Raw genomic sequence first — 57,277 nt, forward strand, 5'->3', positions numbered from 1 at the left:
TGAGTTGAGAAGCTTGCTGGAGGTATCAGAAGTGCGAATGCTGACATGAGTAACGACAATGGGAGTGAAAAACTCCCACGCCGAAAGACCAAGGTTTCCTGCGCAACGTTAATCGACGCAGGGTTAGTCGGTCCCTAAGGCGAGGCTGAAAAGCGTAGTCGATGGAAAACAGGTTAATATTCCTGTACTTCTGGTTATTGCGATGGAGGGACGGAGAAGGCTAGGCCAGCTTGGCGTTGGTTGTCCAAGTTTAAGGTGGTAGGCTGAGATCTTAGGTAAATCCGGGATCTTAAGGCCGAGAGCTGATGACGAGTTGCCATTAGGCGACGAAGTGGTTGATGCCATGCTTCCAAGAAAAGCTTCTAAGCTTCAGGTAACCAGGAACCGTACCCCAAACCGACACAGGTGGTTGGGTAGAGAATACCAAGGCGCTTGAGAGAACTCGGGTGAAGGAACTAGGCAAAATGGCACCGTAACTTCGGGAGAAGGTGCGCCGGTGAGGGTGAAGGACTTGCTCCGTAAGCTCATGCCGGTCGAAGATACCAGGCCGCTGCGACTGTTTATTAAAAACACAGCACTCTGCAAACACGAAAGTGGACGTATAGGGTGTGACGCCTGCCCGGTGCCGGAAGGTTAATTGATGGGGTTAGCTAACGCGAAGCTCTTGATCGAAGCCCCGGTAAACGGCGGCCGTAACTATAACGGTCCTAAGGTAGCGAAATTCCTTGTCGGGTAAGTTCCGACCTGCACGAATGGCGTAACGATGGCGGCGCTGTCTCCACCCGAGACTCAGTGAAATTGAAATCGCTGTGAAGATGCAGTGTATCCGCGGCTAGACGGAAAGACCCCGTGAACCTTTACTATAGCTTTGCACTGGACTTTGAATTTGCTTGTGTAGGATAGGTGGGAGGCTTTGAAGCGTGGACGCCAGTCTGCGTGGAGCCATCCTTGAAATACCACCCTGGCAACTTTGAGGTTCTAACTCAGGTCCGTTATCCGGATCGAGGACAGTGTATGGTGGGTAGTTTGACTGGGGCGGTCTCCTCCTAAAGAGTAACGGAGGAGTACGAAGGTGCGCTCAGACCGGTCGGAAATCGGTCGTAGAGTATAAAGGCAAAAGCGCGCTTGACTGCGAGACAGACACGTCGAGCAGGTACGAAAGTAGGTCTTAGTGATCCGGTGGTTCTGTATGGAAGGGCCATCGCTCAACGGATAAAAGGTACTCCGGGGATAACAGGCTGATACCGCCCAAGAGTTCATATCGACGGCGGTGTTTGGCACCTCGATGTCGGCTCATCACATCCTGGGGCTGAAGCCGGTCCCAAGGGTATGGCTGTTCGCCATTTAAAGTGGTACGCGAGCTGGGTTTAGAACGTCGTGAGACAGTTCGGTCCCTATCTGCCGTGGACGTTTGAGATTTGAGAGGGGCTGCTCCTAGTACGAGAGGACCGGAGTGGACGAACCTCTGGTGTTCCGGTTGTCACGCCAGTGGCATTGCCGGGTAGCTATGTTCGGAAGAGATAACCGCTGAAAGCATCTAAGCGGGAAACTTGCCTCAAGATGAGATCTCACTGGAGCCTTGAGCTCCCTGAAGGGCCGTCGAAGACTACGACGTTGATAGGTTGGGTGTGTAAGCGCTGTGAGGCGTTGAGCTAACCAATACTAATTGCCCGTGAGGCTTGACCATATAACACCCAAGCAATTTGCGTCGAACGACCAGATTGCGGTGTTGTGAAGACACAGTAAGCCGAAGATTTGTAACTCACGAACATCACATACCCGATTCGCTGGAGTGTCTGAACAAGACCTTCTGGCAACAGAATTTCTTGACGACCATAGAGCATTGGAACCACCTGATCCCATCCCGAACTCAGTAGTGAAACGATGCATCGCCGATGGTAGTGTGGGGTTTCCCCATGTGAGAGTAGGTCATCGTCAAGATTAAATTCCGAAACCCCTATCTGCATCTGCAGGTAGGGGTTTTGTCTTTGTGGGCCGAAAAGCTGCAGGCCCTCGGTCTGTACGCAGACCGTGATAAGGTTCCCCCCAAAATCCGCACAGCCCAAGGGATGCCCCATGCCGCATGCAAGCACGCTTCAACCGGGATTCATGGTCGTTCACGGCAACCACCTGGATGAACTGCGTGGCCTGGTGGTGAGCCTGATGCGGCGTTATCCGCTGGCACCCCTGGAAAACGAGATGGTGCTGGTGCAGAGCAACGGTATCGCCCAGTGGCTCAAGCTGGCCCTGGCCGAAGACCCGCAGGACGATGACCAGGGCGGTTGCGGCATCGCGGCCGCCATCGATGTGCAATTGCCTGGTAGCTTCATGTGGCAGCTGTACCGCCGGGTACTTGGCCGCGAAGAGATTCCTGAAACCTCCCCGCTCGACAAGGCGCCCTTGACCTGGCGCCTGATGCGCCTGCTGCCGGAAGTGATCAATCAGCCGCATTTCGAGCCGTTGCAGCGCTTTCTTACCGATGACAGCGACCTGCGCAAGCGCTACCAGCTGGCCGAGCGCCTTGCCGACCTGTTCGACCAATACCAGGTGTACCGTGCCGATTGGCTGAAGGACTGGGCAGCCGGACGTCACGTGCTGAGCAACGCTCGTGGCGACTCCCGTGCGCTGGCCCCCGCCAACTGCTGGCAGGCAGAGCTGTGGCGTGCCTTGCTGCTCGATGTGGGAGAGGAAGGCATGGCCCAGAGCCGTGCCGGCGTGCACCAGCGTTTCGTCGAGCGCATCAATTCACTGGAACAAGCCCCCAAGGGCCTGCCATCGCGTGTCATCGTGTTCGGCATTTCTTCGTTGCCGGCCCAGGCCCTTGAAGCGCTGGCAGGCCTGGCACGTTTCAGCCAGGTGCTGCTATGCGTGCACAACCCCTGCCGTCACCACTGGGCCGATATCGTCGCCGACAAGGACCTGCTGCGCCATCAGTACAAGCGCCAGCAGCGCAAGCAAGGCATGCCCAGCCTGATCGACGCCGACACCCTGCACCAGCATGCCCATCCGCTGCTTGCGGCCTGGGGCAAGCAGGGCCGGGACTACATCAACCTGCTCGACAGCTACGATGACCCGGGCAGCTATCGCAACGTGTTCAGTGACGGGCGCATCGACCTGTTCACCGAAAACGGGCAGGCCACTCTGCTCAACCAGTTGCAGGACGACATTCTCGAACTGCGCCCATTGGCCGAGACCCGCGCCTTGTGGCCCGCCGTCGACCCGGCCAAGGACCGCTCGGTGCGTTTTCATGTGGCCCACAGCGCGCAGCGCGAGGTCGAGATCCTGCACGACCAGCTGCTCGCCCGCTTCAGCGCCGACCCCGGTCTGCGCCCGCGCGACGTGATCGTGATGCTGCCGGACATCAACACCTATGCGCCCCACATCCGCGCCGTGTTCGGCCAGCTTGAACGCAACGACCCGCGCTACATTCCCTTCACCCTGACCGACCAGGGCCAGCGCGGCCGCGACCCGCTTCTGATTGCCCTGGAGCACCTGCTCAAGTTGCCGGACAGCCGCTTCCCGGTGAGCGAGATTCTCGATCTGCTGGATGTTCCCGCCCTGCGTGCCCGCTTCGCGATCAAGGAAAGCGACCTGCCCACGCTGCACCGCTGGATCGAAGGGGCCGGCGTGCGCTGGGGCCTCAATGCACAGCAGCGTGCCGGCCTGGGCCTGCCCGATGACCTCGAGCAGAACAGCTGGCGATTCGGCCTGCGTCGCATGCTGCTGGGCTATGCGGTGGGCACGGGCGACAGCTGCGACGACATCGAACCCTATGATGAAATCGGCGGCCTCGATGCTGCCCTGATCGGCCCGCTGGTGGCCCTGCTCGATGCGCTCGAGGTGGCCCATGCCGAGCTCTCGCAGCCGGCACCGGCGGCGCAATGGGGCACGCGCCTGCATGCCCTGCTGCAGGTGTTCTTCCTGGCCGAAACCGAACACGATGACTACCTGCTGGTGCAACTGCAGGGCCTGTGCGAAACCTGGCTGCAAACCTGCGAGTCGGTCGGGCTCGAGGACGCCTTGCCGTTGACGGTGGTGCGCGAAGCCTGGCTCGCCGGCCTGGACCAGGGGCGCTTGTCCCAGCGCTTTCTGGCCGGCTCGGTGAACTTCTGCACCCTGATGCCCATGCGTGCCATCCCCTTCAAGGTGGTGTGCCTGCTGGGCATGAACGATGGTGACTACCCGCGTGCGCAGCCGCCGCTGGACTTCGACCTGATGGGCAGCGACTACCGCCCCGGCGACCGCTCTCGACGCGAGGACGACCGTTACCTGCTGCTCGAAGCCTTGCTGTCGGCGCGTGAGCAACTGTACGTCAGCTGGGTGGGCCGCAGCATTCGCGACAACAGCGAGCGGCCGGCGTCGGTGCTCATCGGCCAGTTGCGCGATCACCTCGCCGCCGGCTGGCGCAGCCCCAAGGCCAAGGCCGACGACCCAGTGGAGGGCGGTCTGCAACTGTTGCACGCCTTGACGCAGGAACACCCCCTGCAACCGTTCAGCGCCCGCTACTTCCACAAGCACAGCAACCTGTTCAGCTATGCCAGCGAATGGCGCGCCCTGCACCTGCCGCCAACGCAGCTGCCGACCGAGGCCGACCAACTGGAGCCTTTCGTGCCCGAAGAGCCCCTGAGCCTGACCTTGCTCCAGGACTTCATGCGCCACCCCGTTCGGCACTTCTTCAGCCAGCGCCTGAAGGTGTTCTTCGAAGCCGCCGAAGCCCCCCTGGCCGACGAAGAGCCCTTCGTGCTCGACGCCCTGCAGCGCTACAGCCTGAGCGAAAGCTTGCTGGGCGCAGCCCTGGCCGACCCCACCAACAGCACCGACGCCCTGCAGGCCCAGGCCCGTCGCCTGCAACGCAGCGGCATGCTGCCGCTGGCCGGCTTCGGTGAATGCCTGCAGGCCGAACTGATCGAGCCATTGCCCGACCTGCTGTTGCGACACGCTCAACTGCTCGGCCAATGGCCAACCCTGATCGACAGTGCGCTGCCGATCAGCTTCGAGTATCGCCAGCTGCGGCTCGAAGGCTGGCTGGGGCGGGTGTACCAGCGTGACGACCAGGCGCTGCTGAGCATCACCACCTTGCCCAACGGCATCAGCAGCGGCAAATCACTCAAGTGGCACCGACTGGTGGCGACCTGGGTCATGCACCTGGCAGCGTGTGCCGTGGGGCACCGGTTGAGCAGCGCAGTGGTCGCCACCGACGTGACCCTGTTGCTCGACCCGCTGGAGCAACCGCGTGCCGCGGAACTGCTCGGCGACCTGCTGGTGGCCCGGCAGGCCGGCATGAATGCGCCGCTGCCGGTGGCGATCAAGACCGCCTTCACCTGGCTCGGCCAGAGTGACCCTGAAAAAGCCCTGGCGGCCGCAGCCAAGGCCTACGACGGCGACGGCCAGAACACCCGCGGCGAGCGCAGCGAAAGCACCGCACTGGCCCGGCAGTTCAGTGATTTCGCGGCGCTGACCGCGAGTGAAGAATTCGAGGGCTGGTGCGAGGCACTGTACCGGCCGATGTTCGAAGCCGCCTGGCAACGCCTGGGCAGTGAAGAGGCGCATCCATGACTGTCCACGCACACCAGCCGCCGCTGGCACTGACCTTCCCGCTGCACGGCAGCCAACTGATCGAAGCCAGTGCCGGCACCGGCAAGACCTTCACCATCTCGGCCTTGTACCTGCGCCTGGTGCTCGGCCATGGCGGCGAGCAGGGCTTCGGGCGCGAGCTGCTGCCGCCACAGATCCTGGTGGTGACCTTCACCGATGCGGCCACCAAAGAGCTGCGCGAGCGCATTCGCACCCGCCTGGCCGAAGCGGCGCGGTTCTTCCGTGGCGAACTGCCCGAAGCCGACCCCTTGCTGGTGCAACTGCGCGAGCACTACGCCCCGGACACCTGGCCCGCCTGCGCCAACCGCCTGGACGTTGCCGCGCAGTGGATGGACGAAGCCGCCGTCTCGACCATCCACAGCTGGTGCCAGCGGATGCTGCGCGAGCATGCGTTCGACAGCGGCAGCCTGTTCACCCAGACCCTGGAGACCGACCACAGCGAGCTGCTCGGCCAGGTCATGCGCGACTACTGGCGGCGCTTCTGCTACCCCATGCACGGCGAGGCCCTGGCCTGGGTGCGCAGCCACTGGAGCAGCCCCGAGGCATTGCTGCCCAGGGTGCGCGCGCTGTTCGGCCGCACGCGGAGCGAGGAAGACAGCGCCGACCCACAGGCGCTGATCGAAGCGGTGGTGCAGCAACGTGCCGAACGGCTGCGCCAGCTCAAGGCGCCCTGGGCACAGTGGGCCCAGGAACTGCTGCAACTGTGCCATGCCGCACATGCCGCCAAGCAGGTGGACGGGCGCAAGATGCAGCCGCGCTATTTCGAACCCTGGTGCGAGAAGATCGCGGCCTGGGCCCAGGACGAGCAGGCGGTGGAGCTGGATATTGGCACCGGGTTCACCCGCTTCACCCCGCAAGGCATGGCCGAAGCCTGGAAGGGCGAGCCGCCCAGCCACCCGGCGCTGGATGCCATGCCCGGCCTGCGCCTGGAGCTGCAGGCGTTGCCGACCCCGGACGCCCGCCTGCTCGAACACGCCGCCAACTGGGTGTCGAAACGCTTCGAGCAGGAAAAGCGCCGCCGCGCCGAAATGGGCTTCGACGACATGCTGCTGCGTCTCGACTCGGCCTTGGGCGGGACGGCCGGCGAGCGCCTGGCCGGGCTGATCCGCGAACAGTTCCCGGTGGCCCTGATCGATGAATTCCAGGACACCGACCCGGTGCAGTACCGCATCTTCCAGCGTATCTATCGCATCGAGGAGGACGTGCGCGAAACCGGGCTGTTCATGATCGGCGACCCCAAGCAGGCCATCTATGCCTTCCGCGGCGCCGACATCTTCACCTACCTGGGCGCCCGACGCGCCACCCACGGCCGGCTGCACAGCCTGGACACCAACTACCGCTCAAGCCAGCCGATGGTCGATGCGGTCAACCATGTATTCATGCGCGCCGAACAGCGCGAGGCCGGTCGCGGGGCGTTCCTGTTCCGCGACGGCGCCGACAACCCCGTCCCCTTCGTGGCGGTCAGGGCGCAGGGGCGCAAGGAGCACCTGCAGGTCGACGGGCAGCCCCTGGCAGCGCTCAACCTGTGGCACCTGGCAAGCGACGAGCCGCTGTCCGGCGCGGTCTATCGCCAACAGGTAGCCGCCAGCTGCGCCACCCAGATCGTCAGCCTGCTCAACGGCGGCCAGCTGGGCACCAGCGGCTTTGTCCAGCCAGGCCAGGCGTTGCGTGGCTGTTTGCCATCGGACATTGCGATCCTGGTTCGCGACGGTCGCGAGGCCCAGCTGATCCGCGCCGAACTGGCCGCCCGCGACGTACGCAGCGTCTACCTGTCGGACAAGGACTCGGTGTTCGCCGCCCAGGAGGCACACGACCTGCTGGCGTGGCTCAAGGCCTGCGCCGAACCCGACAGCGAGCGCCTGCTCAAGGCGGCGCTGGCCAGCCTCACCCTCGATCTGCCGCTGACCCGGCTGGCCCAGCTCAACCAGGACGAGCGGGTGTGGGAACACTGGGTCATGAAGTTCCGCGACTATCGCCACCTCTGGCGCACCCAGGGCGTGCTGCCGATGCTGCGTCACCTGCTGCACGACTTCGACCTGCCCCAGGTACTGATGCGCCGCAGCGATGGCGAACGGGTGCTGACCAACCTGCTGCACCTGGCCGAGCTGCTGCAGCAGGCGGCCACCGAGCTGGACGGCGAGCAGGCGCTGATCCGCCACCTGAGCGAACACCTGGCCAGCTCCGGCCAGGCCGGTGAAGAACAGATCCTGCGCCTGGAAAGCGACGAGCAACTGGTCAAGGTGGTGACCATCCACAAATCCAAGGGGCTGGAATACCCGCTGGTGTTCCTGCCCTTCATCAGCACCGCCAAGCCGGTGGACGGCAAGCGCCTGCCCCTGGGCTGGCACGACGCCCAGGGCAATGCCCAGCTGACCCTGACCCCCGATGCCGAGCAGATCGCCCTGGCCGATGACGAGCGCCTGGCCGAAGACCTGCGTCTGCTCTACGTGGCCCTGACCCGTGCCCAGCACACGTGCTGGCTGGGGGTGGCGGACCTCAAGCGCGGCACCGGCAAGGAATCGCTGCTGCACCGCTGCGCGCTCGGCTACCTGCTGGGCGGCGGCGCTGTACTGCCGGCTTCCACCGCCCTTGAGGGCTGGCTGCAGGCATTGCAGGAAGGTTGCGCGACCATCCACAGCCAGGTATTGCCCATTGCCGACACCCAGCGCTACCAGGCCCCGCGCAACACCGCCGAGTTGCTGCCGGCCCGCCAGCCGCGCCGCCGCGCCGCAGAGAACTGGTGGATCGCCTCCTACAGTGCACTGCGCATCGGCGAGGAGCTGCTCACCGCCGACAGCTCCCAGGCCCAGCAACTGCTCGATGACGAACCGGCCGATCCGCAGGCCCTGCGCGAAGTCGTGGCGACGGGCGGCGACATCCACCGCTTCCCGCGTGGCCCCAACCCCGGCACCTTCCTCCACGGGCTGCTCGAATGGGCCGGTCACGAAGGCTTCGGCCAGGTGGTCGCGGCGCCCGAGCAACTGCACAAGACCGTGGCCCAGCGCTGCAACCGGCGCGACTGGACCGGCTGGATCAACACCCTCGGCAACTGGCTCGAACACCTGCTGAACGCACCGCTGCACCTGGCACCGGACAGTGCGCCGGTTGCCCTGGGCCAGTTGAGCCAGTACCAGATCGAGATGGAGTTCTGGTTCGCCAGCCATCAGGTCGACGTGCTGGCCCTCGACCGCCTGGTATGCACCCACACCCATGACGGCGCGGCCCGACCGGCCGCGCAGTCGGCGCTGCTCAATGGCATGTTCAAGGGCTTCATCGACCTGGCATTCGAGCACGACGGGCGCTACTACGTGGCCGACTACAAGTCCAACTGGCTGGGCACCGACGACCAGGCCTACAGCGAGCTGGCGATGGAGGGCGCGATCCTCGAGCATCGCTACGACCTGCAGTACGTGCTGTACCTGCTGGCCCTGCACCGTCAGCTGCGTGCCCGCCTGCCCGACTACGACTACGACCGGCATGTGGGCGGCGCGGTGTTCCTGTTCCTGCGTGGGGTGCACGCGGCCAGCCAGGGCTTGTACTTCATCAAGCCGCCGCGCGTGCTGATCGAGCGGCTCGATGCCCTGTTCAGCGGCGCAAGCGCACCGCAGCAACCTGATCTGTTTTCCGGAGACAGCGCATGAGCCGCACGTTCGACGACCTGTTGCCCACCCCTCTGGATGCCGGGCATCTGGCGGCCCTGGCGCCGTTGACGGTGGGCGCCGACCTGCTGGCGCTGCTCGATCGATGGGTCGAGCGCGGCTGGCTGCGAGCACTGGACCGCGCCTTCGTGGCTTTCCTCGGCGAACGCGACCCGCAGGCCGACCCGCTGGTGCTGTTGGCCGCCGCACTGGCCAGCCACCAGTTGGGGCACGGGCACGTGTGCCTGGACCTGGCCGAAACCCTGGCCGAGCCTGACTTTGCCCTGTCGTTGCCACCCGAGGGCGATGCCCTGGCCGGCCCCTTGCTGCTGCCTTCGCAACTGCTGGAGCGCCTCGATCTGGCCACCTGGTGCCAGCGCCTGCAAGGCAGCGCGCTGGTTGCCCTGGGCAGCAGTGAAGCGCAGGCCTCGCGCCCCCTGGTGTTGAGTGGGCAGCGCCTGTACCTGCGCCGCTACTGGGCCTATGAACGGCGCATCGACAGTGCCCTGCGCGAACGCCTGGAACAGGCCGAACCCACGCCCGCCGATTTGCGCGCCCGCCTGGATGCGCTGTTCGAAGGCTCGGCGCTGGCCGGTCAGGTCGACTGGCAGAAGCTCGCCTGCGCGCTGGCCACCCGCAGTGCGTTCAGCATCATCACCGGCGGCCCCGGCACCGGCAAGACCACCACCGTGGTGCGTCTGCTGGCCCTGTTGCAGGCCCCGGCCGTGGAGGTCGGGCGCCCGTTGCGTATCCGCCTGGCCGCACCGACCGGCAAGGCAGCGGCGCGTCTTACCGAATCCATCGGCCAGCAGGTGGAGCGACTGGCCGTCAGTGACGCCGTGCGCAGCAACATCCCCAGCGATGTCTCCACCGTGCACCGCCTGCTGGGCAGTCGCCCGGGCTCGCGACATTTTCGTCACCATGCCGGCAACCCGTTGCCACTGGACGTGCTGGTGGTCGACGAGGCCTCGATGATCGACCTGGAAATGATGGCCAACCTGCTGGCGGCGATGCCGGGGCATGCGCGCCTGATTCTGCTCGGGGACAAGGACCAGCTGGCGTCGGTCGAGGCCGGCGCAGTGCTGGGCGACCTGTGCCGCGATGCCGAGGCCGGGCGCTACAGCGCTGCCACCCGCAGCTGGCTGGAGCAGGTCAGTGGCGAGTCGCTGGCCGGCAGCGGCCTGGTCGAGGGCGATGCCCAGCGCGACCCCTTGCCCCAGCAAGTGGTGATGTTGCGCCATTCGCGCCGCTTTGGTGAGGGCAGCGGTATCGGCCAGCTGGCGCGCCAGGTCAACGGTCAGCAGCCGGAACAGGCCCGTGCGCTGCTCGAGCAAGGTCTTGCCGACGTGCACAGCCTGCGCCTGAGCGGCGAGCACGACCGCAAGCTCGACACCCTGCTGCTGCAGGGGCTGGGCCGCGGTGGCGACAGCCCGCAGGGCTATCGTGAGTACCTGCACCTGATTCGCCAGACCCGCCCGGCGCCGGATACCGCCGCTGACGATCCACGCTGGGAGGCGTGGGCACTGAAGGTGCTGCGCGCCTTCGAGCGCTTCCAGCTGCTGTGCGCGGTGCGCAAGGGCCCCTGGGGTGTCGAGGGCCTGAACCAGCGGGTCGGCAAGGTGCTGACGGCGGCCGGTCTGATCGATGGCGAACAGCCCTGGTACGAAGGCCGCCCGGTGCTGATGACGCGCAACGACTATGGTCTGGGCCTGATGAACGGCGATATCGGCATTGCCTTGCGCCTGCCGGACGCCCAGGCCTCCACACCGTTGCTGCGGGTGGCGTTTCCTCGGAACGATGGCCTGGGCGGCGTCAGATTCGTCCTGCCCAGCCGGTTAAGTGAGGTTGAAACCGTGTACGCCATGACGGTGCACAAGTCCCAGGGCTCGGAGTTCTCCCACACGGTTCTGGTGCTTCCCGACGCCTTGAACCCGGTGTTGACCAAGGAACTGATCTACACCGGCATCACCCGCGCCAAGGACTGCTTCAGCCTGATAGAGCCGCGCCAGGGCATTTTCGAGGAGGCGGTGCGGCGCAAGGTCAAGCGTATTTCCGGGCTGATGCTGGAACAGGTGTAAGGCGCCGGCGCAGCCGACGATTCGGCTGATCCGCCCTTGGAGGCGACCTCGCGGGAAAAGCAGGCGTTATGCTATCTTGCCCCCACGCAAGGCATGGTCTTAAGAGATTTCCTATATGAAGGTCGCCGCCCTTACACCGGGACGTGTAAAACGCTGGAGGCTCATGCTGCTGGCGGCGTTGGTGCTGGTTCTTCCGCTGCACGGCATGGCCCAGGGCGCCGCGGCCGCCACCCTGGCCGAGCAGCGGGCCAAGGCAGTGACCCAGGTGGTACTGGGTATCCTCAGTTACGCGCGCTGGCCGGTGGAACCCGAACAGCTGCGCCTGTGCCTGATCGGCCCTACCGAATATGCCGACGACCTGGTCAAGGGGACCACCCAGGCCACCGGCCGGCCGCTGACCGTACGTCGTCTGCTGGCGGGGGATCCGCGTATCCTCACCCAGTGCGATGCGGTGTACATCGGCAAGCTCAGTGGCGAGGCGCGCAGCCAGCTCATCAGCGCGATCAACGGCAAGCCGGTGCTGAGCATCAGCGAAGCGGATGACCCCTGTACGGTCGGCAGCCTGTTCTGCCTGCGGGTCAAGGACACCCAGGTGGCCTTTGACGTGAACCTCGACTCGGTGGCGCGCAGCGGCGTGCGCATCCATCCCAGCGTGCTGCAGTTGTCGCGGCGCCGAGCGCTGCAGCCATGATCGGCTGGCTCAAGACACGCGAACGGACCACGTTGCGCGCGGTGCTCAGCCGCGGGCACCTGGGCGTGGCGTTGCTGGCCATCGGGCTGGCCGGCATCTCGCTGACCGTGCTGGGGGTGCTGGCATTGCGCGTCTATGCCAACCACAACCTTCACCTGATTGCCCGTTCGATCAACTACACCGTCGAGGCCGCGGTGGTGTTCAACGACAGCAGCGCCGCCAACGAAGCCCTGGCGCTGATTGCTGCGGCCGAGGAAGTGGCCAACGTCAAGGTCTTCGACGATGCGGACCAGTTGCTGGCCAGTTGGGAGCGCAGTGAAGGCGGCATGCTCGACCAGCTGGAGCTCAAGATCGCCCGGACCCTGCTCGAAGAGCCGATCCGGCTGCCGGTGGTGCACCAGGGCCAGCAGGTGGGGCGCATCGAGCTGGTTGGCCAGGGCGGCAGCCTGATGCGCTTTCTGCTCAGTGGTCTGGCGGGCATCCTGCTGTGCACGGCGCTCAGCGCGGTGAGTGCGCTGTACCTGTCGCGCCGGCTGTTCGCCGATATCGTGGGGCCCCTGCGCGGGCTGGCCAGCGTGGCCCATGCGGCGCGGCGCGAACGCAGCTTCGACCGGCGCGTGCCCTCCACCCAGATCGCCGAACTCAACGAGCTGGGCAACGACTTCAATGCCCTGCTCGACGAAATGGAAGCCTGGCAAAACCACCTGCAGAGCGAGAACGAGACCCTGGCCCACCAGGCCAGCCACGACAGCCTGACCGGCCTGCCCAACCGGGCGTTCTTCGAGGGCCGCCTGAGCCGCAGCCTGCGCAACGCGATCAAGCATGGCGACGGGCTGGCGCTGCTGTTTCTGGACAGCGACCGCTTCAAGGAAATCAACGACAGCTACGGCCATGCCGCAGGCGACGAGGTGCTGGTCGCCGTGGCCAGCCGGGTGCGTGCGCAGCTGCGCGAGCACGACCTGGTGGCGCGTCTGGGGGGGGACGAATTTGCGGTGCTGCTTACCCCTCTGCATCGCTTCGAGGACGCCCAGCGTATCGCCGACAAGATAGCCGCCAGCATGAGCCTGCCTATCCGCCTGCCGGACGGCCAGTGCGTCGTTACCTCGTTGAGCGTAGGCATCGCAGTGTTTCCCGATGACGGCCGTACCCCGGCCGAGTTGCTCAATGCCGCCGATGCGGCGATGTACCAGGCCAAGCGTCACACCCGTGACGGGCCCCAGTCGGCAGAGGCGGAGTTCTCTGCGTCCAGCGCAAAAACAGGAGCTGAACCGTGATTCACCTGACTCGATACCTTCGCTTGCACCTGGCCTGTCTGGCCCTGGCCCTTTTCGCCCTCGGCGGCTGCCAGACCCCGCCGCCCAAGGGCCTGACCCCCGAGCAGATAGCCGTGCTCAAACAGGAGGGGTTCACCCCCACCGACGAGGGCTGGACCTTCGGCCTGTCCGGCAAGGTGCTGTTCGGCAGCGACCTGGATGCACTCAACACCCAGAGCCGCGAGATCGTCGAGCGTATCGGCAAGGCGCTGCTGTCGGTGCACATCGAGCGGGTGCGGGTGGATGGCCATACCGATTCATCCGGCAAGGCCAGCTACAACGAACAGCTGTCGGCGCGCAGGGCGGCCAGTGTGGCCAGGGTGCTGGTGGGCGTGGGCATGCGCCCCGAGAATGTCGAGACCCGCGGCCTTGGCAGCCGCGAGCCGGTGGCCAGCAACGACACCGCCGCCGGCCGCACCGAAAACCGCCGCGTGGCGATCGTGGTCGCCTCCGACTAGTCGGCAAAACTCATCGTGTGCGACTCGCCCATCAGCAGGGGCGCGTTGCGCTCGGTCACGTCGCGGATGTAGTCCCACAGCAGCGTGATGCGCTTGAGCTTGCGCAGGTCCTCCCGGCAGTACATCCAGAACTGCCGGGTAATCTCCACTTCCCCCGGCAGCACCGGCACCAGCCGCGGGTCCTGTGCGGCCAGAAAACACGGCAGGATGGCCAGCCCGCGACCCTGCTGGGCCGCCACGTACTGGGCGATCACGCTTGTGCTGCGCAGGTGTGCGGTGGCGGTGGGCAGCAGGTTGGCCAGGTACAGCAGCTCGGAGCTGAATGCCAGGTCGTCCACGTAGCTGATGAACGGGTGCCGGGCCAGGTCGCTGCTGCGCAGGATCGGCTCGTGGTTGTCCAGGTAGTCGCGGGTGGCGTACAGGCGCAGGCGGTAGTCGCACAGCTTGCAGCACACATAGGGCCCGTGTTCCGGGCGCTCCAGCGCGATCACGATGTCGGCCTCGCGTTTGGACAGGCTGATGAAGTGCGGCAGCGGCAGGATATCCACCGAGATCGCCGGGTAGGCATCGACAAAGTGGCTCAACTGCGGGGTGATGAAGAAGCTGCCAAAGCCTTCGGTGCAGCCCATGCGTACATGCCCCGATAGCGCCACGCCCGAGCCGGACACCTGCTCGCAGGCCATGTGCAGGGTGCTCTCGATGGCCTCGGCATAGCTGAGCAGGCGCTGCCCCTCGGCGGTGAGCACGAAGCCGCTGGTGCGCGACTTTTCGAACAGCAACGTGCCCAGCGCCACCTCCAGCGAACTGATGCGCCGCGACACCGTGGTGTAGTCCACGCCCAGGCGCTTGGCCGCGCTGCTGGCCTTGCGCGTGCGCGCCACTTCGAGGAAGAACTTGAGGTCGTCCCAGTTCAGTGACCCCAGGGATGTGATGTTTTTTTGCATGTTGGTCCGGCTTTTATGTGCGTTCTTATTAGAAGTTTGCACATCTATACTCCAATTCAGCCCAGGACCCAAGCACCGTCGCGGCTGCCGCGTCGGCGTTTCTCTCCCTAACAATAAATCCAGGAGAACCCCTCATGAACGCATCCCTCACGCCCGGCCAGACCAAGGTCGACAGCGTCAAGCTGCTGATCGACGGCCAGTGGGTCGAGTCGAAAACCACCGAATGGCGCGACGTGGTCAACCCGGCCACCCAGCAGGTGCTGGCCCGCGTACCCTTTGCCACCGCCGAAGAAGTCGATGCCGCCATCGCTGCCGGCCAGCGTGCGTTCAAGACCTGGCGCGACACCCCGATCGGCGCGCGCATGCGCATCATGCTCAAGCTGCAGGCGCTGATCCGCGAACACTCCAAGCGCATCGCCGTGACCCTGAGCGCCGAGCAGGGCAAGACCATCGCCGACGCCGAAGGCGACATCTTCCGCGGCCTTGAAGTGGTCGAGCATGCGTGCTCCATCGGCACCCTGCAGATGGGTGAGTTCGCCGAGAACGTGGCCGGCGGCGTCGATACCTACACCCTGCGCCAGCCCATCGGCGTGTGCGCCGGCATAACCCCGTTCAACTTCCCGGCAATGATTCCGCTGTGGATGTTCCCGATGGCCATCGTGTGCGGCAACACCTTCGTGCTCAAGCCGTCCGAGCAGGACCCGCTGTCGACCATGATGCTGGTGGAGCTGGCGCTGGAAGCCGGTGTGCCGGCCGGCGTGCTCAACGTGGTGCACGGCGGCAAGCAGGTGGTGGATGCGCTGTGCACCCATACCGACATCAAGGCGATCTCGTTCGTCGGCTCCACCGAGGTCGGCACCCACGTGTACAACCTGGCCGGCCAGCACGGCAAGCGCGTGCAGTCGATGATGGGCGCCAAGAACCACGCTGTGGTGCTGCCCGACGCCAACCGCACGCAAACCCTCAATGCCCTGGTAGGTGCCGGTTTCGGCGCCGCCGGCCAACGCTGCATGGCCACCTCGGTGGCGGTGCTTGTGGGCAAGGCCCGCGAATGGCTGCCGGAGCTCAAGGCCCTGGCCGCCAAGCTCAAGGTCAACGCCGGCAGCGAGCCTGGCACCGATGTGGGCCCGCTGATCTCCAAGCGCGCCAAGGAGCGTGTGCTGGGCCTGATCGAAAGCGGCATCAAGGAAGGCGCCACCCTCGAGCTCGATGGCCGCGACGTGCAGGTGCCCGGCTACGAGCAGGGCAACTTCGTCGGCCCCACGCTGTTCTCCGGGGTGACCACCGACATGCAGATCTACACCCAGGAAATCTTCGGCCCGGTGCTTGTGGTGCTGGAGGTCGACACCCTCGACGAGGCCATCGCGCTGGTCAACCGCAACCCGTTCGGCAACGGCACCGGCCTGTTCACCCAGAGCGGCGCCGCGGCGCGCAAGTTCCAGAGCGAGATCGACGTGGGCCAGGTGGGCATCAACATTCCGATCCCGGTGCCGGTACCGTTCTTCAGTTTCACCGGTTCGCGCGGCTCCAAGCTGGGTGACCTGGGCCCCTACGGCAAGCAAGTGGTGCAGTTCTACACCCAGACCAAGACCGTCACCGCGCGCTGGTTCGACGACGACAGCGTCAACGATGGCGTGAACACCACCATCAGCCTGCGTTAAGGAGTCGACCATGCGTATTGCATTCATCGGGCTGGGCAACATGGGCGCGCCGATGGCGCGCAACCTGATCAAGGCCGGCCATCAGCTCAGTCTGTTCGACCTGAACAAGGAGGTACTGGCAGAACTGGCCGAACTCGGCGGGCAGATCAGTGCCTCGCCCAAGGACGCGGCCAGCGCCAGCGAGCTGGTCATCACCATGCTGCCGGCCGCTGCCCATGTGCGCAGCGTGTACCTCAACGAAGACGGCGTGCTGGCCGGCGTGCGCGCCGGTACCCCGGTAGTGGACTGCAGCACCATCGACCCGCAGACCGTGCGTGCGGTGCATGCAGCGGCGGCCAGGCAGGGTGTGGACCTGGCCGATGCACCGGTGTCGGGCGGCACCGGCGGCGCGGCGGCGGGTACCCTGACCTTCATGGTCGGCGCCAGTGAGGCGCTGTTCGCCACCCTGCAGCCAGTGCTGGCGCAGATGGGGCGCAACATCGTGCACTGCGGCGAGGTGGGTACCGGGCAGATCGCCAAGATCTGCAACAACCTGCTGCTGGGCATCTCGATGATCGGCGTGTCCGAGGCCATGGCCCTGGGCAATGCCCTGGGCATCGACACCAAGGTGCTGGCCGGCATCATCAACAGCTCCACCGGGCGTTGCTGGAGTTCGGACACCTACAACCCGTGGCCGGGCATCGTCGAGACGGCGCCGGCATCACGCGGGTACACCGGTGGCTTTGGTGCGGAGCTGATGCTCAAGGACCTGGGGCTGGCCACCGAGGCGGCGCGTCAGGCGCACCAGCCGGTGATTCTGGGCGCGGTGGCGCAGCAGCTGTACCAGGCGATGAGCCTGCGCGGGGAGGGTGGCAAGGACTTCTCGGCGATCATCGAGGGCTACCGCAAGCCCGAGTAGAAAGCATCGCGGGTCAAGCCCGCTCCCACAGGGACTGTGCTGTACCTGTGGGAGCGGGCTTGACCCGCGATCGAGTGCGCAGCACTCGCCTGGCCCTCAAGCCCACCAGTACCGTACAAAGTGAAAGAACACCGGCGCCGCGAAACATACCGAATCCATGCGGTCCAGCATGCCGCCGTGCCCCTCGATCATGTGCCCCCAGTCCTTCACCCCGCGGTCACGCTTGATCGCCGACATCACCAGCCCGCCAAAGAAGCCCATGACGTTCACGGTCAGCGCCATCAGCGCCGCCTGCCAGAAGGTGAACGGGGTGATCCAGAACAGCGTCGCGCCGATCAGCGTGGCCAGTGCCACACCGCCCAGCAACCCCTCCAGCGTCTTGGACGGCGACAGCCGCGGCGCCACCTTGCGCTTGCCGAACAGCTTGCCGCACACGTACTGCAGTACATCGGAAATCTGCACCACCAGAATCAGCCAGGCGATCAACAGCAGGTTGCGCCCCTCGAACCCGGGGATATCCAGCGTCATCAGGGCCGGTACCGACGACAGGCAGTACACCGCGATCATCAGCCCCCACTGCACCTTCGAGGCCCGCTCCAGAAAGCGCGTGGTATCGCCGCCGAAACTGGCCAGGATCGGCAGCAGCAAGAACAGGTACACCGGGATGAAGATGCTGAACAACCCGTACCAGTCCATCGCGATCAGCAGGTACTGCACCGGCAGCGCCACATAGAACGCCGCCACCAGTGCCGGGTAGTCGCCACGCCGGGTGGGCGTGAGGGTGAGGAACTCGCGCAGCGCATAGAACGACACGCAATAGAACAGCAGGATGACCCCCAGCTTGCCGAACACGAAGGCCAGGCCGATCACCAGCACCATCACCCACCAGGCATTGATGCGCGCATTGAGGTTGTCGATGACCGCGTGCGGGGCCGGGCCCGCGCGCCATTTGAGCAGGCGCCCGATCAGGCTGGCGAGCAGCAGCAGGCCACCGATACCGGCAAACAGCAGAAGTGTATTGTGGTCCATCTCAGAATTCCTTGGGGGCCAGGGCCAGCAGGGCAAGGCGTGCCCGTTCCAGAAACGCGTGCTTGCTGTCATCGGGCAAGCGTTGCAGCGGCTCGCCGAAGCTCAGGGTGCACAGCAGCGGCAGGGGCAGGGCACGGCCCTTGGGCATCACCCGGTTGAGGTTGGCGATCCACACCGGGATCAGCTCCACCTCGGGGTGGGCACTGGCCAGATGGAACAGCCCGCTCTTGAACGCCAGCAAGGGCTCGTCGCCCAGGTTGCGCGTGCCTTCGGGAAAGAAGATCAGCGAGTCGCCCTGCTCCAGCGCCGCATGGATCGGCTGCAAGGGGTCGCTCTGGGCCTCGCTGTGCTGGCGGTCGATCAGCACGCCGTTGAACACCCGGTTGATCAGAAATTGGCGAATGCCCGGTTTTTGCCAGTAATCGGCCCCGGCCACCGGGCGGGTGTGCCGGCGCAGTTCCTGGGGCAGCGAGGCCCAGATCAGCACGAAGTCCCCGTGGCTGCTGTGGTTGGCGTAGTACAGGCGTTGCACCGGCTGCGGTGTACAGCCCAGCCACAGGGCGCGGGCGCCCGTGATCAGGCGGGCCACCGAGGTGATGCCGAAGGCGGTGAGGGCGGCTAGCATGACGAGGTCCTTATCCGACGAGAGAAAGCCAGGGCAGGCACAGGATGCCGGCAATCGCCAGCAGTACCTGCACGCCAAGGCACAGCAGTTGCTGGCGCATCAGGCGCAGTGCGGCCCGGCTGCGCGCCTGCCAGTCGCGGTCGTCGACCGGGGCGGGCTTGAGGCCCAGGTCGAACAGCGCCTGGTCCAGCACGCGGGTAGTTGGCGACAAGGTTGCGGCCTGGGTGGCCAGGTGCGCGAACAGCTCGGCGTCCAGCGCAACACGCATGCCCCAATATTTTTGCAGCAGGCCGGCCGCCAGCAGCAGTACGCACAACAGGGCGCCAATCACAGGGGCCGGCGCGCCGGCAAGTGGCGCCAGGCCATAGGCCAGCGCCAGCAGGCTGATGCCGTCCGACAGGCGTTCCACCTGGCGCCCGCGCCGCAACAGGCTGGCCACCAGCGCCAGGTGGGTCTGGCTACTCACAGGCCGCCCCCCGCCGGCAGGCTGTCGATCACCTGGCGGTGCGCCGGGTGCAGCACGACCCCGGGGCGGGCCTGGGCGATCAGTTGCTGGGCCTGCTGCGCGTTCTGGCAGCGCCCGCCGAGTACCAGCCAGGCGGCCACGGCGCAGGCACTGCGCGAGTAACCCAGGGCGCAGCACACCAGCAGCGGGCCCCGTTGGCGCAGTCGCTCGATGGCCTGGGCCGCCTCGCGGCAACGTTCGGCACTGGGCACCACCAGGTCCAGGCGGGGCAGGCTGCAATAGGCCTGGCCCGGCGTGTGTGCCGCCGGCAGTTCTGCACACAGGTCGACCACCGCGGCAAACGATGCCGCCTGACCTCGTGCAGGCACCCGCCCCAGGTACACCCCCTCGCACACCTCGTCGGCCTGTGGATGGCGGCGCGTCCACCAACGCGAATTGAGCCAGGCGCCGATCAGGTACGGCGCCAGCAGCCAGCGCGCGGCATACGACAACTGGCCGCTCGGGCCTTTCTGAAAGCCCTCGGCGCCCAACACGGCATAGTTGAGCGCCACCATCAGCAGTGCGAGGGCGGGCCACAGCAGCAACAGGGCGATACCGCCGGCATACAGCGCCAGCCCACCCAGCACGGCGCTGCCCAGCGCGTAGTACGCGGCCAGGCGCCAGCGCCGGCGGTCACGGGTCGGCTGCAGGCTGCCCAGTACCGGCCGGCCCTCCACGGGCCACAGCCACACACACAGCGCGCCTGCCACTGCGCCACTGGGCACGTCGATGAAGTGGTGCTGCCAGGTGGTCAGCACCGACAAACCGATCAACCCCATCCAGCCATGCAGCAGCCAGCGCATCAGGCGCCCACGGGTGTGCCGGGCGAACATCGCCCAGATGATCACCAGCAGCGCGATGTGCAGCGAAGGGGCCTGGTTGAACGGCTTGTCGAAGCCCATCAGTACATCGAACAGCCAGCCGAACACGCCCTGCAGTTCAGGGCGCTCGAAGGTGAAGCGCAGCGGCCACAGCAGAAAGCCGGCGATGCAGATCAACTGTGCGCTCAGCAGGCGCAAGGCATGCCGGTCCATCTCCAGGCGGCTGAGCGGCAGCAGGAAGGACAACCCGTACAGCAGGTCGATGGACCAGTACGGCAGGATGGTCCACGGCCACAGCGGGATGCTGCTTTCCCAGGCGAACACCAGGCTGCCGACGTCGCTGCGCCCGGCGGTGAAGGTGTTGCTCAGGCCATAGCTCAAGAAGAACAGCGGCCCGAGCAACAGCAGCCAGAGCACGCCGCGCCGGATCAGGCCCGGCTCGCGCACTGTGCTCATTCAGCAACTCGCTGGGCCAGGCTGACGCTGAAGATGCCCCACTCGTCGATGCGCTGGCACACCTTGCGAAAGCCTGCCGCTTCCACCAGCTGGTCCATCTCCACCTGGCTGCGCCGACGCATCACCCAGGCCTGACCGGCGCGGTGGCTGGTCAGGGCGCGGGCGATCATCTCCAGCTGCGGGTGCCACGGCTGGCCGGTGTACACCAGGTAGCCGCCCGGCGCCACGGCCTGGGCCAGGCCACCCAGCGAGTCGCCGACCATCTGGTTGCAGGCGAACAGTTCATACAGCCCCGATACCACCGCCAGGCTCGGACGCGGTTCAAGGGTGGCCAGGCTCTGCGCATCGAAGGCATCGCCCTGCACGAAGCGGGCGATGTCGGCCAGGCCTTTGTGTTCGATCAGCGCCGTGCCTTCGCGCACGTTGAGCTCGCTGTAGTCGCGCAGCAGGATCGAATCCGGGCGCTGCTCCAGGCCCTGCAGGGCTTCGAGAATGTAGCGGCCATGGCCGGCGGCGATGTCGACGATATGCACCGGTGCGCCTTGTTCGCGCAGGCGCTCGATGGCCAGGCGCAACAGCTCTTCCACATGCAGCTTGCGCTGGCGGATGCCCTTCCAGCCGATGGCGTCGAGGTAGTTGCGGTCGATCATGCGGCCCAGCTTGCCCTTGCCGGTGGCCTGGTTGCGGTAGACGTAGTCCAGCGTGCTGCCCGAATCGAAACCGGTGTCGAAGCCCAGCTTGACCCCGCTCGACAGGCCCTTGCCCAGGCGCAGGCCGGCGCGGGTTGCGCGCCAGTACAGGTCGGCCGGCGAGTTGCGTGGCAGCGGCGCGGCCAGGCTTTCGGCCTCGGCGCAGCTGGCGCCGAGCTGGTCGGCATCGAGCAGCGACGGGCGCTGGGGCGCCACACTGAAGCAGTGCTCCACGAAGCGCCGGATACGCGCCAGCGCATGCCCGCGATCACGCTCGCCGAGGGTGTCGTGGAAGAAGCCGGGCAGCACGTGCTTTTCCTTGTGCACGCTGCCCAGGCGCTCGAAGAACTGCTCCTGCGGCTGGCGCTTGACCACGAAGTCGGCGCCGGAAATCAGCACTTGGGTCGGCACCTGGATCGCCTGGGCATCGGCCACCACGCGATCGGCAGCTTCGTACAGCCCCAGCAGCATGTTCATCGAAATCGGCCGGCTGATCAGCGGGTCGTTTTCATACGAGGCGATGCGCTCGGGGTCGTGGCTGAGCAGGCGCGGCTTGACGTAGCTGTTGACGAAGAAGTTGCCGCGCCAGGCGCGCATCAGCTTGAGCCCCGGACGGGCGAACGGCACGTACAGCTTGACCTTGAAGGCCGGCGAGGCGAGCACCAGGCAGCGCACCTTCGGCGCATAGTCATGCGCCCAGGTTGCGATCAGCACGGCGCCGACGCTTTGCGCCAGCACCGCCATGTCCTGTTCGTCGATGGCATGCTCGCGGGCGATGTGCTCGATGAAGGTCTGCACATCGCGCACGCTGCACGCGAAGCTCGGGCTGTCGCCACGGGCCCCGGGCGACTCGCCATGGCCACGGGCGTCCCAGGCGAAGAAGTCATGGCCGGGCAGGTCGAGTTCATCCACCAGGTGGGCCATGCGCCCGCCGTGTTCGTGGCCACGGTGGAACAGCACCACGGCGCGGCGCGGCTGGCCGGGCTGGCGGTTGGCCGGCCAGTGGCGGTAATGCAGCTCTACGCCGTCATGGGTGGTGAAATGCAGGGATTGCGCGGTGCGCATGGCAAATATCCTTATCTGGCTCGGAGGGCTTCAGCGGGGTTGCGCCAGGCCTCGGCTCACCCGGTTGTAGAGGGTATGAAGCGACAGCAGCAGCACCACCAGCAACACGCCGTTGAGCCACGCTGCGCTCAGCAGGCCGGTGGCCACGCCGGCACCGAGCACACCGAACACGAAGGCACGGTCGCTCTTGCCCATCGGGCCGTCATAACGGCGTTCGGCGCCTACCAGCGGGCCCATCACCCCGGCGTATTCGCTCACCAGCGCGGCCAGCACCACGATCACCACCAGCGCCGGCGACACGCCCGGCAGCAGGGCGAAGGGCAGGTACAGTGCGCTGTCGGCGACCACGTCGCACAGCTCGTTGAGGTAGGCACCCAGGCGTGACTGCTGGCCGAATTCCCGGGCGAGCATGCCGTCGATGGCGTTGAGCGCCATGCGCAGCAGCATCCAGGCCGGCACCAGGGCGAACAGCCAGGTGATGTGCGGTGCGGCGGCCAGCAGCAGGCCGAGCGCCACACTGACCACGGCGGCGGCGACCGTCACCTGGTTGGCAGTTATGCCGCGCTCGTACAGACGCTTGACCATAGGGCGCAGCAGCGCCTGGAAGCGCGGTTTCAACTGGTAGATCGACGGCACGGAAAACTCCCTTTACGGCTCGTAGGCACGGCATTGTCTTGTTACATAGCGGTGCGCGAAGGCGATTGTGGGTGGATTGTCCCTGCCGGGGCAATAGCGCCTGCCGACAAGCTTTGCAGAAGTGTGCGCGTGTGCCCGGGAAGCGCCGAAAAATTGCGGCTGCACAGGCGCAGCTGGCGTTGTGCCCAGGGTTCGTCCAGCGCCAGGCTGTGCAGCACCAGCACCCCTTGCCAGCGTTGCACGGCAGCCTGCGGCACGATGCCCAGGCCTGCGCCATGGGCCACCATGCGTATCACCCCGTCGAAGCCTTCGGCACGTACCCGCACCTGCAGCCGGCGCCCCAGGCGCAGGGCCTGTTCCTCCAGGTACAGGGCCAGGGCACTGTCTGCCTGCAGGCCGACATGGCCATGTTCAAGGGTGTCGGCAAAGCGCAGGTGCGGGTGGCTGGCCAGCGGATGATCCGGCGCCATGATCAGCACCAGCGGGTCGTCGCGAAACGCCACGCTCTGCAGGTGCTCGCTGGCCACGGCATTGGAGATGATGCCCAGGTCGGCCTCGCCCTGGGTGATCGCCTGCACGATACGCAGGCTGGGCAATTCGACCACGTCCACGTCGATGGCCGGGTGGTGGGCCAGAAACGTCGCCAGCAGTTCGGGCAGGTACTCGGTCAGCGCCGCGGTGTTGCACAGCAGCCGCACCTGGCCCTGCAACCCCTGGGCATACTGGCCCAGGTCGAATTGCAGCCGCTGCACCTGCTGGCCGATCTGGCGTGCATGGTTGACCAGGGCCTGGCCGGCGGCCGTGGGTTGCACGCCGCGCCGGTTGCGCTGCAGCAGCGGTACGCCCAGCGAGCTTTCCATGGCGCGAATGCGCGCGCTGGCCGCCGGCAGCGACAGGTGGCTGCGCTGGGCGCCGGCGGTGATGTTGCCGCACTCCACGGTGTGCAGAAACAGTCGTAGGTCAATCAGATCGAAATGCATGAGCCTCTGCCTGGGCAATAGTCTGGCTCAGTATATGGCAACTGTTCAGGGGCGTGCGGGCGGGGCAGCATGGGCCCATGACGACTTTATTCGGCTTCTATCAGGCTATCGGCCCGGCGCTGTCGCTGCTGGTTGTGCTTACCTTCGTGCTGGCAGGCACGGTCAAGGGCGTGATCGGCCTGGGCCTGCCCACCGTGGCCATGGGGTTGCTGGGGCTGGCTATGTCACCGGCGCAGGCTGCCGCGCTGCTGATCGTGCCGTCGACGGTCACCAACCTTTGGCAGCTGGCGGCGGGTGGCCACTTGCGTGCATTGCTGCGCAGGCTCTGGCCGATGCAACTGATGATCTTCATCGGTACCTTGCTGGGCAGTATCTGGCTGGGCATCGACAGTGGCGCGTGGGCGGCGCACGCATTGGGCGTGGCGTTGCTGGTGTATGCGCTGTACGGCCTGTGCCACCCAGGCCTGCACCTGGCCCCCCGCCACGAGCGCTGGCTGGGCCCGCTGTGCGGGTTGGTGACGGGCATCATCACCGCCGCCACCGGGGTGTTCGTGATACCGGCCGTACCGTACCTGCAGGCCCTGGGCCTGCACCGTGAACAGATGGTGCAGGCGCTGGGCCTGTCGTTCACCGTCTCGACCCTGGCGCTGGCCGTGGGCCTATCCGGGCAGGGCGCACTGGGCGGCGAGGCGCTGGGGGCCTCGCTGGTGGTGCTGATACCGGCATTGCTGGGCATGTGGCTGGGCCAGTGCCTGCGTCAGCGCATCAGTGCCGTGCTGTTCAAACGCTGCTTTTTCATCGGCCTGGCGCTGCTGGGCGCCCATCTGGCGCTCAACGGCTAGCCGAGGACGGGCTGAGCATCTCGATCAACTGGATGTCGAAGTCGCGCTCAAGGTATTCCATGCGCCGCTCGGCAAACTGCTGCATGTGCGGCAGCGCCGAATGCACATCCAGTGCGGCCTTGCTGGCCCAGATTTCGTAGAACACGAACAGGCTTGGGTCCTGCCGGTCGCGCAGCATGTGGTACTCGATGCAGCCGGGCTCGGCACGGCTGGGTTCTACATAGCTGCGAAACAGCGCCTCGAACTCCTCGGCTTTTTCGGGGCGGGTCTTGGCTTTGAGGATGAAACCGTAGGGTTCGCTCATGGGGAGGCTCCTGTAAAAAGTGAGCCAATCTTATTTCAACAATAAGCGTTGAATTCGTGCTTTTTGGTCAAAAGCGTTTTGCCCGCGCGAGGGTATTTCCGCTGCGCTGAACTGATTAATCTGCCGCCATCACATTCACCGGGCCGCCCCTTCTGTTGGCCGCCCCGAACACAGATGAGGCAGATGATGAAGAAGATCCTGTTGCTCAACGGCGGCAAGCAGTTCGCCCACTCCGATGGCCGCCTGAACGAGACCCTGCACGAGGCCGCGCTGGCGTTTCTCGACCGCGCCGGTTTCGACGTCAAGAGCACCTACATCGATGGCGGCTACGACGTTGCCGAAGAAGTGCAGAAGTACCTCTGGGCCGACGTGGTCATCTACCAGATGCCCGGTTGGTGGATGGGCGCGCCATGGACCGTCAAGCAGTACCTGGACGAAGTGTTTACCGCCGGCCACGGCAGCCTCTACGCCAGCGACGGGCGCACCCGCTCCGATGCGTCGAGCAAGTACGGCAGCGGCGGCCTGATCCAGGGCAAGCAGTACATGCTGTCGCTGACCTGGAACGCACCGCAGGAAGCGTTCGACGATCCGGCGCAGTTTTTCGAAGGCAAGGGCGTGGACGCGGTGTACTTCCCGTTCCACAAGGCCAACCAGTTCCTGGGCATGAGCGGTCTGCCGACCTACCTGGCCACCGACGTGATGAAGAACCCCAACGTCGAGGCTGCCGTGGCCGGCTACGAGCAGCACCTGGCCCGGATTTTCCACACTGGTGCCTGATGAAGGGTTGCGCGGGCAACGCCAAGCGGCTATCTATCACGGCTGAACGCCACACCAGGGAACAGCCGTGAAAGCCAGGTCCGATGAATTGCAGATGTTCGTCTCGGTCATCGAGTGCGGCTCTATTTCCGCCGCCGCCGAACAGGGCGGGCAGACCCCGTCGGCCATCAGCCGCAGCCTGTCGCGGCTGGAGGCCAAGCTGGGCACCACGCTGATCAACCGCACCACGCGGCGCATGGACCTCACCGAAGAGGGGCGGTTTTTCTTCGAGCGTGCCAAGGCCATCCTGCAACAGATGGACGAACTCGAAGAGCGCCTGAGCCTGCACCGCCAGACCCCGTCCGGGCGCTTGCGCATCAATGCGGCGGCGCCGTTCATGCTGCATGCCATCGTGCCCTGGGTGGGGGAGTTCCGCCAGCTGTACCCGGATATCCAGCTGGAGCTCAACACCGACGACCTGATCATCGACCTGCTCGAACAGAGCACCGATATCGCCATCCGCATCGGCGAGCTGGCCGACTCCAGCCTGCACGCCCGCTCGCTGGGGTGCAGCCCGCTGCATGTGCTGGCCAGCCCCGCGTACCTTGCGCGGCGCGGTACGCCACGGCATGTGGAGGAACTGGCCGGGCATTCGCTGCTGGGCTTCACCCAGACCGAAACCCTCAATCACTGGCCGCTGCGCCACACCGAAGGCGACCGCCTGGCGATCCGCCCCGACCTGTGCGCCTCCAGCGGCGAAACCCTGCGCCACCTGGCGCTGGCCGGCGAAGGCATCGCCTGCCTGTCGCACTTCATGACCCACGAAGACCTCCAGGCCGGCCGCCTGCAACTGGTGCTGGCCGAGGCCAACAGCGGCTATCGCCAGCCGATCAACGCGGTGTACTACCGCAACTCGCAACTGGCCTTGCGTATCCAGTGCTTTCTGGATTTCATCCAGCGCAAGCTGTCGATCTACGCCTGCTGAAAACCGCAGGCGGCATTTGAAAAATCCCTGGGCATGCGCCTTAATGGTTGTTCGATAAAAACAACACCAAGGAAACCCGCATGCGCACTCTGATGTTTCGAACGCTGACCTTGAGCGCTGCGATCGTCGCCAGCTCATCAGCCTATGCCGTGACGCTGGACGGCGGCGCGGTGGCCGCGCCCGATCAATATGGTGCACAGGTCGCCGCCGACATCCTCAAGAAGGGCGGCAACGCAGTGGACGCCGCGGTGGCCACTGCCTTCACCCTGGCCGTTACCTACCCCGAGGCCGGCAACATCGGCGGCGGCGGTTTCATGACCCTGTACATGGATGGCAAACCCTACTTCCTCGACTACCGTGAAGTGGCGCCCAAGGCGGCCAGCCGCAACATGTACCTGGACGACAAAGGCGAGATCATCGAGAACCTCAGCCTGGTGGGCGCCCGGGCCGCCGGGGTGCCGGGCACGGTGATGGGCCTGTGGGAGGCGCACCAGAAGTTCGGCAAGCTGCCCTGGGCCGAGCTGCTGACACCGGCGGTGGGCTACGCGAAGAACGGCTTCAAGATCGCCGCCAAGCAGTACCAGTACCGCGAAGATGCCCAGGGGCTGTTCAAGGACAGCACCAACTTCAACGACTATTTCGGCAGCATGAAGGTGGGCGAGACCTTCAGGCAGCCCGAGCTGGCGCAGACCCTGGAGCGCATTGCCGACAAGGGTGTGAGCGAGTTCTACCAGGGCAAGACCGCCGACCTGCTGGTGGCGCAGATGCAGGCCGACAAGGGCCTGGTCAGCAAGGAAGACCTCAAGGACTACAAGGCCGTGTGGCGTGAGCCGATGGGCATCGAATGGCGTGGCAACGTGGTCTACACCGCGCCGCTGCCCAGCTCGGGCGGCATCGCGCTGGCGCAGTTGCTGGGCATCAAGGAAAACCGCGCAGCCGACTTCAAGGGTGTCGAGCTGAACTCGGCACGCTACATCCACCTGCTTTCGGAAATCGAGAAGCGTGTGTTCGCCGACCGTGCCGACTACCTGGGCGACCCGGCGTTTTCCAAGGTGCCGGTGGCGCAGCTGATCGCCAAGGACTACCTGGCCAAGCGCGCGCAAGAGGTCAACCCGACCGCCATCTCCGACACCGCCAAGGTGCGCCCGGGGCTGGAGCCGCACCAGACCACGCACTTCTCCATCGTCGACAAGCAGGGCAACGCGGTCAGCAACACCTACACCCTGAACTGGGACTACGGCAGCGGCGTGGTGGTGAAGGGCGCGGGCTTCCTGCTCAATGACGAGATGGACGACTTCAGTGCCAAGCCGGGTGTGGCGAACGCCTTCGGTGTGGTCGGTGGCGATGCCAATGCCATCGAGCCGGGCAAGCGCATGCTGTCGTCGATGGCCCCGAGCCTGGTGACCCGCGATGGCAAGGTCACGCTGGTGCTGGGTACGCCGGGTGGCTCGCGGATCTTCACCTCGATCTTCCAGGTGCTCAACAATCTGTACGACTACAACCTGCCGCTGGAGAAGGCGGTGGCGGCGCAGCGTGTGCACCACCAGTTGCTGCCCAAGGACACTATCTACTACGACGCCTATGCGCCGCTCGATGGCAAGGTGGCCGAGGAACTGAAGAAGATGGGCTACACCCTGGAGGACCAGGGCTGGGAGATGGGCGATATCCAGGCGATCCGGGTGACGGGTTCGGCGCTGGAAACCGCGTCTGACCCGCGTGGACGCGGGGTGGGGCAGGTCGTCAAGTAAGGGCTGACAGCATCGCGGGCCAAGTCCGCTCCCACAAGGTTTCGCTGAACCTGGTGGGAGCGGGCTTGACCCGCGATGGCTACGCCGTCCGATGCGGTCAGACGCGGAAGTGGCTGACCAGCATCTGCAACTGATTGCCCAGGCGCGCCAGCTCGACGCTGGATGCCGCCGTCTCCTGGCTCGCCGCCGCCGTCTGCTCCGACACATCACGCACGTTCAGGATGCTGCGGCTGATCTCTTCGGCCACCGCGCTCTGCTGCTCGGCCGCCGCGGCGATCTGCTGGTTCATCGACTGGATGTTCGACACCACGCGGGTGATGTTCTCCAGCGAGGCACCCGCCTTGCGCGTCAGCTCCACGCTGCTGTCGGTCAGGCTGCGGCTGCCATGCATCACGTTGGCCACCTGCTGGGTGCCGCTTTGCAGGCCCGCCACCAGCACCTCGATTTCCTCGGTGGACTTCTGGGTGCGCTGCGCCAGACCGCGCACTTCATCGGCCACCACGGCAAAACCACGCCCGGCTTCACCCGCCCGTGCCGCTTCGATCGCGGCGTTGAGCGCCAGCAGGTTGGTCTGTTCGGCCACCGACTTGATCACGTCCATCACGCTGCCGATCTTCTGGCTTTCCTGCTGCAACTGGCCCATGGCCTCGGTGGAGCGGTTGACCTCGACCGCCAGGCGCTCGATCTGCGCGATGGCCTGGGCCACCACCTGGTCACCGGCGCGGGCCTGGCCGTCGGCGTCGGTGGCGGCCTCGGACGCCTGCTCGGCATTGCGCGCCACTTCCTGCACGGTGGCCGCCATTTCGTGCATGGCGGTGGCCACCTGGTCGGTCTCGACCTTCTGGCTGTTGACCCCGGCGTTGGTCTGCTCGGTGACCGCCGACAGCTCTTCGGCCGCGCTGGCGATCTGGGTCACGCCGTCACGGATGCCGCCGATCAGGTCGCGCAGGGTTTCGCCCATGCGCTGGATGCCTTGTTGCAGCACGCCCAGTTCGTCACGGCGGGTGACGCGCAGGGTGTGGGTCAGGTCGCCGGTGGCGATCTTCTCCACCACTTCCAGGGTTTCGCGCAGCGGGCGGGTGATCTGGCGGGTGATGATGATCGCCGCCAGCACGCCGAACAGCAGCGCCGCCAGGGTGCTTGCCAGTTGCCAGGTACGCGCCTGGGCACTTTCGAGGTCGCGACGTTGCAGCTGGATGGCGTACAGCTCATCGCTCAGGCGTACGATGTCGTAGCCCTGGGTGGTCATTTCCTTGCGCGCCTCGCCGATCGCCGTGTTGGCGGCCTTGAAGCTGCGCACCGCTTCGGCGTAGTGCAGGGTGGCGGCCTCGAGCGGTCGGGCACGAGCATCGGTGGCGGCCAGTTGGCGGGTTTCGGCCAGGGTGGCGTCGAGCTGGCGGGCGGCGACCTGTTCGGTTTCCGGGGTGAGGTCGGCGATGTAGCCGCGCACCTCGAAGCGGGCCAGCAGCAGGTGCTGGCGTACGGTGGTCAGGCGCTTGAGATGTTCCAGGCGCTCGCTGTCACTCTGGCCAGAGGACAGGCTGTCGGCCAGCAGGGTTTCCATCAGGGCACCGGCCTCATTGGCGGTAACGCCCATGCTGCGGCGCGCTTCGCCACCCTGCTTGTAGGCGCTGCGCATCTTGGCCAGGGACACCTCGTAGGCGGCGACCACCTGTGCCTGTTCGCGCAGCAGCTTGACGTTCTCCGGGCTCTTGAAGGTGTTCAGCAGGTTCTGCTGGCGGGCCTTGAAGGTATCCAGCTTGGCCTGGACATTCTGGGCGAGCTTGTCGTCACCGTCGGCAATCATGTACTGCAGGCGGGCGATGCGCAGTTCGGTGAGCTCGTTGTTGAGCTGGGTGATGTCGCTCATCCAGTTGCTGCGGTCGATCAGACCGCCCAGGCTGGTCCAGCCGGTCAGGGCCAACAGGCCGGTCAGCAGCAGCACCAGGCCGAAGCCCAGGGCGAGTTTCAGGTTGACGCTGATATTGGCAAACCAGCTGTTCATGCGATCCCTCCAGGATTCTGTGCGCTCTTTGATCTAAATCGCTGGAGGTTGTTTTTCTTGGAGGCCAGCTGACGTGAGCTGCCTTTATCGGCGGGATGTTGCAGAGCTGAAACGCTTTTTCTCTAATTCCGACGAAAACCATCAACAAAATGTTTAGGGTGTTTGCGCGAGGCCGCAAACACCCCATTACAGGCGTCAGAGTCTGCTGGCGCCAAAGGTGTCGCACTGGTTGAGGTCGCCCTTGGCGAAGCCGGTCTTGAACCAGCGCACGCGCTGCGCGGAAGTGCCGTGGGTGAACGAGTCGGGCACCACGCGGCCCTTGCTCTGCTGCTGCAGGCGGTCATCGCCGATCGCGTTGGCGGCGTTCAGGGCCTCTTCGATATCGCCCGGCTCCAGCCAGTTATGGCGTTGCTGTGCCTGGTAGGCCCACACGCCTGCCAGGCAGTCGGCCTGCAGTTCCTGACGTACCAGCAGGCCGTTGTCGCCTTGCAGGCGCTGGCCGCTGCGACGGGCCTGGTCGATCCTGGCTGACACCCCCAGCAGGGTCTGCACATGGTGGCCGACCTCGTGGGCGATCACGTAGGCCTGGGCAAAGTCGCCCGCTGCCGCGAAGCGGGTTTCCATCTCCTTGAAGAAGCTCATGTCCAGGTACACCTGCTGGTCGGCCGGGCAATAGAACGGGCCGGTCGCCGACGAGGCAAAGCCACAGGCGGAGTTGACCTGACCGCTGAACAGCTTGAGGGTCGGGTCCTTGTACTGGCGCCCGGCCTGGGCAAACAGGGCGCGCCAGGTGTCCTCGGTGTCGCCCAGGATGCTGGCGACGAACTCGGCCTGTTCGTCGCCGGCCGGTGGTGCCTTGCGCTCGCCGGTGCTTGCCGGCGCGCTCTGTTCGCTCATCTGCCCGCTCAGCTGGCCAAGGATCTGCATCGGGTCCTGCCCGGTCAGCAGGCCGATCCCCACGATCAGTACCACCGCCGTCAGGCTCAGGCCCTTGCCGCCCAGGCGCATGCCACCACCACCGCCGCCTTCACCGCGAGCGTCGACCACGTTGTCGCTGCGCCTGCCTTTTCGCCAGAGCATGAGCGTTCTCCCAAGCTTGAAATATGAAGATAAAGATTAGTCCACCCGGCCCGGCGGCGTCAGCGCTTTGGACATAACCATACGGTTATGGGTTCAAGGATTCTTTTCAATGTTCGCCGGTGCATGCCTCGGCCACACTGCCCATCACTCCTGCCCGTACAGGCCTCCAAAAATCCAATAAGAGGAGAACGGCATGTCTGCACAAGACACCAGTCGTTTCGTTATCCGTGATCGGAACTGGCATCCGAAAGCCCTTACCCCCGACTACAAGACCTCCGTCGCGCGCTCGCCTCGCCAGGCGCTGGTGAGCATTCCACAGTCCGTCAGCGAAAGCACTGGGCCGGATTTCTCCCACCTGAAATTTGCCGAGCACGACAATGACCTGCTGCTGAACTTCAACCACGGCGGCCTGCCCATCGGCGAGCGCATCATCGTGGCCGGGCGCGTGTGCGACCAGTATGGCAAGCCGATCCCGCACACCCTGGTCGAAATGTGGCAGGCCAATGCCGGCGGCCGCTATCGCCACAAGAACGATCGCTATCTGGCGCCGCTGGACCCCAACTTCGGGGGTGTGGGGCGCGCGCTGACCGACAGCGAGGGCTACTACAGTTTCCGTACCATCAAGCCGGGCCCGTACCCGTGGCGCAACGGCCCCAACGACTGGCGCCCGGCGCATATCCACGTGTCGATCAGCGGCCCGTCGATTGCCACGCGTCTGATCACCCAGCTGTACTTCGAAGGCGACCCTCTGATCCCGATGTGCCCGATCGTCAAGTCGATCGCCAACCCGGACGCGGTACAGAGCCTGATCGCCCGGCTCGACATGGCCAATGCCAACCCCATGGACTGCCTGGCCTACCGCTTCGACATCGTTCTGCGCGGCCAGCGCAAGACCCACTTCGAAAACCGCTGAGGAGCCCCGCCATGCCTATCGAACTGCTGCCGGAAACCCCATCGCAGACCGCCGGCCCCTACGTGCACATCGGCCTGGCCCTGGAAGCGGCCGGCAACCCGACCCGTGACCAGGAAATCTGGAACCGCATGGCGCGCAGCGATGCGCCCGGCGAGCACATCCTGCTGATCGGTCACGTCTACGACGGCAACGGCCACCTGGTGCGCGACTCGTTCCTGGAGTTCTGGCAGGCCGACGCGGCCGGGCAGTACCACAGCGAATTCAACCTGGAACAACCGTTCAACAGCTTCGGACGCACCGCCACCACCTTCGATGCCGGTGAATGGACGCTGCATACGGTCAAGCCCGGTGTGGTCGCCAATGCCGCCGGCGTGCCGATGGCACCGCATATCAATGTCAGCCTGTTCGCCCGCGGCATCAACATCCATCTGCACACGCGGCTGTACTTCGACGACGAGGGCCAGGCCAATGCCAAGTGCCCGGTGCTCAACCTGATCGAACAGCCACAACGCCGCGAGACCTTGGTCGCGCGGCGCTGCGAAGTGGATGGCAAGCTGGCCTACCGTTTCGATATCCGCATCCAGGGTGAAGGCGAAACGGTGTTCTTCGATTTCTGAGGCCGCCTAGCGGGGCACCGGGTTCAGGTCGAAGTGGTTGCGCTGGTACTGGAACAGCAGGCAAGGCTCCTTCTTGGCGGTCATCTTGCAACCGCTCTCATGTTCCAGCCCGGCCGGCAACTGGTAGTACGAACCGGCCGGGTACTCGGTCTCGACCAGCTTGCCGTTCTTGTCCTTGATGCGGGCGTAGAACACGCCGCTCATCACCACGGTCGGCAACGTCTCGGTGTGGGTGTGGTAGCCATTGTCCACACCGGGACGGAAACTGACGAAGGCCTCGTAGGCGCCATTGCCCAGGATGTCGCCCTGCACGTTGGCGTAGGTGACGTTGTTGTTGGTGCCCGGTACCACTTTCCAGGTCAGCGCATTTTTCGGCAGGGAGATGAGTGGGGCGGTGCAGTAGCAGACCGCAGCCACGGCGGTAGTGGCGCAAGCTGCCAGCAGCAAGCCGGCGGCGGTAACTCGAAGTGCTTTCATGGTTGAAACCCTCTGATGAACAATCGAAAGAAGGTTAATCAAACAACGAACGCACAAATACGGCAGAAGCAGCCCAGAACCTGTGTGCTTCTTGCACAGATCACATCTTGATTTCCCATCGTGGTTCAGCGTAGTACGCCCGCGCATACTCGACCAATGCCCGAACCTTGGGCGCCAGATAGCGGCTTTGGGGGAACATCGCGTACACGTGCCGGGAGGGCTGCTGCCATTCGGGCAGCACCTGTACCAGGCGCCCGTCGAGCAGGGCGTCATGCACGATGAAGCGGTCGAAGCTGGCGATACCAAGGCCGGCAATGGCCGCCGCACGCAACGCCATCGGCGAGTTGGCGCTCAGCCGGCTGGGCATTGCCACGTCCAGGCGCTGCCCGTCGGGCCCCTGCAGGCTCAGCCGTTGCGGCTGGGCCAGGCGGTTGTAGCCGAGCAACGCATGCTCGCCCAGGGTGTGCGGTTCGATGGGGGCCGGCCAGCGCTGCAGGTAGGCGGGGGCGGCTACCAGCACGACTTCGCTGACGGCCAGTTGCCGGGCCACCAGGTTGGAGTCGGGCAGGTGGGTGGTCACCCGCAGGCACACATCGACCCCTTCTTCGAGCATGTCCACAAAGCGGTCGGTGCAGATGAGCTCCACCTGCAACTGGTCGAAGCGCTCGACGAAGTCCGGTAGCCAGCGCCCCAGCTCCAGTTCACCGAATGCCGTGGCCACGCTCAGGCGCAGGGTGCCTGTGGGTTGCTGCTGGTGTTCGGAAATCTCCAGGCTCATGGCTTCGAGCTGCTCCAGCACCTGCACGCAATGGCGGTAGCACAGTGCGCCGGCTTCGGTGACGTGCAGGCGCCGCGTGGTGCGGCTGAGCAACTGGGTGCCGAGGTGGCGCTCCAGGTTCTTGACCTGGCGCGACAGCACGGTGTGCGATTGCCCGGTCAGGGCCGCAGCGGCGCTGAAACCACCACTCTCTACCACGCGGCGAAACGCCTGCATCGCGCTGATCTGGTCCATGGTCGGCTGGCTTTCATGAAGGAGTCGGGTCGCCAGTCTAGCAGCAGCCGGCGCGCCTACTCGTAGGCACTGGCCCCGGCAATGTGCCGCCCGGCGATGTAGCCGAAGGTGGTCGCCGGCCCCAGATTGATCCCGCCCGCCGGGTAATGCCCGCCCATGATGCTGAGCATGTCGCTGCCGGCGGCATACAGGCCGGCAATTGGCTGCTGCTGTGCATCCAGTACCTGGGCGTGGGCATTGGTCCTGAGCCCGGCAAAGGTGCCGAAGCAGCCCGGCTCCACCTTCACCGCATAGAACGGCCCCTGCTCGATGGGCGCCACGCACGGGTTGGGCCGGTGCAGCGCATCGCCCTGCTTGCGGTTGTAGGGCGTGCTGCCACGGCCGAACTGCGGGTCTTCGCCGTGGCGCGCATGGCGGTTGTAGTCGCTGAGCGTGGCACTCAGGCCCTGGGGGTCGATGCCGCAGGCGATGGCCAGCGCCTCGATGCTGTCGCCGCACTTGAGGTAGCCGCTGCGAATGAAGGGCTCCACCGGCAGTGGGAAGGGCCGGGAGATGCCCAGGCCGTAGCGGCGCTGAAAGGCGTGGCTGCAGATCAGCCACGAGGCCACCTGCTCGCCGGGCGCGCTGGCGACCATTGCGCTCACGTAGTCGTAGTAGCCGTTGGCTTCGTTGACGAAGCGCTTGCCGTTGGCCAGCACACCGATGATGCCGGGCTTGGCACGTTCGATGATGTGCGGGAAATGGCCGAAGCTGCCGTCCTTGTACGGCACTTTCGACACCGGGGCCCAGGCCACCGGGCTTGCCAGGTCGTCGACCACGTGTGCGCCCACGCTCTCGCCCAGGCGCAGGCCATCGCCGCTGGCGCCCAGCGGCGGCAAGGCCAGGTGCTCATGCCCGGTGGGGGTACGCGGGAACAGCGCCTTGCGCCGCTCGATATCGTTGGGGAAGCCGCCGGCTGCCAGCACCACGGCCTTGCGCGCATGAATGCTCACGTCGCCGTTGGCCGTCTGCACCACCGCCCCCGTCACCCGGCCAGCGTTGTGCAGCAGGCGCTGCGCCGGGGCCGATGCCCACAGCAGCACGCCGAGGTCTTCGGCCGACTTGGCCAGGCGCGCGATCAGGGCCACGCCGTTGACCAGCTGCATCGCCCGGCCGTAGCGTGCGAGGTCGAGCAGATGGCGTGCCAGGCGCTTGCCCACATGCAGCAGCGAGCGCCACGAACGGGTCAGGGTGAGAAAGGCGGTAAGGTCTTTGCCGGCCATGATCGGCATGCCCATGAATGAGGTTTCGCGCATCGTGCGGCGCAGCTGCCTGAGCAGCTTGCCGACCTTGCGCCCGTCATACGGGGCGGCGATCACCGAGCGCCCGCCCGTGCCGGCCCCGGGCGTGTCGCCGTGGATATCGGCAATGCCGTTGCCGTCGGCGAACTGCAGGGCGGTATGGCGTTCGAAGAACGACACCATGTGGGGCGCCGCCTCCAGGAACGCATCGATCATCGCCGGTTCGAAGCGTTCGCCCAGTTCGTGTTGCAGGTAGGTGCGCGGCAGCGAACGGTCCTCGACGATGCCGGCGCGCTGTGCCAGCGGGTTGCACGGTACCCACATCCAGCCGCCGGACCAGGCCGTGGCGCCGCCGAACACCGGGTCCTTTTCGACCACGATGACCTTCTGCCCGTGAAAGGCGGCGGTCACCGCGGCGCTCAGGCCGGCAGCGCCGGAGCCGATGACCAGGACATCGCAGTCCACCGGGCGGGAGGTAGGGGTGTGGGCAGTCATGCTGGGTCCTCGCAGTGCGCGCAATTATTATTTTGGAACGAAGTTCCATATTCTATGATTGCACGTCGGCTGCCAAGGCCGTCGCCTGCAAAGTTGGGCGAAGATCGAACAGTGGTTTGCGCTTTGCCCGGCGCTCTTTAGAATCGGCGAAATTTTCAGGGACCGTGACCATGGCCGGCAGTCAGATCGAACGTGCTTTCAGCCTTCTCGAAAGCCTCACCAGCGAGCCGCGCGGGCTGCCGATGCAGACCCTGGCCGAGCAGCTGGACATCCCCAAGAGCGCGACCCATCGCATGCTCGCCGAGCTCATGCGCCTGGGCTACGTGCGCCAGAACCCGGAAAACAGCCGGTACCTGCTGAGCACCAAGCTGGTGGGCATGGGCTTTCGCTACCTGGCCCAGAGCGGTGCCGACATCGTCCAGCCGATTCTCGACCAGTTGGCCGCGCAGACCGGCGAGCTGGTGCGGCTGGGGATCATCGACGGCGAGCGCCAGGTGTGGATCGCCAAGGCCCAGGGCGCCCGCTCCGGCCTGCGCTACGACCCGGACATGGGGCGTGAGGCGCCGCTTTTCTACAGCGCCTCGGGGCATGCCTGGCTGGCCAGCCTGAGCGATGCCCAGGCGTTGCTGCTGGTGGAGCGCCAGGGCGTGGGCCGGCGCGAGGACTTCGGGCCGAACGCGCCGGCTTCCAATGCCCAGCTGCTGGAACGCCTGCGCATGGCGCGGGAACTGGGCTATGCGTGGGTGGTGGAGAGTTCGGCGCTGGGTACGTCGGCGTTGGCGGCGGTGGTACGTCACCCGCAGGATGGGCATGTGGTCGGGGTGTTGAGCGTGGCCGGGCCGACCGCGCGCCTGAACGAGGCGCGCCTGCACGAGCTGGCGCCGGCGTTGCTGGCGGCGGCGGCCGAGCTGTCGGCGGCCAGCCCGGCGTCGGAGCTGTTTGTCTAGACGCTTCGCTGGCAAGCCAGCGAAGCGGCCCTCAGGTAAACCAAGGCAGTTTTGTGGAGCGCAAAGCTGTTTTTTTTGTACTTGCATTGAAATTGGAACTAAGTTCTAAATAATGCAAATACAACAACGCACCCGAGACTCCTCCATGAACCCACGTGTCATGTCCCTGGCCGCCCTCACTGTCCTTGAGCTGTCCCCACCCCGGATGGTCGAAGTCGCCGCCCGGGCCGGCTACAGCCATGTCGGCCTGCGCCTCGAGCCGGCCACCCCCGGAGAACACCACTTCCCGCTGGCAAGCGACGCCGGCCTGCGCCGGCAGACAGCCGAGCGCCTGCGCGACACCGGCATCCGGGTGCTCGATGTGGAGATTCTGCGGCTCAAGCCCGACACCCTGGTCGCCAACTTCGAGGCCCTGCTCGCGGTGGGCGCCGACTTCGGTGCCAGTGAGCTGCTGGTTGCCGGCAACGACCCGGATGAACAGCGCCTGACCGACAACTTCGCGGCGCTGTGCGACCTGGCCGCGCCGTATGGCCTGCACCCGCACCTGGAGTTCATGCCGTGGACCGATGCCAAGGACCTGACCCAGGCCACCCGCATCGTCGAAAACGCCGGGCGCGCCAACGGCTGCGTGCTGGTCGATGCCTTCCACTTCGATCGCTCGGCGTCGCGCCTGGAAGACCTGCGCCGCCTGCCGGTCTCGCGCATCCGCTACGCGCAACTGTGCGACGTGGCGGGCCCGCGCCCCGACGACATGGCCGAGATCCTGCGTCAGGCGCGTAACGAGCGACGTTTTCCAGGGGATGGGGAGTGCGACCTGAACGGGTTGCTGCACAGCTTGCCGGCCGACCTGCCGCTGAGCCTGGAGATCCCCACGCGCCAGTTGCTGGAGCAGGGGGTGAGTGCGCTGCAGCGCGCGCAGTGGGCGCTGGAGAAGGCCCGCAAGGTAATGAACGCCGGCTCCCTGTAGGAGCCAGCGTTGCTGGCGAAGGGCTGCATTGCAGCCCGGGCTTACGCCTCGACTGTCGGGATCCTGCGCGGTGCCATGAAATACATCCACAGCAGCGCGATGAAATACATCGCCGGAATCATGGTGAACAGCACGGTGTAGTTGTTGTTGGTGCTGGTCAGCACATGCCCCACGATCTGGGTCATGAACATCCCCCCGGTGGCCGCGCACATGCCGCCAAAGCCGAACACGGTGCTCATCATGTGCTTGGGCGTGTAGTCCATCACCAGGCTCCAGATGTTGGCGGTCCAGGCCTGGTGCGCGGCAATCGCCAGGGAGATGGCCAGTACCGCCACCCACAGGCTGCTGGCGCCTGCGGCGAAGATCACCCCGACGATGGTGGTGGCGAACAGCAGCATCGACAGCAGCCGCGCCTTCACCGGCGCCATGCCGCGGCCGATCATGAACGAGGACAGGATCCCGCCACCCACGCTGCCGAAGTCGGCACTGAGGTAGATCACGATCAGCGGGATGCCCATCTGCGTGACGCTGATGCCCAGGTTGTACTGCTGGTTCAGAAACGGCGGCAGCCAGTACAGGTAGAACCAGAACACCGGCGCGGTGATCGAGTAGGCCAGGGCAAAGGCCCAGGTGCCACGCATGCGCAGGATACGGGTGAACGGCACGGCCGCCTGTTCAGGCTCGACCTCGCTCTGGATGTACGCCAGTTCCGCCTTGCTCACGCTCGGGTGGTTTTCCGGGTTGAAGTACTTCAGGCCCCAGAACGTGGCCCACACCAGGCCCAGCGCGCCCATGGCCATGAACGCCGCCTGCCAGCCCCACACAGTGAGGATCAGCGGCAGCAGCATCGGGGTGAACATGGCGCCGACGTTGGTGCCGGCGTTGAAGATGCCGGTGGCCACCGCCCGCTCGCCCGCCGGGAACCACAGCCGGGTGGTCTTCACGCAGGCCGGGTAGTTGGCCGCTTCGGTCAGGCCGAGGATGAAGCGACAGACCATGAAGCCCACCGCCGAGGTGGCCAGGCCGTGGGCGCCAGTGGCCAGGCTCCACAGCAGCACCGCGCAGAAGAACACGCGCTTGACGCCGATGCGGTCGATCAGCCGGCCCTGCAGCACGAAGCCGATGGCGTAGCCCACCTGGAACCAGAAGTTGATGTTGGCGTAGTCCATCGCCGTCCAGCTCATTTCCTTGGCCAGGATCGGCTGCATCACGCCCAGTGCGGCGCGGTCGATGTAGTTCAGGGTGGTGGCGAAGAATACCAGCGCCAGCATCACCCAGCGGGTCTTGCCGACGCCCATGGCGCCACGGATCTTGTCGCCGATACCGGCGTGCGGGGTACTGGCCGATGGCTGGGCCAGGGGAGTGCTTTGGCTGTGGATCATGTGGTGATTACCCGTATTTTTATGTTTATGGGTCAAGCCAGGATGACACGCGGTACACCAGTCGACTACGGCAGGTTCGTCGGTGCTTTTGGCAAGATGCTCGTCTGCCCGGTGGTAAGAAATGGTGCGCATTGGTCAAAAAAGGGTCAATTGATCTGGGCGGGTACTGGGCGATAATCGCACACAAAACTAACCAGTTCGTACCTTTTGATTGAGCTAGGATAAACCCCAGCCAATAATTCGTGCAGCTGGGCACTGCCTGCCCGTTGGAGCCTGAAGATGCAGCGTTCGATTGCCACCGTGTCCCTGAGCGGCACCTTGCCGGAAAAACTCGAAGCCATTGCCGCCGCCGGATTCGACGGCGTGGAGATCTTCGAAAACGACCTTCTCTACTACGACGGCAGCCCCCGCGAGATCCGCCAGCGCTGCACCGACCTGGGGCTGGACATCACCCTTTTCCAGCCGTTTCGCGATTTCGAGGGCTGCCCGCGCGGGCGCCTGGCGCGCAACCTGGAGCGCGCCGAGCGCAAGTTCGAACTGATGCAGGAACTGGGCACCGACCTGGTGCTGGTGTGCAGCAACGTGTCGGCCGACGCGCTGGGCGGCCAGCAACTGCTGGTCGACGACCTGAGCCTGCTGGCCGAGCGGGCCGCCGCCCACGGTGTGCGCATCGGCTACGAGGCGCTGGCCTGGGGGCGGCACGTGAACACCTGGCAGCAGGTGTGGGACATCGTGCGCCAGGCCGATCACGCCAACCTGGGCATGATCCTCGACAGCTTCCACACCCTGTCGCTCAAGGGCGACCCCAGCGCCATCGCGCAGGTGCCGGGGGACAAGATCTTCTTCGTGCAGATGGCCGATGCGCCGATCCTGGCCATGGATGTGCTGGAGTGGAGCCGGCATTTTCGCTGCTTCCCGGGGCAGGGCGAGTTCGACCTGCCGGGGTTTCTGGCGCCGATTCTGCAGGCCGGCTATCGCGGGCCGCTGTCGCTGGAGATCTTCAACGACGGTTTTCGTGCCGCGCCGCCACGGGCCAATGCCGCCGACGGCCTGCGTTCGCTGCTGTACCTGGAGGAAAAGACCCGTCAGTTGCTCGAACGCACCGCACCGCTGGCCGACCCCGAGCTGCTGTTCGCGCCGCCGCCGGCCAGCAGCTGCGATGGCATCGAGTTTCTCGAGTTTGCGGTCGACGACGCCTCGGGCGCCAAGCTGGGCAACTGGCTCGAAGGCCTGGGCTTTGCCCGTGCCGGCAAGCATCGCTCGAAGAATGTGAGCCTGCTGCGCCAGGGCGAGATCAACCTGATCCTCAACGCCGAACCCTATTCGTTCGCGCACAACTTCTTCGAAAGCCACGGCCCGTCGCTGTGCGCCACGGCGATCCGGGTCAGGCACAGCGCCCAGGCGCTGGCCAGGGCGGTGGCCTATCACGGCCAGCCCTATCGTGGCCTGGTGGGGCCCAACGAACGTGAGCTGGCAGCGGTACGCGCCCCCGACGGCAGCCTGATCTACCTGGTGGACCAGGGCGCGGACGGGCGCACCATCTACGACACCGACTTCAGCCTCAGCGAGCAACCGGCCCATGGCCTGGGCCTGACCCGCATCGACCACATGGCACTGGCCCTGCCGGCCGACAGCCTGGACAGCTGGGTGCTGTTCTACAAAAGCCTGCTCGACTTCAGCGCCGATGACGAGGTGGTGCTTCCCGATCCCTATGGCCTGGTCAAGAGCCGCGCCCTGCGCAGCCAGTGCAGTTCGATCCGGCTGCCGTTGAACATCTCCGAAAACCGCAACACTGCGATTGCCCACGCGCTGTCCAACTACCGCGGCTCGGGCGTGCATCACATCGCCTTCGACTGCCAGGACATCTTCGCCGCCGTCAAGCGCGCCAAGGAAGCCGGTGTGGCGCTGCTCGATATCCCGCTGAACTACTACGACGACCTGGCGGCCCGGTTCGACTTCGACGATCAGTTCCTGAGCGAGCTGGCCTACTACAACGTGCTGTACGACCGTGATGCCCAGGGCGGCGAGCTGTTCCACGTGTACACCGAGCCGTTCGAGGAGCGCTTCTTCTTCGAGGTGCTGCAGCGGCGCAATGGCTACAGCGGTTACGGCGCGGCCAACGTCGCGGTGCGCCTGGCAGCGATGGCCAAGGCGCGCAGCGGCGGGCTGCGGCATGCCAAGCTGTAACGTGTCAGCGCCCGTCAGGCTTTCTTCTGGCGCACCCCGGGGCCATAATCGCGCGGTTAACCGACTGGTCAAGAGCCCCGTATGACGACAACTCCAGCACCCTTGGCGGCACCTGCCGAGGCGCCGCGCAAGAGCCGCAAGAACAATCCTGAGAAAACCCGCGAGAACATTCTGCAGGCGGCCATCAGCGAGTTCGTGCAGCAAGGCCTGGCCGGTGCCCGGGTCGATGCGATCGCCGAGCGCACCCAGACCTCCAAGCGCATGATCTACTACTACTTCAACAGCAAGGAGCAGCTGTATGTGGAGGTGCTGGAGAAGCTTTACGGCGATATCCGCAGCACCGAAAGCAACCTGCACCTGGCTGAACTGGAGCCGCGCCAGGGCATTCGCCGGCTGATCGAATTCACCTTCGATCACCATGATCGCAACGTCGACTTCGTGCGTATCGTGTGCAACGAAAACATGCACCACGGCGAGTACGTCAAGCAGTCGGCCGCGATCCGCTCGATGAACAAGACGGTGCTCACCGCGCTGGACGAGATACTCCAGCGCGGGGCTGCCGAGGGGGTGTTCCGCCAGGGCCTGACGGCGCTGGACGTACACCTGCTGATCAGCTCGTTCTGCTTCTATCGCGTGTCCAACCGGCACACCTTTGGCGAGATCTTCCAGGTGGATTTCGAGGACAAGGCGCTCAAGGACAAGCACCGCGAGATGATCTGCGAGTCGGTGCTGCGCTACCTGCAGGCGTGATGCCGGGGAGCCTCCAGTCGCCGGCAGGGCCGGCACCTGCGGGTTGACCACCCTGTACAGGTGCCGGCTAAGCGTTCAATCCCCCAGGCTGTTGAAGTGCCCGATCATGCGCTGTGCATCCGGCACCACGCCGCTGAACAGCTCGAAGGCCTTCACCGCCTGAAACACCGCCATGTTGGCCCCGTTGAGCGTGCGGCATCCCAGTGCCCGCGCCTCGCGCAGCAATTGGGTCTCCAGCGGGAAGTACACGATCTCGGCCACCCACATTTCGGCGCGCAGCAGCGCCCTGGGCACCGGCATGCCCGGCAGCTTGGCCATGCCCATGGGGGTGGTGTTGACCAGCCCGCAGGCCTGGCCCATGGCCGCTTGCAGGTCATGCCCGCAGCGTGCCGGGCTGCCCTCGAAATGCTGGTTGAGGTTGTCTGCCAGTGCCTGGGCCCGGGCGGGCTCCACATCGAAGAGCGTCAGCTGGGCCACCCCTTCGCTGAGCAGCGCATGGGCCACCGCGGCACCCGCACCGCCTGCCCCCATCTGCACCACATGACGACGTGAAACATCACCCAGGCCACGCCTGAAGCCCTCGGCAAACCCCAGGCAGTCGGTGTTGTGGCCGATGCGTCGACCGTCCTTGAGCACCACGGTGTTCACCGCGCCGATACCACGCGCCTCGGGCGACAGCTCGTCGAGCAGGGGCACGATCGCCTGCTTGCACGGGAAGGTGATGTTGAGCCCGGTAAAGCCCATGTACTCGGCCGCGGTCAGCAGTTCTTCGAGGGCGCTGCTGTCCAGCTTCAGCTGGTCCAGGTCGATCAGCCGGTACAGGTAGTTGATGCCCTGGGCGGCGCCTTCGTGCTCGTGCAGGGCCGGGGTACGCGAGGCCTGGATGCCGGCGCCGATCAGGCCGGCGAGAATGCCGGAAGGGGGGGCCAAACTCATCGGTAAAACTCCATTGTTGTTCTTGGCAGGGGGGAGGGAGCGTCACGACTAAAATGTACTGACTGGTTAATAGGGTCAATCGGGACGGGCCGTGCATTGATCGTTTCTGTTCGCTGATCGAACAAGCTGTGCTAAACCTGTTGTTTTGCACGGCACCACGGAGGGCGACATGGCGGCGCAGTTCGAAGAGATGCGGGACGTTCACGACACCTGGCCGGGCCTGGCCAGCCTGACCCAGTCTGTTTTCGCCGGGTTGGGCGCCAGGGGCTTCAGGAATCCGTTCCGGCTCGAGCGCTCTACAGCCACCTGCCTGCTGTTGATCGATGGCTTGGGCTGGAACCTGCTCAAGGCGCACGCCGAGCATGCACCGTTCCTGGCCGCGCTGATGCAGCCCGACAGCCATTTCAAGGTCGGCTTCCCGGCCACCACTGCCGCCAGCCTGGCCGCCGTGACCTCCGGCATGGGCAGCGGTGCGCATGGCATCGTGGGCTGCGATTTCGCCCTGGATGCACATTCGGTGTTCTCGCCGCTGTCATGGACCACTGCGGCCGCGCAGACGGGCAGCGTGCCGACCGCGGCGCCTGTCGCGGCCTCCTTCATCGTGCCGCAGACCGCCTGGGAAGACGCGGCCGCCCAGGGCGTACAGATCAGCACGGTCATGCTCGGGCGCTTTGCCGACTCGGACTTCACCCGTGCCATCTACAAGGCCGGCGGCATCCTTGCCGCGCCGGCCTACGATGCCTATCCCGAGTTGGTGCGTAGCGCACTGGAGGTGGAGGCGCCAGCCTTCTGCTTTGCCTATTTCGGTGACCTGGACTTTGCCGGGCACCTGTATGGGCCGGGCTCGCCCGACTGGTGCAGGCAACTGGAGATTGCCGATCAGCTGGCCCGCGACATTGCCGGGCGCCTGCCGCGCTCGGCGCGCATGCTCGTGATTGCCGACCACGGCATGCTCGACCTGGACCGCGCCCAGGTGCATGACTTCGATACCGACAGTGCCTTGCAGGACGGGGTGCGGGCGATGGCCGGGGACATCCGGGCGCGCTACCTGTACACCCACGAGCGTCAGCAGGACCGCGTGCACGAGCGCTGGCAGAACCGCCTGGGGGATGAATACCGGGTGTTGAGCAAGGCCCAGGCGATTGGCGCGGGGTTGTTCGGGGACGTGATGCTGAGCCAGGCCGAGGGGCGTATCGGGGACCTGATCGTGGTTCCGACCGGGGCCGGCGGGATCATTCGCAGCGTGGAGGAGAAGCACCCCAGCCAGTGGCGCGGGCACCATGGGGCGTTGACGGACGCGGACCAGGTGGTGCCGCTGTTGATGTACTCAGATTAGGGCCATCGCGGGTCAAGCCCGCTCCCACAGGTACCCCACTGCCCTTCAGAGCCGTGACATTCCTGTGTGAGCGGGCTTGACCCGCGATAGAACACCGCCGATCCGGGCCTAGCGCCGAACCAGCAGCACCCCGCTTTCCATATGGTGCGTATACGGGAACTGGTCAAACAGCGCACACCGCTCGATACGGTGCGTATCGCTCAACTGCTCGATGTTCGCCGCCAGTGTCTCGGGGTTGCACGAGATGTACAGGATGTTATCGAAGCGCCGGGTCAGCTCGCAGGTGTCCGGGTCCATGCCCGCGCGCGGCGGGTCGACGAACACGCTGCCAAAGGCATAGCTTTTCAGGTCGATGCCTTCCAGGCGCCGGAACGGCCGCACCTCGTTCAGGGCCTCGGTCAGCTCTTCGGCCGACAGGCGCACCAGGCGCACGTTATCCACGCCGTTGTCGTCCAGGTTGTGCAACGCGGCGTTCACCGAGGTCTTGCTGATCTCGGTGGCCAGCACCTTGCGCACCCGCGTGGCCAGCGGCAGGGTGAAGTTGCCGTTGCCGCAGTACAGCTCCAGCAGGTCGTCCTCGCGCTCGCCCAGGGCCTCGTAGGCCCAGTTGAGCATCTTCTGGTTCACCGTGCCGTTGGGCTGGGTGAACGCGCCTTCTGGCTGGCGATAGCGGAAAGTGCGCCCGCCCACGGCCAGCTCTTCAACCGCATAGTCACGGCCGATCACCACGCGCTTGCCCTTGGAGCGCCCGATGATGCTCACGCCCAGGTCGGTCGCCAGTTGCCGGGCAGCGGCTTCCCAATGCTCGTCCAGTGGACGGTGGTAGCACAGGGTGATCATCGCGTCGCCCGCCAGGGTGGTCAGGAACTCCACCTGGAACAGCTTGAAGCTCAGCGCCGAACTGGCCTGCCACGCCGCCTTGAGCTGCGGCATCAACTGGTTGATGCGCTGGCTGGCGATGGGGAAGTCGTCGATCAGGATCGCCTGGTGCTTTTCACCCGGGGCGAACATCGCGTAGTGACGCTGCTCGTTCTCGCGCCACAGGCGAAACTCGGCACGCAGGCGGTAATGCTCGCGCGGCGAGTCGAACACCGCCGGCTCCGGTGCGCCGAATGGCGCCAGCAGTGCGCGCAGGCGCTCGACCTTGGCCTCAAGCTGCGCGGTGTAGGTAGTCGGGTCGTAGACGGAACTCATGCGGCGTACCAGCCCAGCTTGATCACGAACAGGATGGAGAGCACCACCAGCGCCGAGTTCAGTTCATGCCGGCGGCCCGAGATCAGCTTGATCACGGTCCAGGAGATGAAGCCGAAGGCGATGCCGTTGGCAATCGAATAGGTCAGCGGCATGGCCAGCGCGGTGACCACCACCGGGGCGGCCTCGGTCACGTCGTCCCAGTTGATTTCCGCCAGGCCCGAGGCCATCAGCACGGCGACGAACAGCAGTGCAGGCGCGGTTGCGAAGGCCGGCACGCTGCCGGCCAGCGGGGCGAAGAACAGTGCCAGCAGGAACAGCCCAGCCACCACGATGGCGGTCAGCCCGGTGCGTCCGCCGGCACTCACGCCGGCCGCCGATTCGATATAGCTGGTGGTGGTCGAGGTGCCCAGCAGCGAGCCGGCCATGGCCGCGGTGCTGTCGGCGATCAGGGCGCGGCCCATCTTCGGCATGTGGCCGTCCTTGCCCATCAGCCCGGCGCGCTTGGCCACGCCGATCAGGGTGCCGGAGTTGTCGAACAGGTCGACGAACAGGAAGGCGAAGATCACGCTGATCAGGCCGACATCCAGTGCGCCCTTGATGTCCAGCTGCAGGAAGGTCGGGGCCAGCGAGGGCGGCATCGACACGATGCCGTTGAACGGGGTGTAGCCCAGGCCGATGGAGGCGACGGTGACCGCCAGGATGCCGATCAGCACGGCGCCGCGTACCTTCATCGCCTCGAGCGCGACGATCAGGAAGAAGCCCAGGGTGGCCAGTACCGGTGCCGGGTTGCGCAGGTCGCCCAGGCCCACCAGGGTGGCCGGGTTGTCGACCACGATGCCGGCGTTGTGCAGGGCGATCAGCGCCAGGAACAGGCCGATGCCGGCGGCAATTGCCGAACGCAGCGGCAGCGGAATGCTGTTGACGATCCATTCGCGGATGCGAAAGATCGACAGCAGGAAGAACAGCACTGCCGAAATGAATACCGCCCCCAGTGCCACCTGCCAGGTGTGGCCCATGTGCAGCACCACGGTGTAGGTGAAGAAGGCGTTCAGGCCCATGCCCGGCGCCAGCGCGATCGGGTAGTTGGCGATCAGCCCCATCACCGCCGAACCGATGGCGGCAGCCAGGCACGTGGCGACGAAGATCGCGCCCTTGTCCATGCCGGTCTCGCCGAGGATGCTCGGGTTGACGAACAGGATGTAGGCCATGGCCAGGAAGGTGGTGACCCCCGCCAGGATTTCGGTGCGCACGTTGGTATTGTGCGCTTTCAGTTGAAACAGCCTTTCCAGCATGCCAGCTCCCCGTGGCGCACTGCGGCGCCTTGAATGTTCGACCCCATCAGCAAAGCACAGACTGTACCGGACACGGGGTGCCGGACTGAGTGATTTTTGAATGGGCCGCAAAAAAGCCGCGCATCATATCAGCAAGACCGCCACTTTTGGACCAGGACCATGACCGTGCAGCTGATTCACTACGATGCGCTGACCCCGGCCCAGCGCGCAGGCCTGCCCGGCATCGAGGTGCTGGCGGCGCAGCGGGCGTTTTGCGGTGACATCGAGGGTGCGCTGCATACCCTGCTGAACCGGCCCGGCGACGATGTGCGCGGGCTGGCGCTGCTGGTGGGGGGCGTGCCGCAGGGCTTCCTGCTGCTCAAGCGTGGTGCACACCTGCCGCCGTGGGCCCGCCATGATGCGGCCACCTTGCATGCCCTGCAGGTTGACTGGCGGGCGCAGGGGCAGGGGCTTGGCCGCTGGTGCCTGGCGGCGCTGCCGGCGCGGGTGCGCGAAGTGTGGCCGCAGGTGCGTTGCCTGCAACTGTCGGTGGATACCGACAATCAGGCGGCGTTGAGGCTGTACCGCGCGGCGGGGTGGGTGGACAGCGGCGAGGGGTATCGCGGGCGGGTGGGGTATGAGCGGCAGATGACCCTGATGCTTTGATTTGGCTGGCCTCATCGCGGGTCAATCCCGCCCCCACAGATTCAGTGAGGCCCTTGTGGGAGCAAGCTTGACCCGTGATTGGGTGCGCGCGGTCAGCCCTTTTTCTGGGTATGCATGTGATCGCGCCCCGCCAGCGTCGGGAACAGCTTGATCCACACGCCCGTCACCACCAGCGTGCCCACCCCGCCCAGCACCACCGCCGGCACGGTGCCGAACCAGTGCGCCGTGACCCCGGACTCGAACTCGCCCAGCTGGTTCGAGGCGCCGATGAACAACCCGTTCACCGCGCTTACCCGACCACGCATCTCGTCCGGCGTCTCCAGTTGCACGAACGCGCTGCGGATCACCATGCTGATCATGTCCGCCGCGCCCAGCACCGCCAGCACGCCCAGCGAGAACCAGAACGAGGTCGACAGGCCGAAGGCAATGGTCGCCACGCCAAAGACCCCCACCGCCGTGAACATCACCCGCCCGACCTTGCGCTCGATGGGGAAGCGCGCCAGCCACACCGACATCAGCAGCGCCCCCACCGCCGGCGCCGAGCGCAACAGGCCCAGGCCCCACGGGCCGGTCAGCAGGATGTCCTTGGCGAACACCGGCAGCAACGCCGTGGCGCCGCCCAGCAGCACCGCGAACAGGTCCAGCGACACCGCGCCGAGCACGTCCGGGCGGCTGCGAATGAAGCGAATGCCCGCCAGCAGCGATTCAAGGCTCGCCCGGCCCCGGTTGGCCGGCTGGCGGGCGGCGCTCAGGCGCAAGGTCAGGCCGCAGGCGATCACGTACAGCACCACGGTCGGGCCATACACCCACACGCTGCCAAACGCATACAGAAAGCCCCCCAGCGCCGGCGCGACGATGGTCGCCGACTGCATGGCCGAGGCCGACGCGGCCACTGCCCGCGGGAACAGCGCCGAGGGCACCACGTTGGGCAGCAACGCCTGGGTGGCCGGCATCTCGAAAGAGCGCGCACTGCCCAGCAGGAACGCCAGCACGAAGATCAGTTCGCGGGTCACGCTGTGGGTGCTGCTGCCCACCACCAGCGCCAGGGCGATCAGCGCCTGGGCGAACTGGCACAGCGCTGCCACCCGGCGCCGGTCATAGCGGTCGGCCACATGCCCGGTGTGCAGCATGAACAGCACCCGCGGGGCGAATTCCACCAGGCCCACCAGGCCCAGGTCGAGCACGTTGCCGGTCAGCTGATAGAGGTGCCAGCCGATGGCCACGGTGAGCATCTGGAAGCCGCTGGCAGTGAAAATTCGCGCGCACCAGAACGCCAGGAAGGGGCGGTGATGGCGCAGCAGGAGCGGGGCATGGTCTGACATGTGCGATACAGAGCCTTTGCGGGGGCGGCGGGGCAGATTATCACCAGTTTGTAACAGCAGGTTGCGAAAGCCGTCATCCCTGTGCGGTAGGCGCACCGATTCGTGTGTGCGTAAAGGGGGTGAGGCAACCGGTCACGCGGCAAACCACCACACAACCATGCGGCCCGTTCAGGACTATGCTTTCAGGCAATCGTTGACCTGGATCAATTGTTGTTTTTGCAACTGTTTCAAATGCAACGATGTGGCCGGAGGGCCGAATTCCCTGCGATTGCAAGTTTTCAGAACAATTCCAACTCGCCGCACTCAATGACGTAGGGGCAGTTGGCGCCAAGGCCGTGACCCTGACGCCGGATAACCTGACAGAGGAAGCACTATGTTCGGATTAGAGGCTCTAGATCTCGCCCGAATCCAGTTTGCGTTTACGATCTCTTTCCACATCCTGTTCCCGGCCATCACCATCGGCCTGGCGAGTTACCTGGCGGTGCTCGAAGGCCTGTGGCTCAAGACCCACAACAGCGTCTACCGCGACCTGTACCACTTCTGGTCGAAGATCTTTGCCGTCAACTTCGGCATGGGCGTGGTCTCCGGCCTGGTCATGGCGTACCAGTTCGGCACCAACTGGAGCCGCTTCTCGGACTTCGCCGGCTCGATCACCGGTCCGTTGCTGACCTATGAGGTGCTCACCGCGTTCTTCCTCGAAGCGGGCTTTCTGGGGGTCATGCTGTTCGGCTGGAACAAGGTCGGGCGCGGCCTGCACTTCTTCGCCACCATCATGGTCGCCGTCGGCACGCTGATCTCCACCTTCTGGATCCTGGCGTCCAACAGCTGGATGCAGACCCCGCAAGGTTATGAAATCGTCAACGGCGTGGTGATCCCGGTCGACTGGTTCGCGGTGATCTTCAACCCGTCCTTCCCCTACCGCCTGGCGCACATGGCCACGGCAGCATTCGTGGCCACGGCCTTCTTCGTCGGCGCCTCGGCCGCCTGGCACCTGCTGCGCGGCAAGGACAACCCGGCGATTCGCAAGATGCTCTCGATGGCCATGTGGATGGCGCTGATCGTGGCGCCGGTGCAGGCGGTGATCGGTGATTTCCACGGGCTCAACACCCTCAAGCACCAGCCGGTGAAGATCGCCGCCATCGAAGGCCACTGGGAAAACGTCGGCGACGAGCCGACCCCGCTGATCCTGTTCGGCATCCCCGACATGAAGAACGAGACCACCCACTTCAAGCTGGAGATCCCGGCGCTGGGCAGCCTGATCCTGACCCACAGCCTGGACAAGCAGGTGCCGGCGATGAAGGAGTTCCCGCCTGAAGACCGGCCCAACTCCACCGTGGTGTTCTGGTCGTTCCGCATCATGGTCGGGCTGGGCATGCTGATGATCGCCGTGGGCCTGTGGAGCCTGTGGCTGCGCAAGCGCGGCACCCTGTACAGCTCGCGCCCGTTCCTCTACCTGACCCTGTGGATGGGCCCGTCCGGGCTGATCGCAATCCTGGCCGGCTGGTTCACCACCGAGGTCGGTCGCCAGCCGTGGGTGGTGTACGGGCTGATGCGTACCGCCGATGGCGTGTCCAACCACAGCTATGCGCAACTGGGCATCACCCTGGTGATGTTCGTGGTGGTGTACTTCGCGCTGTTCGGCGCGGGGCTCGGCTACATGATGCGTCTGGTGCGCAAGGGGCCGGAAACCGGCGAGGGCGACGAGCCGACCCATGGCGGGCCTGGCCAGCAACGCACCCCGGCGCGGCCGTTGTCGGCTGCCGACGACGACCATGCCGACGACCACGCCAGCCTGAGCAAGGGGAACTGACTCATGGGTATTGATCTTCCGCTTATCTGGGCCGTGATCATCATCTTCGGCATCATGATGTACGTGGTGATGGACGGCTTCGACCTGGGCATCGGCATCCTGTTTCCCTTCGTCAAGGGCGAGCGCGACCGCGATGTGATGATGAACACCGTCGCCCCGGTCTGGGACGGCAACGAGACCTGGCTGGTGCTGGGTGGGGCGGCGCTGTTCGGCGCCTTCCCGCTGGCCTATGCGGTGGTGCTCTCGGCGCTGTACCTGCCGTTGATGCTGATGCTGATGGGGCTGATCTTCCGTGGCGTGGCCTTCGAGTTTCGCTTCAAGGCCAAGGCCGACAAGCGCCACCTGTGGGACAAGGCGTTCATCGGCGGCTCGCTGGCCGCAACCTTCTTCCAGGGCGTGGCACTGGGCGCATTCATCGAAGGCTTCAAGGTGGTCGAACGCAACTACGCAGGCGGCTCGCTGGACTGGCTGACGCCGTTCAGCCTGTTCTGCGGGGTGGGGCTGATCGTGGCCTATGCCTTGCTCGGCTGCACCTGGCTGATCATGAAGACCGAAGGCCCGTTGCAGAGCAAGATGCATGACCTGGCACGCCCACTGGCCTTCGTGCTGCTGGCCGTGACCGGTGTGGTGAGTATCTGGACGCCGCTGGCGCATCCGGACATCGCCACGCGCTGGTTCAGCCTGCCCAACCTGTTCTGGTTCCTGCCAGTGCCGATCCTGGTGCTGGTCACGCTGTACGGGCTGGTGCGGGCGGTGGCACGCCATGCCCACTACACCCCGTTCCTGCTGACGTTGGTGCTGATCTTCCTGGGCTACAGCGGGCTGGGCATCAGCCTGTGGCCGAACATCATCCCGCCGTCGATCTCGATCTGGGACGCCGCAGCGCCGCCGCAGAGCCAGGGCTTCATGCTGGTGGGCACGCTGTTCATCATCCCGTTCATCCTGGGCTACACCTTCTGGAGCTACTACGTGTTCCGCGGCAAGGTGACCCACGACGACGGCTATCACTAGGAGGGCCTGGCAATGACTGGCAAAGACACCTTCGAACCGGAGAAAAAGCCGCTGATGCAGCGCCTGGGCTGGCTGCTGCTGATCTGGGCAGTGAGCGTGGCAAGCCTGGCCGTGGTGGCCTGGCTGATGCGGATGTTCATGGCGGCGGCGGGCTTGAGTACCCACTGAGCCAAGGTACTTCCCATCCCGCCCTGGGCGGGTTTACACCCTGCGCCGCGTGAGCTGCGCAGGGTTTTTTTTGCCTGTCTCGGCCGCCTGGCGCAGGAGCCGCTTGCCGGCGAAGGTGTCGGCTCCGTACCCGGCCTACTTGCGCGCCTTGAGCACCACGAACTTCGGCGTGGCTGCCACCTGCTCCACTCCCCGGAACAATCGCGCCAGCTTGCTGTGATAGCCCAGGTGCCGATTGCCCACGATGTACAGCGCCCCGCCCACCACCAGTGCCTCGCGTGCCTGCTGGAACATGCGCCAGGCGAGAAAGTCCCCCACCACCTGCTGCTGGTGAAACGGCGGGTTGCACAGCACCACGTCCAGGGACTGCGGTGCCTGCCCGGCCAGCCCGTCGTCGGCGCGCACCGTCACGGCTCGCTCGCCCAGCGCCGCCTGCCAGTTCTGCTCGGCCGACTGCACCGCCATGTACGACTCGTCCACCAGGGTGTAGTGCGCCTGCGGGTTGGCCAGCGCGCTGACGATGCCCAGCACGCCGTTGCCGCAGCCAAGGTCGGCCACCCGCGCATCGCCCAGGTCGCGGGGCAGATGTGGCAGGAAGGCACGGGTACCGATATCCAGCCCTTCGCGGCAGAACACATTGGCGTGGTTCACCAGCTCCAGCGGTGGTTGCTCCAGCTGATAACGGGTGGGGTAGGGCGAGGCTGCCGCCGCCCTGGGCTCGGCCGTGGCGATCAGCAGGCGCGCCTTCTTGCGCGCCAGCGATGCCTGCACCGGGCCGATGTACTTCTCCAGCAGGTCGCCGGCTGCCCGTGGCAGGTGCTTGATCATCGCCCCGGCGATTACCTGCGCGCCGGGTGCCAACTGGCCCTGCAGCCGGATCAACTGCTCTTCGAGCAGCGCCAGGGTCTTGGGTACGCGCACCAGCACCCGGTCGAACGGCCCCTGCCAATGCTGGCTGGCGGTGATGAAGGGCACGCTGTCGAATGCCTGGCCATTGCGCACCAGGTTCTTCTCCAGTGCCAGCCGGGCCAGGTAGGAGTCGCCGCTGCCCAGCACCTGGGCATGGGCGCGCAGGCTGATGGCCAGTGCGCCGAAGCTGTCGTTGAGTACCAGTACCCGGCTCGTGGCAGGCAGCGCCTGCGCGGCCAGGTGTTCGAGCAGGTACTCGTCGGCCGCGTCGAAGGCCTGCAAGGGGTCGTTGGCGTATTCGGGCTGGCGAAGCAGCTCGAGCTCGGCGAAGGGGGTGATCAACAGGGGCATGGCGTAGGGCTCTGGGCTTTGGCGCGCGCGCTGGGGCTTGGCGCTGGACGGGCGCAGATTCTACAGCGTTTTTGCAGGTGGGGAGGGGGGTGTTGGCGAGCAGAACCTCAGATCAACCCGTACTGGGTGGCGATGGCGACCGCGCTGGTCTTGTTGGTGGTGTTGAGTTTGCTGGTGATGCTGCGGATATGAAAATTGACCGTGCTTCTGGACAGCGTGAGGATGCAACTGATGTCTTCGGCGGTCTTGCCGGCAGCGGTCCACTGCAGCACCTCGCGTTCCCGGGGCGAGAGTGCCTGCACGCTGGCCTTGGGCGGATGCAACTTGGCAACCATCAGGGTGTGCAGCAGGTTGCACAGCCACAGGGTCTGGGCCGACTTTTCGTACAGTTCCGCCATGCTCACTTCGCCCTGCCGACGTGATACGCACAGTACGCTTTCGTTGCCGCGCAGGTCCTGGGTGCCCTGGCTCCAGCCATGGCACAGGCCATGTTCGCATGCCGTCTGTCGCAACTCGGGGGCTTGCTTGTACAACTGCGGGGACCACAGCACCGGCATGTTCGAATGATGGCAATGCACAAGCACCGGGTCGATGCGCTCGTACTCGTTCTTCTTGTAGAGCTCGTTCCATTCGGCCGGGTAGTTGTTGAACATCATGACCTGCGGGCCTTCGGCGACCGTCCTGCCGTTCAGGCGGTATGCCAGAAACTCCATGTCCAGTTGCTCGGCCAGTGACAGTGCAGTGGCAAACATCTGTTGCTGGTTTTCCTCCTGCGTCAGTTGTTGCAACTGCTCCTGCTTCCAATATGGCATTTGAGCCTCCGTGCACCTTTGCAATTTAGTCACCCTGGATCGAGTGTAGGAAAAGTCGCACGTTGTTCTAGGTTTTTTTTGCTATAGAAATGTTCCAGTGCTCTACATAAAAATAGGGTTGTACAACCCGCGTTACATGTTTTGTTACGTGGTTGAAACACATGAGCGTAATGCCATTACATCGCGGCGGTGTTTATCCCGTCAGCTTTGCGCGACACTGTGTTTACCTGAATTGTGGAGCACACCATGACTGCCAGTGCGGAGAAGTTCACCCGCCAGACCCTGCTCGATGTCCAGCCGCTGACCCCCAACCTGTTCAGCCTGCGCGTAACCCGTGATCCCGGTTTTCGGTTCCGGGCCGGCCAGTTTGCTCGCCTGGGCGTGACCCGTGCCGATGGCAGCGTGGTGTGGCGGGCGTACTCGATGGTCTCGTCGCCGTTCGACGAGTACCTGGACTTTTTCTCGATCGTCGTGCCCGGCGGCGAGTTCACCAGTGAGCTGAGCCGGCTGCGCGAGGGTGACCAACTGTTGATCGACCGCCAGGCGTTCGGTTTCCTGACCCTTGATCGCTTCGCCGACGGGCGGGACCTGTGGTTGCTGGCGACAGGTACCGGCATTGCACCCTTCATGTCGATACTGCAGGACTTCGAAGCCTGGGAGCGGTTCGACACCATCAAGCTGGTCTATTCGGTGCGCGAAGCCAGGGAGCTCGCCTATCAGCAGGAGATCGCCGGCCTGGAGCAGCGCGACTACCTGGCCGAACATGCGGGCAAGCTGCAGTTCATTCCGGTGGTCACCCGCGAGCAACACCCGGGTGCGCTGAACGGGCGTATCACCACCCTGATCGAGAACGGTGAACTGGAGCGTGCGGCCGGCCTGGCGCTGACCCCCGAACATTCGCGGGTGATGCTCTGCGGCAACCCGCAGATGATCGACGACACCCGCCAGGTGCTCAAGGCACGTGATCTTCAGCTGAGCCTCAGCCGCCGGCCGGGCCAGGTGGCGGTGGAAAACTACTGGTAGACAGCACAACGGCGCCCGAAGGCGCCGTTACGGTCAGGCAGGCCCGGTTCAGGGCTGCTGGTTCTGCGCCTTGAGCAGGTCGCGGATTTCGCCCAGCAGTTCTTCTTCCTTGGTGGGTACCGGCGGCAGGGTCGGGGCCACCGCTTCTTCGCGCTTGAGGCGGTTGATCACCTTCACGCCCATGAAGATCGCGAAGGCCACGATCAGAAAGTCGATCACCGTCTGGATGAACTTGCCATAGGCCAGCACCACCGCCGGCGCGTCACCCTCGGCCGCCTTGAGCACCACCGCCAGATCACTGAAGTCCACTCCACCGATCAGCAGGCCCAGGGGTGGCATCACCACATCGCCAACAAACGATGAAACGATTTTGCCGAACGCGGCGCCGATGATGATACCGACGGCCATGTCGACCACGTTGCCCTTGACCGCGAAGGCCTTGAATTCACTGATCACGCCCATGGTTTATTCCCTGTAACAGATGAGATTGGTCATCGCAGTGTAAATCAGCTATGCGCTTCATGCTCCGCGTTGCAGTAAAAGACCCCGGCTATGCCGAATAGTTTTGTCGCCCAGGCGGCGCCCCGCAGCTGGGTCGGCTCGGCTATCATGGCCCCTTTTTCCAGGAGACTGCCCCATGGCCAAGGCCAAGCGCATGTACGGCTGCACCGAGTGCGGCGCGACCTTTCCCAAGTGGGCGGGCCAGTGCGGCGAATGCGGCGCGTGGAACACCCTGGTCGAGACCATGATCGAAAGTGGCGGCGCTGCGGCGCCTGCCGGGCGCACCGGCTGGGCCGGGCAACAGGCGCAGATCAAGACCCTGGCCGAGGTCAGTGTCGAGGAGATTCCGCGTTTCAGCACCGCCAGCGCCGAGCTGGACCGCGTGCTCGGTGGCGGCCTGGTCGATGGATCGGTGGTGCTGATTGGTGGTGACCCGGGCATCGGCAAGTCCACCATCCTGCTGCAGACCCTGTGCAACATTGCCACGCGCATGCCGGCGCTGTACGTCACCGGGGAAGAATCCCAGCAGCAGGTGGCCATGCGTGCCCGTCGCCTGGGCCTGCCGCAGGATCAGTTGCGGGTGATGACCGAGACCTGCATCGAAACCATCATTGCCACCGCGCGGGTCGAAAAGCCCAAGGTGATGGTGATCGACTCCATCCAGACCATCTTCACCGAACAGTTGCAGTCGGTGCCCGGTGGCGTGTCGCAGGTACGCGAGAGTGCCGCCTTGCTGGTGCGCTATGCCAAACAGAGCGGCACGGCGATCTTCCTGGTCGGCCACGTGACCAAGGAGGGCGCGTTGGCCGGGCCGCGGGTACTGGAACACATGGTCGACACCGTGCTGTATTTCGAGGGCGAGTCCGACGGTCGCCTGCGCCTGCTGCGCGCGGTGAAGAACCGCTTTGGTGCGGTCAACGAGCTGGGCGTGTTCGGCATGACCGACCGCGGCCTCAAGGAAGTCTCCAACCCGTCGGCGATCTTCCTGACCCGTGCCCAGGAGGAAGTGCCGGGCAGCGTGGTGATGGCCACCTGGGAAGGTACCCGGCCGATGCTGGTGGAGGTGCAGGCGCTGGTGGATGAAAGCCACATGGCCAACCCGCGCCGTGTGACCCTGGGCCTGGACCAGAACCGCCTG

General features: G+C 65.4%; 47 protein-coding genes and 2 rRNA genes (2 of these 49 cut by a window edge). 27 read left to right on the forward strand and 22 right to left on the reverse strand.

All coding sequences use genetic code 11. From position 1 onward, the window contains the following. The 8 genes from LOY33_RS03100 to LOY33_RS03135 all read left to right on the forward strand — a co-directional run. Window positions 1–1,687 (forward strand): 23S ribosomal RNA (locus LOY33_RS03100) (it extends 1,204 nt beyond the left edge of the window). 138 nt (window positions 1,688–1,825) lie between these two features. After that, a 5S ribosomal RNA gene (gene rrf, locus LOY33_RS03105) occupies window positions 1,826–1,941 on the forward strand. Window positions 1,942–2,076: 135 nt separating this feature from the next. After that, entirely contained in the window at window positions 2,077–5,556 is a 3,480-nt protein-coding gene (gene recC / locus LOY33_RS03110; protein ID WP_258661364.1) for an exodeoxyribonuclease V subunit gamma, read from the forward strand. Then, window positions 5,553–9,236 (forward strand): exodeoxyribonuclease V subunit beta, encoded by a 3,684-nt coding sequence (recB, locus tag LOY33_RS03115; protein WP_258661384.1) that lies wholly within the window; start codon window positions 5,553–5,555, stop codon window positions 9,234–9,236. Before recC ends, recB begins: the two co-directional genes overlap by 4 nt. Further along, window positions 9,233–11,311 (forward strand): exodeoxyribonuclease V subunit alpha, encoded by a 2,079-nt coding sequence (gene recD / locus LOY33_RS03120; RefSeq protein ID WP_258661386.1) that lies wholly within the window; start codon window positions 9,233–9,235, stop codon window positions 11,309–11,311. Before recB ends, recD begins: the two co-directional genes overlap by 4 nt. A gap of 115 nt (window positions 11,312–11,426) precedes the next feature. Next, window positions 11,427–12,002, forward strand: a complete 576-nt coding sequence (locus LOY33_RS03125; RefSeq protein WP_043860717.1) for a YfiR family protein — start codon at window positions 11,427–11,429, stop codon at window positions 12,000–12,002. Continuing rightward, entirely contained in the window at window positions 11,999–13,276 is a 1,278-nt protein-coding gene (locus LOY33_RS03130; RefSeq protein ID WP_043860716.1) for a diguanylate cyclase domain-containing protein, read from the forward strand. Before LOY33_RS03125 ends, LOY33_RS03130 begins: the two co-directional genes overlap by 4 nt. Window positions 13,277–13,281: 5 nt before the next feature. Beyond that, window positions 13,282–13,773 (forward strand): OmpA family protein, encoded by a 492-nt coding sequence (locus LOY33_RS03135; RefSeq protein WP_058540757.1) that lies wholly within the window; start codon window positions 13,282–13,284, stop codon window positions 13,771–13,773. Here LOY33_RS03135 and LOY33_RS03140 read toward each other — a convergent pair. Further along, window positions 13,770–14,717 carry a LysR family transcriptional regulator gene (locus tag LOY33_RS03140; protein ID WP_043860715.1) on the reverse strand — a complete coding sequence of 316 codons (948 nt, stop codon included), beginning with the start codon at window positions 14,715–14,717 and terminating at the stop codon, window positions 13,770–13,772. The two genes, LOY33_RS03135 and LOY33_RS03140, sit on opposite strands and share 4 nt — an antisense overlap. Before the next feature lie 134 nt (window positions 14,718–14,851). Here LOY33_RS03140 and LOY33_RS03145 point away from each other — a divergent pair, with 134 nt between their 5' ends. Together LOY33_RS03145 and mmsB are read left to right on the forward strand one after the other, a co-directional pair. Further along, the gene (locus tag LOY33_RS03145) at window positions 14,852–16,378 is read left to right on the forward strand and encodes a CoA-acylating methylmalonate-semialdehyde dehydrogenase (protein WP_043860714.1); all 1,527 of its coding nucleotides are present in this window, start codon (window positions 14,852–14,854) and stop codon (window positions 16,376–16,378) included. A 10-nt stretch (window positions 16,379–16,388) separates the two neighbouring features. Next, complete coding sequence (gene mmsB, locus LOY33_RS03150; RefSeq protein ID WP_043860713.1) at window positions 16,389–17,276, forward strand: 3-hydroxyisobutyrate dehydrogenase; 888 nt, start codon at window positions 16,389–16,391, stop codon at window positions 17,274–17,276. A gap of 96 nt (window positions 17,277–17,372) precedes the next feature. Here mmsB and LOY33_RS03155 read toward each other — a convergent pair whose 3' ends face one another. The 7 genes from LOY33_RS03155 to LOY33_RS03185 are packed head-to-tail and all read right to left on the reverse strand — an operon-like array spanning window position 17,373 to window position 24,082. After that, window positions 17,373–18,305: a phosphatidate cytidylyltransferase gene (locus LOY33_RS03155; RefSeq protein ID WP_043860712.1), complete on the reverse strand. Its 933-nt coding sequence runs from the start codon at window positions 18,303–18,305 to the stop codon at window positions 17,373–17,375. A 1-nt stretch (window position 18,306) separates the two neighbouring features. Continuing rightward, window positions 18,307–18,930, reverse strand: a complete 624-nt coding sequence (locus tag LOY33_RS03160; protein ID WP_258661405.1) for a lysophospholipid acyltransferase family protein — start codon at window positions 18,928–18,930, stop codon at window positions 18,307–18,309. A gap of 10 nt (window positions 18,931–18,940) precedes the next feature. Continuing rightward, window positions 18,941–19,396 carry a hypothetical protein gene (locus LOY33_RS03165; RefSeq protein ID WP_043860710.1) on the reverse strand — a complete coding sequence of 152 codons (456 nt, stop codon included), beginning with the start codon at window positions 19,394–19,396 and terminating at the stop codon, window positions 18,941–18,943. Beyond that, the gene (locus tag LOY33_RS03170; protein WP_258661407.1) at window positions 19,393–20,712 is read right to left on the reverse strand and encodes a phosphatase PAP2/dual specificity phosphatase family protein; all 1,320 of its coding nucleotides are present in this window, start codon (window positions 20,710–20,712) and stop codon (window positions 19,393–19,395) included. The genes LOY33_RS03165 and LOY33_RS03170 overlap by 4 nt, the downstream gene beginning before the upstream one ends. Continuing rightward, on the reverse strand, window positions 20,709–22,466 hold the full coding sequence (locus LOY33_RS03175) for a bifunctional alpha/beta hydrolase/class I SAM-dependent methyltransferase (RefSeq protein WP_258661408.1): 1,758 nt from the start codon (window positions 22,464–22,466) through the stop codon (window positions 20,709–20,711). The genes LOY33_RS03170 and LOY33_RS03175 overlap by 4 nt, the downstream gene beginning before the upstream one ends. Window positions 22,467–22,496: 30 nt before the next feature. Continuing rightward, entirely contained in the window at window positions 22,497–23,102 is a 606-nt protein-coding gene (locus LOY33_RS03180; RefSeq protein ID WP_100634997.1) for a CDP-alcohol phosphatidyltransferase family protein, read from the reverse strand. A 41-nt stretch (window positions 23,103–23,143) separates the two neighbouring features. Further along, entirely contained in the window at window positions 23,144–24,082 is a 939-nt protein-coding gene (locus LOY33_RS03185) for a LysR family transcriptional regulator (RefSeq protein WP_258661410.1), read from the reverse strand. A 77-nt stretch (window positions 24,083–24,159) separates the two neighbouring features. Between LOY33_RS03185 and LOY33_RS03190 the strand changes: the two genes are divergently transcribed. Next, window positions 24,160–24,924 carry a sulfite exporter TauE/SafE family protein gene (locus LOY33_RS03190; RefSeq protein ID WP_258661412.1) on the forward strand — a complete coding sequence of 255 codons (765 nt, stop codon included), beginning with the start codon at window positions 24,160–24,162 and terminating at the stop codon, window positions 24,922–24,924. Here the strand turns inward: LOY33_RS03190 and LOY33_RS03195 are convergent. Continuing rightward, window positions 24,914–25,228: a putative quinol monooxygenase gene (locus LOY33_RS03195; protein ID WP_043860704.1), complete on the reverse strand. Its 315-nt coding sequence runs from the start codon at window positions 25,226–25,228 to the stop codon at window positions 24,914–24,916. The genes LOY33_RS03190 and LOY33_RS03195 overlap by 11 nt on opposite strands. A 186-nt stretch (window positions 25,229–25,414) precedes the next feature. Here LOY33_RS03195 and LOY33_RS03200 point away from each other — a divergent pair, with 186 nt between their 5' ends. The 3 genes from LOY33_RS03200 (at window position 25,415) to ggt (ending at window position 28,717) form a co-directional block, all read left to right on the forward strand. Then, a complete protein-coding gene (locus tag LOY33_RS03200; protein WP_258661416.1) occupies window positions 25,415–26,005 on the forward strand; it encodes an NAD(P)H-dependent oxidoreductase in 591 nt (196 codons plus the stop codon). A gap of 67 nt (window positions 26,006–26,072) precedes the next feature. Beyond that, a complete protein-coding gene (locus tag LOY33_RS03205) occupies window positions 26,073–26,969 on the forward strand; it encodes a LysR family transcriptional regulator (RefSeq protein WP_258661420.1) in 897 nt (298 codons plus the stop codon). An 80-nt stretch (window positions 26,970–27,049) separates the two neighbouring features. Further along, a complete protein-coding gene (ggt, locus tag LOY33_RS03210) occupies window positions 27,050–28,717 on the forward strand; it encodes a gamma-glutamyltransferase (RefSeq protein ID WP_043860701.1) in 1,668 nt (555 codons plus the stop codon). Window positions 28,718–28,814: 97 nt separating this feature from the next. On the opposite strand, the gene LOY33_RS03215 is transcribed toward ggt, so the two are convergent. Both LOY33_RS03215 and LOY33_RS03220 read right to left on the reverse strand, forming a co-directional pair. After that, the gene (locus tag LOY33_RS03215) at window positions 28,815–30,722 is read right to left on the reverse strand and encodes a methyl-accepting chemotaxis protein (RefSeq protein WP_043860700.1); all 1,908 of its coding nucleotides are present in this window, start codon (window positions 30,720–30,722) and stop codon (window positions 28,815–28,817) included. A gap of 195 nt (window positions 30,723–30,917) precedes the next feature. Further along, complete coding sequence (locus tag LOY33_RS03220) at window positions 30,918–31,802, reverse strand: neutral zinc metallopeptidase (RefSeq protein ID WP_043860699.1); 885 nt, start codon at window positions 31,800–31,802, stop codon at window positions 30,918–30,920. Window positions 31,803–31,995: 193 nt separating this feature from the next. Here LOY33_RS03220 and pcaH point away from each other — a divergent pair, with 193 nt between their 5' ends. Then, window positions 31,996–32,715, forward strand: a complete 720-nt coding sequence (gene pcaH, locus LOY33_RS03225) for a protocatechuate 3,4-dioxygenase subunit beta (protein WP_043860698.1) — start codon at window positions 31,996–31,998, stop codon at window positions 32,713–32,715. Between the two features lie 11 nt (window positions 32,716–32,726). Beyond that, a complete protein-coding gene (gene pcaG, locus LOY33_RS03230) occupies window positions 32,727–33,332 on the forward strand; it encodes a protocatechuate 3,4-dioxygenase subunit alpha (RefSeq protein ID WP_078481790.1) in 606 nt (201 codons plus the stop codon). A 6-nt stretch (window positions 33,333–33,338) separates the two neighbouring features. Here the strand turns inward: pcaG and LOY33_RS03235 are convergent, their stop codons facing one another. The 3 genes from LOY33_RS03235 to LOY33_RS03245 all read right to left on the reverse strand — a co-directional run bounded on the left by LOY33_RS03235 (window position 33,339) and on the right by LOY33_RS03245 (window position 36,596). Then, entirely contained in the window at window positions 33,339–33,809 is a 471-nt protein-coding gene (locus LOY33_RS03235) for a hypothetical protein (protein WP_078481789.1), read from the reverse strand. A 100-nt stretch (window positions 33,810–33,909) separates the two neighbouring features. Then, window positions 33,910–34,821, reverse strand: a complete 912-nt coding sequence (locus tag LOY33_RS03240) for a LysR family transcriptional regulator (RefSeq protein ID WP_078481788.1) — start codon at window positions 34,819–34,821, stop codon at window positions 33,910–33,912. Between the two features lie 56 nt (window positions 34,822–34,877). After that, a complete protein-coding gene (locus LOY33_RS03245; protein ID WP_258661426.1) occupies window positions 34,878–36,596 on the reverse strand; it encodes an FAD-dependent oxidoreductase in 1,719 nt (572 codons plus the stop codon). A 170-nt stretch (window positions 36,597–36,766) separates the two neighbouring features. Here LOY33_RS03245 and LOY33_RS03250 point away from each other — a divergent pair, with 170 nt between their 5' ends. Together LOY33_RS03250 and LOY33_RS03255 are read left to right on the forward strand one after the other, a co-directional pair. Further along, window positions 36,767–37,543 carry an IclR family transcriptional regulator gene (locus LOY33_RS03250; protein WP_043860693.1) on the forward strand — a complete coding sequence of 259 codons (777 nt, stop codon included), beginning with the start codon at window positions 36,767–36,769 and terminating at the stop codon, window positions 37,541–37,543. A gap of 145 nt (window positions 37,544–37,688) precedes the next feature. Further along, window positions 37,689–38,510, forward strand: a complete 822-nt coding sequence (locus tag LOY33_RS03255; protein WP_258661428.1) for a sugar phosphate isomerase/epimerase — start codon at window positions 37,689–37,691, stop codon at window positions 38,508–38,510. 41 nt (window positions 38,511–38,551) lie between these two features. Here LOY33_RS03255 and LOY33_RS03260 read toward each other — a convergent pair whose 3' ends face one another. Next, complete coding sequence (locus tag LOY33_RS03260) at window positions 38,552–39,892, reverse strand: MFS transporter (protein WP_043860691.1); 1,341 nt, start codon at window positions 39,890–39,892, stop codon at window positions 38,552–38,554. 279 nt (window positions 39,893–40,171) lie between these two features. On the opposite strand from LOY33_RS03260, the gene quiC reads away from it, so the two are divergent. Both quiC and LOY33_RS03270 read left to right on the forward strand, forming a co-directional pair. Then, window positions 40,172–42,079 carry a 3-dehydroshikimate dehydratase QuiC gene (gene quiC / locus LOY33_RS03265; RefSeq protein ID WP_054916558.1) on the forward strand — a complete coding sequence of 636 codons (1,908 nt, stop codon included), beginning with the start codon at window positions 40,172–40,174 and terminating at the stop codon, window positions 42,077–42,079. Between the two features lie 81 nt (window positions 42,080–42,160). Then, window positions 42,161–42,829, forward strand: coding sequence for a TetR/AcrR family transcriptional regulator (locus LOY33_RS03270; protein WP_043860689.1), 669 nt, complete (start codon window positions 42,161–42,163; stop codon window positions 42,827–42,829). A 75-nt stretch (window positions 42,830–42,904) separates the two neighbouring features. On the opposite strand, the gene LOY33_RS03275 is transcribed toward LOY33_RS03270, so the two are convergent. Further along, window positions 42,905–43,765 (reverse strand): shikimate dehydrogenase, encoded by an 861-nt coding sequence (locus tag LOY33_RS03275; protein ID WP_078481785.1) that lies wholly within the window; start codon window positions 43,763–43,765, stop codon window positions 42,905–42,907. A gap of 169 nt (window positions 43,766–43,934) precedes the next feature. Between LOY33_RS03275 and LOY33_RS03280 the strand changes: the two genes are divergently transcribed. Continuing rightward, window positions 43,935–45,101 (forward strand): alkaline phosphatase family protein, encoded by a 1,167-nt coding sequence (locus tag LOY33_RS03280; RefSeq protein ID WP_258661433.1) that lies wholly within the window; start codon window positions 43,935–43,937, stop codon window positions 45,099–45,101. A 108-nt stretch (window positions 45,102–45,209) separates the two neighbouring features. Here LOY33_RS03280 and trmA read toward each other — a convergent pair whose 3' ends face one another. Together trmA and LOY33_RS03290 are read right to left on the reverse strand one after the other, a co-directional pair. Continuing rightward, complete coding sequence (gene trmA, locus LOY33_RS03285; RefSeq protein WP_043860686.1) at window positions 45,210–46,295, reverse strand: tRNA (uridine(54)-C5)-methyltransferase TrmA; 1,086 nt, start codon at window positions 46,293–46,295, stop codon at window positions 45,210–45,212. After that, on the reverse strand, window positions 46,292–47,587 hold the full coding sequence (locus tag LOY33_RS03290; RefSeq protein ID WP_043860685.1) for an NCS2 family permease: 1,296 nt from the start codon (window positions 47,585–47,587) through the stop codon (window positions 46,292–46,294). Before LOY33_RS03290 ends, trmA begins: the two co-directional genes overlap by 4 nt. Window positions 47,588–47,746: 159 nt before the next feature. Between LOY33_RS03290 and LOY33_RS03295 the strand changes: the two genes are divergently transcribed. Further along, window positions 47,747–48,232: an N-acetyltransferase gene (locus tag LOY33_RS03295; protein WP_054916561.1), complete on the forward strand. Its 486-nt coding sequence runs from the start codon at window positions 47,747–47,749 to the stop codon at window positions 48,230–48,232. A gap of 92 nt (window positions 48,233–48,324) precedes the next feature. Here the strand turns inward: LOY33_RS03295 and LOY33_RS03300 are convergent, their stop codons facing one another. Then, a complete protein-coding gene (locus LOY33_RS03300) occupies window positions 48,325–49,554 on the reverse strand; it encodes an MFS transporter (RefSeq protein ID WP_116052719.1) in 1,230 nt (409 codons plus the stop codon). 373 nt (window positions 49,555–49,927) lie between these two features. On the opposite strand from LOY33_RS03300, the gene LOY33_RS03305 reads away from it, so the two are divergent. The 3 genes from LOY33_RS03305 to LOY33_RS03315 are packed head-to-tail and all read left to right on the forward strand — an operon-like array spanning window position 49,928 to window position 52,543. Next, window positions 49,928–51,364: a cytochrome ubiquinol oxidase subunit I gene (locus LOY33_RS03305; RefSeq protein ID WP_043860578.1), complete on the forward strand. Its 1,437-nt coding sequence runs from the start codon at window positions 49,928–49,930 to the stop codon at window positions 51,362–51,364. Window positions 51,365–51,367: 3 nt separating this feature from the next. Next, a complete protein-coding gene (gene cydB, locus LOY33_RS03310) occupies window positions 51,368–52,375 on the forward strand; it encodes a cytochrome d ubiquinol oxidase subunit II (protein ID WP_043860577.1) in 1,008 nt (335 codons plus the stop codon). A gap of 12 nt (window positions 52,376–52,387) precedes the next feature. Beyond that, window positions 52,388–52,543, forward strand: a complete 156-nt coding sequence (locus tag LOY33_RS03315) for a DUF2474 domain-containing protein (RefSeq protein WP_043860576.1) — start codon at window positions 52,388–52,390, stop codon at window positions 52,541–52,543. 135 nt (window positions 52,544–52,678) lie between these two features. On the opposite strand, the gene LOY33_RS03320 is transcribed toward LOY33_RS03315, so the two are convergent. Next, window positions 52,679–53,803 carry a methyltransferase gene (locus LOY33_RS03320; RefSeq protein ID WP_078481819.1) on the reverse strand — a complete coding sequence of 375 codons (1,125 nt, stop codon included), beginning with the start codon at window positions 53,801–53,803 and terminating at the stop codon, window positions 52,679–52,681. 107 nt (window positions 53,804–53,910) lie between these two features. Beyond that, window positions 53,911–54,615: a LuxR family transcriptional regulator gene (locus LOY33_RS03325; RefSeq protein ID WP_258661444.1), complete on the reverse strand. Its 705-nt coding sequence runs from the start codon at window positions 54,613–54,615 to the stop codon at window positions 53,911–53,913. 246 nt (window positions 54,616–54,861) lie between these two features. On the opposite strand from LOY33_RS03325, the gene LOY33_RS03330 reads away from it, so the two are divergent. Further along, entirely contained in the window at window positions 54,862–55,638 is a 777-nt protein-coding gene (locus LOY33_RS03330; protein ID WP_043860573.1) for a ferredoxin--NADP reductase, read from the forward strand. A gap of 48 nt (window positions 55,639–55,686) precedes the next feature. On the opposite strand, the gene mscL is transcribed toward LOY33_RS03330, so the two are convergent. Next, window positions 55,687–56,100, reverse strand: a complete 414-nt coding sequence (gene mscL / locus LOY33_RS03335) for a large-conductance mechanosensitive channel protein MscL (protein ID WP_054916565.1) — start codon at window positions 56,098–56,100, stop codon at window positions 55,687–55,689. Window positions 56,101–56,275: 175 nt separating this feature from the next. Here mscL and radA point away from each other — a divergent pair, with 175 nt between their 5' ends. Further along, window positions 56,276–57,277, forward strand: partial view of a DNA repair protein RadA gene (gene radA, locus LOY33_RS03340; RefSeq protein WP_258661448.1) — the 5' portion only. The gene runs 366 nt beyond the window's last position; only the first 1,002 of its 1,368 coding nucleotides appear in the window; its start codon is at window positions 56,276–56,278; the stop codon falls past the right edge of the window.

Origin of the sequence: Pseudomonas sp. B21-036, from assembly GCF_024748925.1 — a bacterium.
Lineage (GTDB): Bacteria > Pseudomonadota > Gammaproteobacteria > Pseudomonadales > Pseudomonadaceae > Aquipseudomonas > Aquipseudomonas palmensis.

Coding starts and splice junctions, on each gene's coding strand:
- trmA (WP_043860686.1), bottom strand. CDS start 46,295: ATGAGTTCCGTCTACGACCCGACTACCTACACCGCGCAGCTTGAGGCC.
- LOY33_RS03325 (WP_258661444.1), bottom strand. CDS start 54,615: ATGCCATATTGGAAGCAGGAGCAGTTGCAACAACTGACGCAGGAGGAA.
- pcaH (WP_043860698.1), top strand. CDS start 31,996: ATGTCTGCACAAGACACCAGTCGTTTCGTTATCCGTGATCGGAACTGG.
- LOY33_RS03145 (WP_043860714.1), top strand. CDS start 14,852: ATGAACGCATCCCTCACGCCCGGCCAGACCAAGGTCGACAGCGTCAAG.
- LOY33_RS03300 (WP_116052719.1), bottom strand. CDS start 49,554: ATGTCAGACCATGCCCCGCTCCTGCTGCGCCATCACCGCCCCTTCCTG.
- LOY33_RS03320 (WP_078481819.1), bottom strand. CDS start 53,803: ATGCCCCTGTTGATCACCCCCTTCGCCGAGCTCGAGCTGCTTCGCCAG.
- LOY33_RS03195 (WP_043860704.1), bottom strand. CDS start 25,228: ATGAGCGAACCCTACGGTTTCATCCTCAAAGCCAAGACCCGCCCCGAA.
- recC (WP_258661364.1), top strand. CDS start 2,077: ATGCCGCATGCAAGCACGCTTCAACCGGGATTCATGGTCGTTCACGGC.
- mscL (WP_054916565.1), bottom strand. CDS start 56,100: ATGGGCGTGATCAGTGAATTCAAGGCCTTCGCGGTCAAGGGCAACGTG.
- LOY33_RS03315 (WP_043860576.1), top strand. CDS start 52,388: ATGACTGGCAAAGACACCTTCGAACCGGAGAAAAAGCCGCTGATGCAG.
- LOY33_RS03290 (WP_043860685.1), bottom strand. CDS start 47,587: ATGCTGGAAAGGCTGTTTCAACTGAAAGCGCACAATACCAACGTGCGC.
- LOY33_RS03305 (WP_043860578.1), top strand. CDS start 49,928: ATGTTCGGATTAGAGGCTCTAGATCTCGCCCGAATCCAGTTTGCGTTT.
- LOY33_RS03240 (WP_078481788.1), bottom strand. CDS start 34,821: ATGGACCAGATCAGCGCGATGCAGGCGTTTCGCCGCGTGGTAGAGAGT.
- recB (WP_258661384.1), top strand. CDS start 5,553: ATGACTGTCCACGCACACCAGCCGCCGCTGGCACTGACCTTCCCGCTG.
- LOY33_RS03275 (WP_078481785.1), bottom strand. CDS start 43,765: ATGAGTTTGGCCCCCCCTTCCGGCATTCTCGCCGGCCTGATCGGCGCC.
- LOY33_RS03295 (WP_054916561.1), top strand. CDS start 47,747: ATGACCGTGCAGCTGATTCACTACGATGCGCTGACCCCGGCCCAGCGC.
- mmsB (WP_043860713.1), top strand. CDS start 16,389: ATGCGTATTGCATTCATCGGGCTGGGCAACATGGGCGCGCCGATGGCG.
- LOY33_RS03250 (WP_043860693.1), top strand. CDS start 36,767: ATGGCCGGCAGTCAGATCGAACGTGCTTTCAGCCTTCTCGAAAGCCTC.
- LOY33_RS03160 (WP_258661405.1), bottom strand. CDS start 18,930: ATGCTAGCCGCCCTCACCGCCTTCGGCATCACCTCGGTGGCCCGCCTG.
- quiC (WP_054916558.1), top strand. CDS start 40,172: ATGCAGCGTTCGATTGCCACCGTGTCCCTGAGCGGCACCTTGCCGGAA.
- LOY33_RS03125 (WP_043860717.1), top strand. CDS start 11,427: ATGAAGGTCGCCGCCCTTACACCGGGACGTGTAAAACGCTGGAGGCTC.
- LOY33_RS03170 (WP_258661407.1), bottom strand. CDS start 20,712: ATGAGCACAGTGCGCGAGCCGGGCCTGATCCGGCGCGGCGTGCTCTGG.
- LOY33_RS03235 (WP_078481789.1), bottom strand. CDS start 33,809: ATGAAAGCACTTCGAGTTACCGCCGCCGGCTTGCTGCTGGCAGCTTGC.
- LOY33_RS03185 (WP_258661410.1), bottom strand. CDS start 24,082: ATGCATTTCGATCTGATTGACCTACGACTGTTTCTGCACACCGTGGAG.
- recD (WP_258661386.1), top strand. CDS start 9,233: ATGAGCCGCACGTTCGACGACCTGTTGCCCACCCCTCTGGATGCCGGG.
- LOY33_RS03155 (WP_043860712.1), bottom strand. CDS start 18,305: ATGGACCACAATACACTTCTGCTGTTTGCCGGTATCGGTGGCCTGCTG.
- LOY33_RS03215 (WP_043860700.1), bottom strand. CDS start 30,722: ATGAACAGCTGGTTTGCCAATATCAGCGTCAACCTGAAACTCGCCCTG.
- LOY33_RS03140 (WP_043860715.1), bottom strand. CDS start 14,717: ATGCAAAAAAACATCACATCCCTGGGGTCACTGAACTGGGACGACCTC.
- LOY33_RS03220 (WP_043860699.1), bottom strand. CDS start 31,802: ATGCTCTGGCGAAAAGGCAGGCGCAGCGACAACGTGGTCGACGCTCGC.
- LOY33_RS03270 (WP_043860689.1), top strand. CDS start 42,161: ATGACGACAACTCCAGCACCCTTGGCGGCACCTGCCGAGGCGCCGCGC.
- ggt (WP_043860701.1), top strand. CDS start 27,050: ATGCGCACTCTGATGTTTCGAACGCTGACCTTGAGCGCTGCGATCGTC.
- pcaG (WP_078481790.1), top strand. CDS start 32,727: ATGCCTATCGAACTGCTGCCGGAAACCCCATCGCAGACCGCCGGCCCC.
- cydB (WP_043860577.1), top strand. CDS start 51,368: ATGGGTATTGATCTTCCGCTTATCTGGGCCGTGATCATCATCTTCGGC.
- LOY33_RS03245 (WP_258661426.1), bottom strand. CDS start 36,596: ATGACTGCCCACACCCCTACCTCCCGCCCGGTGGACTGCGATGTCCTG.
- LOY33_RS03130 (WP_043860716.1), top strand. CDS start 11,999: ATGATCGGCTGGCTCAAGACACGCGAACGGACCACGTTGCGCGCGGTG.
- LOY33_RS03175 (WP_258661408.1), bottom strand. CDS start 22,466: ATGCGCACCGCGCAATCCCTGCATTTCACCACCCATGACGGCGTAGAG.
- LOY33_RS03200 (WP_258661416.1), top strand. CDS start 25,415: ATGAAGAAGATCCTGTTGCTCAACGGCGGCAAGCAGTTCGCCCACTCC.
- LOY33_RS03280 (WP_258661433.1), top strand. CDS start 43,935: ATGGCGGCGCAGTTCGAAGAGATGCGGGACGTTCACGACACCTGGCCG.
- LOY33_RS03330 (WP_043860573.1), top strand. CDS start 54,862: ATGACTGCCAGTGCGGAGAAGTTCACCCGCCAGACCCTGCTCGATGTC.
- LOY33_RS03255 (WP_258661428.1), top strand. CDS start 37,689: ATGAACCCACGTGTCATGTCCCTGGCCGCCCTCACTGTCCTTGAGCTG.
- LOY33_RS03260 (WP_043860691.1), bottom strand. CDS start 39,892: ATGATCCACAGCCAAAGCACTCCCCTGGCCCAGCCATCGGCCAGTACC.
- LOY33_RS03190 (WP_258661412.1), top strand. CDS start 24,160: ATGACGACTTTATTCGGCTTCTATCAGGCTATCGGCCCGGCGCTGTCG.